Source organism: Kribbella sp. CCNWLW201 (assembly GCF_037203805.1).
Lineage (GTDB): Bacteria > Actinomycetota > Actinomycetes > Propionibacteriales > Kribbellaceae > Kribbella.
This window is the reverse complement of sequence record NZ_JBBCBQ010000001.1, coordinates 626,793-682,505: the sequence shown is the minus strand read 5'-3', so window position 1 is coordinate 682,505 and position 55,713 is coordinate 626,793. Positions and strand designations below refer to the sequence as shown.

Here is a 55,713-nt window from a genome sequence, read left to right as displayed (position 1 = left end):
GAGAAGCACGACCTCGGCGCCGGGGGATACGCGTTCCTGCCGCCGTCGGCCGACTGGACGCTGCACAACACCAGCGAGCAAGTCGCCCGGTTCCACCTGGTCCGGAAGGCGTACGAGCGGGTCGAGGGGATCGACGTACCCGAGGCATTCGTGACCAACGAGGTCGACGTCGAGGGCGTGGAGATGCCGGGGACCGAGGGCCGGTGGAAGACGCAGCGGTTCGTCGACCCGGACGACGTACGGCATGACATGCACGTCAACATCGTCAGCTTCGAGCCCGGCGGCGTGATCCCGTTCCCCGAGACCCACGTGATGGAACACGGGCTGTACGTGCTCGAGGGCAAGGCGGTCTACCTGCTGAACAAGGACTGGGTCGAGGTCCAGGAGGGCGACTTCATGTGGCTGCGGGCGTTCTGCCCACAGGCCTGCTACGCCGGGGGACCGGGCCGCTTCCGCTACCTGCTCTACAAGGACGTCAACCGCCACCCGAAGCTGACCCTCTGAGCGTACCGACGAACGGGTAGTAGTCGGATCGATGCCGGTGGCCGTGCCCATCTCCCGCCTGAACGTCGGCGGTCGCCCTGACCTGGCTTCACCACTACCCGTTCGTCGGTACGCATTCCCGGGAGGCGGCTAGAGGTTGATCGCTACCGGCCGCTGGGGTGGGTTGAGCGGGTCGGTGGCCAGGCGGGCGTGGCGCTCGACGTCGTACCGGGTGCCGTCGTACGCGAGCCGCTGGCGCTCCAGGCCCTCATAGAGGAAGCCGGCGCTGCCGGCCACCCCGCACGACGCCGGGTTGTTCATCCGGTGGCCGAGCTCGAGCCGGTAGAGACCGGCCTCCTGGTGTGCCCAGTTGGCGAGCGCCCGGAGCGCGTCCCGGGCCACGCCCTGGCCGCGGACCTCGGCGAGCGTCCAGTACCAGGTCCAGCCGACCTGGTGCCGGTCGATATTGGTCACCGCGACGCACCCGATCGGGTGGTCGTCGGCGTCTGCGACGGCGTACACGTGCCCGTTGTCCAGGTCCGCCACCCGGCCGATCCAGTCGACCGCCGACGCCGTGTCCACGATCCCGCCCTGGTACACCATCTCGGGATCCTGATGCGCCGCCGACAACCGCAGCGCATCAGCCGTCCGCCACCGCCGAAGTTCGAGCTGCCCCAGCGCATATCCCATCCATCGAATCTACCGCCGACGCTTCCCTTGCAAACCCTCTCGCGGCGCGTACACCCTCAGCCCCAGATCAAGCTGGCCAGCCCGACCAGACCCGCGACCCCGGCCAGCCCCAACACCACCCATTCACCGACGGGGATCTTCCCCTCGTACGCGTCGTAGATCCGCTCCGGTTCCCACTCGAAAGTGACACCGCGCGCCACCATGAGCTGAGCTCCCAGGCCTACCCCGGCCCCGGCGAGGAGGCCGGCCGGTAGGGCGCGCTCGGCCGGTGTGCCTGTCGTCCCCACTGCGAGGGCTGCCAGCCAACCAGCAGCGGCCATCAACAGGCAGCGGAGACGCACCGGTGTCACGAGGCGCACCACGACCACGCCGACGGGCCACGCGACATACACGGCGATCAGAACGAAACGGGGCACTGGGAGAGGATAGGGCGCATGGCATATCTGGATTTCAGGGATCAGGTCGTCGTGGTGACCGGGGCGAGCAGCGGGATCGGGGCCGCGGCCGCGGTCGGGTTCGCCGAGACGGGGGCGACGGTCGCGCTGCACTACCACCGCAATGAGGCGGGCGCGAAGCACACGTTGGGCGCGGTCCAGACAGCAGGCGGTACGGCGTCCGTCCACCAGGCGGATCTGGCCGACCCGGCCTCGGCGGGCAAGCTGATCGACGACGTACTGGCGAAGCACGGGCGGATCGACGTACTCGTGAACAACGCCGGTGACCTGGTCAACCGCTCGCCGGTGACCGACGTAGCGGACGAGGAGTTCCACCGGATCCTGGACGTGAACCTGACCTCGGTGTTCGCGCTGTCCCGGCGGATCGTGCCGGTGTTCTGGGCGCAGGGCGGCGGCAGCATCATCAACGTCACCTCGATCGCCGGCCGGCACGGCGGTGGCGGCGGGTCGGTCGTGTACGCGACCAGCAAGGGTGCGGTCAGCACGTTCACCCGCGGCCTGGCCAAGGAGCTCGCGCCGGACGGCATCCGCGTCAACGCGATCTCACCGGGCGTGATCAAGACCCCGTTCCACGAGCGGCACACCGCCGAGGAGCAACTGAACGGGATGATCGCGACCATCCCGATGGGCCGCACCGGCACTCCGCACGAGTGCGTCGGCACCATCCTGTTCCTCGCGTCGGAGCGGATGAGCTCCTACGTCACCGGCCAGATCATCGAGGTCAACGGCGGCCAGTTGATGCCCTAAGCAACTGTTCCGGCCGGAACAGTGCGTTGTGGTCCATCACCTCGCCGGTCGGCTGGTACCCGAGCTCGTCCAGTGCGGCGTGCAGCCGCGCACTCGTCTCCGCCCGCTTGTCCTCCACGAGCAGAGCGCGCGGCTGTAGCCGGGTCAGCGTGTGCGCGGCCCCGCTGAGTGCTGAGACCTCACTGCCCTCGATGTCTAGCTTGACCACGTCCAGCCGCTGCAGCGCGTGCTCACCAGCCCAGTCGTCCAGCCGGATCACCGGCACCTCCTGCACTACCGCGCCGTCGCCGTAGAGGGAGCGGACCCCGGCGTCAGCCTCGTCGTACCGGCTGTCCGCACGTAGTGCTGCGTGGTGTTGGCGTTCGCCGAGCGCAGTCGGCACTACGTCGATCTGCAGGTTGTTGCGGGCCGCAGCCGCCTGGAGCTTGGCCAGACAGTCAGTGGCCGGCTCAAACGCGATGACTCGGCCGCCGCCCAGCTCCTGCAGTCGCTTGGCGGCTGTGAGTGCGTGCAGCCCAATGTTCGCTCCCACATCGAGTACGACGTCGCCCTGTCGCAGCTCGGTCAGCAGGAACCGCCGGACAGCAGGCTCGTAGCGCCCCGCGTAGTACAGCACCGCCTGGAGGTTGTCCCGCAGATCCAGCTCGAGTCGCAGCCCCTGACGTCGTACGAAGATGCTCTGGGAGGCCCACTCGGGCGACACCTTGACCAGCCAGGGATTGTCCGCAGCGACTCGCGGTGAGATGCGCAGCGCGATCCGGTGCACGCCGGCGTCGGTCAGGCCCTCCAGGGCTCCGGCCATGCGCGCAGTACGCCGCGCAGCCCGTAGGCCCAGCGCACGCTCGATCACGTGCGCTGAGCGCCACAGCAGTTGCCAGGTCACTGGCACCAGATACCCGAATCCAGCTCCTCTACACGGTTACTGCGAGAGAGTGCGGAAGCGGTGGGCTGAGAGGGGTAGGAAGATCGCGATCAGTAGCAGCGGCGCGACGATCGCCGCGACCTCTGCGTGGGTGCCGATCCAACTGGCGGTCGAGGAGGGATCCGGGTTACCGAACAGAGCCCGGGATGCGGTCGCGGTCGCGGAGAGTGGGTTCCACTGGGCGACCGTGCCGAGCCAATCCGGCATCGTGGAGGTGGCGACGAAGGTGCTCGACAGGAAGCCGACCGGCCAGACCAGCACCTGCACCATCGTCACGCTCTGCGCGTTCTTCACGGTCAGCCCGATGAAGATCCCCACCCACAGCAACGCGAACCGCAGCAACAACAGCAACCCGAACGCAGCCAGCGCCGCCGGGACGCCTTCATGCCACCGCCAGCCGAGCGCGAGCCCGGCCGCGGCCAGGATGATCAGCGTCACCGCCGAGTCGAGCATGTCCGCGATGCATCGCCCGAGTACGACGGCCGCCGAGCTCATCGGCAGCGACCGGAACCGGTCCGTCACCCCCTTGTCCTTGTCCTGGGTGACCGCGGTCATCGTGCCTTCCAGCCCGAACAGCATCGCCAGCGCGAAGATGCCCGGAACCAGCAGCTCGTAGTACGACTGACCCTCCGGGAAGTCCATCGCACCGCCGAGCAACGCACCGAACATCAGCAGCATCAGCACCGGGAAGAACCAGTTGAAGATCACCAGCCCCGGCTGCATCCGCCAGTGCACCAGCGTCCGCCGCGCGATCGTCCAACTGTCTGCGAGTGCCCAGCCGAATGCCGTCATGCCGCCACCTCCGGCCCGGTCAGGTGCAGGAAGACCTCGTCCAAAGTCGGTCTGCGTAACGTGATGTCCTCCGGTTCAATCTTTGCCTCGTGCAACGAATTGGCGATCGACACCAGCGCCCGGGTGCGGTCCTTCACCGGCACGCTGATCCGTACGTCGGCCACCCGGATCTCCCCGTCCGCAAGGGGTTCGGCCAGCTCGACCACGCGGGCGACATCCGCCGGATCAGTCAGCACCAGGTCCAGCCAGTCCGACCCGAGCCGGGTCTTCAGTTCATCCGGGGTGCCCTCGGCAACGACGACCCCCTCCTTCAGCATCGAGATCCGGTTCGCCAGTTGATCCGCCTCCTCCAGGTACTGCGTGGTCAGCAGCACCGTCGTACCTCCGTCGACCAGTTGCCGAATGGCGGACCACACCTCGAGCCGTCCAGCCGGATCGAGTCCGGTGGTCGGCTCGTCGACGAACAGCACCGACGGCGCCACGATCAGGCTGGCGGCCAGGTCGAGTCGCCGCCGCATCCCACCTGAGTACTTCGACACCGCCTGGCCGGCCGCCTCAGTCAGGCTGAACCGCTCGAGCAGTTCGTCCGCCCGCCGTACCGAGGCCGCGTGGCCCAGGTGGTTCAGCCGGCCGAACATCACCAGGTTCTGCCGGCCGGTCAGTATTTCGTCGACGGCCGCGTACTGGCCGACGAGTCCGATCCGGCGTCGTACCTCGGCGCCCTGGCGGCGTACGTCGTACCCGGCGATCGTCGCCGTACCGGAATCCAGTTCGAGCAGTGTGGACAGGATCCGCACCGCTGTCGTCTTGCCGGCGCCGTTGGGGCCGAGCAGCCCCGTCACGGTGCCGGCGGTGACCTCCAGGTCGAAACCGTTCAGTCCTGCCCCCTCGGTGCCGCCTTTGTAGTGCTTCCGTACGTCGACGGCCTCGATCACACGTTCCGCAGTCACTTCCCACCTCTCGCCGGTTGAACCGTAGAGTGTACCGTACACCGTACGACTCGGGTACGATCGGGTCAACGACGAACGGTTGGAGTTTGTTCCCTTGAGTCCGAAGAAGGCGGCCACGCCCGATCCGGCGCGCAGTCTGGCGCTGCTGTGGGGCAGCCACACGAAGGCGGGCCGGTCCGGCCTGACGGTGCGGTCGATCGTCGACACCGCGATCGAGCTGGCCGACGCCCAGGGGCTCGAGGCGGTCTCGATGCGGATGGTGGCCGAGCAGCTGAAGGTCGGCACGATGTCGCTCTACACGCACGTCCCGGGCAAGGGCGAGCTGACCGACCTGATGTTCGACAGCGTGTACGGCGAGCTGTACGCCGACGTCGACGAGCCGGCCAGGCAGCCAGGCGGCTGGCGTGGTGCCCTGGAGTTCATCGCCCGGCGGAACTGGGACGTGCTCACGAAGCACCCGTGGATCCACGAGGTCCCGACGATGCGGACCGCGCTCGGCCCCAACATCACCCTGAAGTACGAAGCCGAGCTCCGCCCACTGGACGGCCTCGGCCTGACCGACGTGGAGATGGACTCGGCCCTGACCCTGATCCTCACCCACGTCCAGGGGACCGCCCGCGCCGGCGCCGAACAACTCCGCACCCAGCGCGAATCAGGTCTGTCCGATCAGGAGTGGTGGCTCGAGATCTCCCCGGCCCTCACCCGCGTCATGGGCGCCACCGACCGCTTCCCCGTCGCCGGCCGTGTCGGCACCTCGGTCGGCGAACACTTCCAATCCGTCATCGACCCCGCCCACGCCCTCACCTTCGGCCTGACCCGAATCCTCGACGGCATCTCCCTACTCATCACCGACCGCACCCCAGCGCCGGCGGACAAGCAGAACGCCGCCGACAAGAGCTGACACGCCGCCCGCCGCTGTCCAGCCCCATTGCCCGGCCAGATCAGGACCGAGTCCCACCTGTCGCGCATAGACGTCGCGACCGTCAATCACATACTCGACCTCGATCCGGTCACCCTTCCTGGGCGTCGGGCTGTCCGAGAAGTACTCGGTCGTGGTCTTCACGACCCGCCCATCCGACAGCGCGATCTCCACCTCGATGTACGGCCGCCCCTTGGTCAACCGAACCACATCAGTCACCACAGCCGACCCGGTCGAAGCCCCCTCGAGCAACCGATTCTCGTCGTACGTGAAGTACCCAACCGTGATCGCCAACACGCCCAAGGCCAAGAAGTAAAACCCCCACCGCCTCGCCCACAACCAGCGCTTCACCCGCCGACTGCCGGGCATCGTGCAAGGCTCGCAACCGTCCACGGGATCTCGTACGGCGCATCCTGGGCAGGACGGGTGCGGAGATCGTGGAGAACTCGCAGGGCATCGGCGAAGTCGGCGAGCAGCCCAGCGTGGTCGACGACGATGCCGAGCTCTCGGCGGACCTGGCCGGCGTACCCGTGGCAGTGCCAGGAATGGAAGCTGAAGTCCGTCTCGCAGCCGACGACCTCATGCCCGAGGAGCACGGCATCCGCGGGCATGGGCAGGCGCTGGTCCAGGAGATGGAAGAAATGCGACGCCCCGTCCTCATCGCACGCGGCTCGAAGCGCGTCGGCCAGGTGCTCCTCGAGACCCACCGCCACGAGGTCAGCGGGTGCGCGGCACTGGGCCAGGGTCTTCTCTGCTTCGACTCGGTCGGTGAACCAGTCGGCGTCCGCGGGGCGAGGTAGATCGTCCAGTAGACAGTGGCTGATCGTTCGGAGCGGACTCGGCAGATCGCGTGGACCCTGGCTAGTCGGCGCCGAGATCACGTAGCCGCCGAGGAGCACCATGCTCCGAGTATCCGGCGACTGGGGCTCCCGATCCATCGAGTTAGGCCTTGCCGGGGGTCGGTGATACTTGTTGCGTGCCTGAGGTGACTGTTCAGTTGGAGCGCTCGGGCTTGTTTGATTTGGAGACTGGCGGGGATGGTGACGGGCTCGGCTGCCTCTTCATGCTTGCGGGGCTGGTCGTCGGGTTCCTTGTCCATCTGCTGGTGTTTCGGGGCGGGTGGACGATGTATGTCTACGTGGATGACGAGCTGGCCCGGAAGGTCCGCTATCGGCGGAAGTCGGCCGCTGTGGCTGATACCGAGCGGCAGAAGGCGCTTGCGTTGCAGGATCCGCCGGCGCCCCCAGCGCCGGCGGTCCGGTTTCGCCGGCCCTGGTGACTCAGCTGTTGAGTAGGTCCTCGAACGGGGTGGGGTTTTCGTAGGGGTCGGCCTGCGTCGGGGATTCGTGGTGGAGGGTTGCCACCAGCTCTGTTGCGGCCTGAGTGATGCGGGTGCGGAGCTTCGTGGCGCCGGTGCCCCAGTCGGTGGAGGCGGCGTACACACCAGTGGCGACAGGGAGCGCCTTCAGGTAGGCGAACAGCGGGCGGAGGGCGAAGTCGAGCACCAGCGAGTGGCGTTCGGTGCCTCCGGTCGCGGCGAGCAGGACCGGCTTGCCGGCCAGGGCCTTGTCGTCGAGTACGTCGAAGAACATCTTGAACAGCCCGCTGTACGACGCGCTGAACGTCGGCGTCACCGCGATCAACGCATCGGCCTGCGTGACCGTGTCGAGCACCTTGCCGAGCTCCGCCGACGGGAAGCCGGTGAGCAGGTTGTTCGTCAGGTCGTGCGCGTAGTCACGCACCTCGATGACCTCGACCCGCGACGCGATCCCGCGACCGGACAGTTCGTCGCGTACGGCGGCCGCCAACTGGTCGGCGAGCAGCCGGGACGACGAAGGTGTCGTCAGCCCGGCCGTCACCACGGCTATCAAACGCTCGGTCATACCGTCGGCTCCTTGATCGTCTCCAGGTCGTGGGCGCGCTCGGCCGCAGCCTTCAGCGACGCGTGCGTCGGCGCGTCCGGCACGTGCGCCGGCCGCTTCGCCGCGAACTCCTTGCGCAGCACCGGAACGACCTCGGATCCAAGAATGTCCAGCTGCTCCAGCACGGTCTTCAACGGCAGTCCGGCGTGGTCCATCAGGAACAGCTGCCGCTGGTAGTCACCGAAGTGCTCCCGGAACGTCAGCGTCCGCTCGATCACCTGCTGCGGGCTGCCCACCGTCAGCGGAGTCTCCCGGCTGAAGTCCTCCAGCGACGGGCCGTGCCCATAGACCGGCGCGTTGTCGAAGTACGGCCGGAACTCCCGTACGGCGTCCTGCGAGTTCTTCCGCATGAAGACCTGACCGCCGAGTCCGACGATCGCCTGGTCCGCGGCGCCGTGTCCGTAGTGCTCGAACCGTGTGCGGTAGAGCTCGATCATCCGCTTCGTGTGCGTGACCGGCCAGAAGATGTTGTTGTGGAAGAACCCGTCACCGTAGTACGCCGCTTGCTCGGCGATCTCGGGCGACCGGATCGAGCCGTGCCAGACGAACGGCGGTACGCCGTCCAGTGGTCGAGGGGTCGCGGTGAAGCCCTGCAACGGCGTACGGAACTTGCCTTCCCAGTCGACCACGTCCTCGCGCCACAGCCGGCGCAGCAGGGCGTAGTTCTCCACTGCCAGCGCGATGCCGTTGCGGATGTCCTGGCCGAACCACGGATACACCGGGCCGGTGTTGCCGCGACCCATCATCAGGTCGACCCGGCCGTCGGCCAGGTGCTGCAGCATCGCGTAGTCCTCGGCGATCTTCACCGGGTCGTTCGTGGTGATCAGCGTGGTCGCGGTGGACAGGATCAGCTTCGACGTCTTCGCTGCGATGAATCCGAGCTGCGTGGTCGGGGAGGAGGGGACGAACGGCGGGTTGTGGTGCTCCCCCTGGGCGAACACGTCCAGGCCGACCTCCTCGGCCTTCAGCGCGATCGTCACCATCGCCTTGATCCGCTCGGCCTCACTCACGGTCCGGCCGGTGGTCGGATCCTCGGTCACGTCACCGACGGTGAACACACCGAACTGCATCCTGTCCTCCTCCACAGCACCAGGCGGTGCCGATCGCGTTGGTAGTTCACTATTAAACTACCTTTGCCCTGCTCAACGCCAATCCATGGTCCGGGCATTCCCCGCTCTTGTCAGGTCGGGTCCACGTGGTGAAACTAGGTCCCACCACGCGAAACCTCACCGCCCCGAGGAGCGTCCATGCAGCGCCTGGCCGCGGACGCCAGCGGCCTCCCCCGAGACTTCCAAGGCGACCTAGAAAACGCCACCTACCTGCTGGGCAACCGCCCGGCTGTCCCCGACCTGTACGCCGCACAGCGCCGAATCAGATGCGGTGAGGCTTGAGCAGTTCGTCGTCACCGGTGAGCGCGGCCGCGATCCGGCGGTGCTTGACCGCCTCCTCAGCCCGCGACTGGCGTTCGAGGGTGCGAGCCAGCATCAGATGCGCGTAGTACTCCGTGGGCTGACGCTGGATCACCTCGAGCAGGTGCTCCTCGGCCGGCTTCAGCAGCGCGGCGTGGTAGTACGCCCGGGCGAGTAGCAGCCGCGTGCCGACGTTGTCCGGCGTCTCCTCGACCACAGGCGCCAGCGCACGGATGGCGCCGCGGTAGTCCCGCTCGTCGAAGTACTGCTGCCCGAGCCCGTAACTCAACGCACGCATGTCTTCCATCGCGAGGACCTCCTGTCTGGTGGGGACAGAAAAGGAACGCCCCGGCGCGCGGACCTATTCCGCGAGCCGGGGCGCCGATGGGATCAGGCGGCGTCGAGGGTGGCTACCTGGTCGGGGGTGAGCTCGAGTTCGAGAGCGGCGTACGAGTCGAGGATGGTTTCCGGGCGGCTGGAGCCCGGGATGGGGATGACGTGCGGGGACTTGGCCAGCATCCAGGCCAGGGTGAGGCGCTGCGGGCTGACGGCCAGTTCGGCGGCGAGTTGGTGGAAGGCCGGGTGCTTCGCGCCGAGATCGCCGGCGTTGGAGATGCCGCCGAGCGGGGACCAGGGCAGGAACGCGATGCCGAGCTTGTCGCAGAACTCGAGTTCGGGTTCGCTCGACCGGAAGGCCGGGGAGAACTGGTTCTGCACCGAGACGAGCCGGCCGCCGAGGATCTCGTTCGCCTGCTGGATCTGCTCCGGGTTCGCGTTCGAGATGCCGGCCATCCGGATCTTGCCCGCGTCGAGCAGGTCGCGGATCGCGCCGATCGAGTCCTCGTACGGCGTCTTCGGGTCGGGCCGGTGGAACTGGTACAGCCCGATCGCGTCCACCCCGAGCCGCTTCAGCGATGCGTCCGCCGCCTGCTTCAGGTACTCCGGCGAACCGTCCAGGGTCCACCGGCCGTCACCGGGCCGCAGGTGCCCGCCCTTGGTGGCGACCAGGACGCCAGACGTGTCACCGCCGTACGACGCCAGCGCCTTGGCGATCAGGGTCTCGTTGTGACCGACATCGGTCGCGGTCAGGTGGTAGGCGTCGGCGGTGTCGATCAGGGTGATTCCGGCGTCGAGTGCGGCGTGGATGGTCGCGATCGACCGCGCCTCGTCGGGCCGGCCCTCGATCGACATCGGCATCGCGCCGAGCCCGATCCCACTGACCTCGACCTCACCGATCCGACGCGTCTTCTTCGTCTGAGCTGCCATGCCCTCCAGCCTTGCGCGCCGCGACTCAGACTTCCAACAGGAATCTTCGCAGAAACCAAGTACTCCGGCTGCTGAATCTTTGGCGACTTCCAGTCAACGACTGACATTACGGACGAGACATACGTAAGAATGTGACGCAAGTCAGCTTCCCCTGTCTAAGGAGTCCGCCCGTGCCTCCACCCACCTCACGTCGTACCTTCCTTCAGCTCACCGGCCTGAGTGCCGCGTCAGTCGCCCTGGGTGTCTCCGCGCCGGCGAGTGCGGACGCCACCCCTGGGCGCCCGATCCCGTCGGGTGCGTTCGGGCTCGGTGTCGCCTCAGGTGATCCGCGTCCCGACGGCTTCGTCCTGTGGACCCGGCTGGCGCCGACGCCGTTGGCCGCCGACGGTCACGGCGGGATGCGTGCCGACCACGTGCCCGTGCAGTACGAGGTGGCCGAGGACAGCCAGTTCAAGCGCGTCGTGCGACGTGGGCTCGCGATCGCAACCCCCGAGTTGGCGCACGCCGTACACCCCGAGGTGAGCGGGCTGCGGCCTGAACGCGAGTACTTCTACCGCTTCCGCGTCGGTACCGACGTCAGCCCGGTCGGCCGGACCAAGACACTGCCGGTGCACGGCTCGCGGTTCAGCTTCGCCACCGCGTCCTGCCAGGCCTGGTACCACGGCTACTTCCCGGCGTACCGGGACATCGCCCGCCGGTCGCCCGACGCGGTCTTCTTCCTCGGCGACTACATCTACGAGTACGGGATCGTTGCTGGCGGCAACCTCTGGCGCGAGGGCGTGTCGGTCGGTCCCGAGCACGGCGTGGAGATCGAGACGCTGGAGCAGTACCGGTTGCGGTACAGCCTGTTCAAGACCGATCCGGACCTCCAGGACGCGCACGCGACCGCGCCCTGGCTGTTCGTCTGGGACGACCACGAGGTGCAGAACAACTACGGCGCGGACATCTCGCCGTACGGGATCCCGCCGGAGCTGTTCGTGCACCGCCGAGCCGTCGCCTACCGCGCTTTCTACGAGAACCTGCCGGTCGCGCTGAGCAGCCTGCCGAAGGGCCCCGACAGCCAGGCCTACCGCCGGTACGACGTCGGCTCGCTGGCCCGGGTGAACCTCCTCGACACCCGGCAGTACCGCGACCCGGTGCCGGCCAGCGAGGCCGACCGGCAGTCCGAGGCGCGCACGATCATGGGCACCAAGCAGGAGAAGTGGCTGTACGACGGCCTGCGCCGCTCGCCTGCGACCTGGAACGTTCTGGCGGGTGGCGTCGTGCTCACGGCGATCAGTGACGATCGCACCGACCAGTGGGACGGCTATCCAGCCAACCGGCGCCGGCTGCTGGCCGAGCTCCAAGGGGCGGGCAACGCGGTCATGTTGACCGGGGACATTCACCGGCATGTGGCGTCGGAGCTCAAGGTGGACTTCGCGGAGCCGGCCTCGCCGACGATCGGGGTCGAGTTGGTGTGCTCGTCGATCGGGTCGGATGGGGACGGCGCCGACACGGACCAATACGCGAAGGACTGGCTCCAGCATCCGTACGTGAAGTTCTACAACGCCCGGCGCGGGTACGTGCACACCACGCTGACCCGGTCCGAACTGACCGCCGAGTTCGTCAACTTCCCGTACATCGAGGCCGACGCGAACGCCGAGCCACGCGTCGTGGCGAAGTTCCGCTCGCCGGTCGACTCGCCCCGTCTGGAGGCCCTGTAGATGAATCGTCCTCCTGCCATCACCCACCTGACCGGCAGCGGTCAGCTCGGCACCATCACCCTCGACTGGAAACCGGTGTCGTGGGCAACGGTCGTCGATCACTACGCCGTCTACGTCTTGGACAACGGCTCGTACGTGCTGGCCGGCAAGACCGTCTATCCGCACTTCGTCCATCGCGGCCTGGGCTTCACCGGTGTCACCAGGACCTATCGCGTCGTCACCGTCGATGCCGCCGGCAACCGGTCGAGGCCGTCGGCAACAGTTGCCGCGACCAACTTGACCTCGGTCACCGTGTCGGGGATCTCGGTCGCGCGGGTCGGTGAGTTCGACGGCAAGGGCTCGGAACTGGCCCTGTCCCCGAACGGCTACGCCAGCTACCCGACCCGGTTCCCGGCGGACGTCGACTACACGTTCGGTACGTCGACACCGTCGGCGGACTGGTCGTACCTGCTACCGGGGCCGGCCGACAAGTGGGCCGGGACGAAGAATCACCGGGCGACGTTCCGCTTCGAGTTGGCCGCCGTACCGGAGAAGGATCTTGACCTGGCGCTGTGGCTGATCGACAGTCATGCGAGTCTGGCCGGCACGGCCGTTCTCACGGTCAACGGCACCGAGGTCGGCCGGTTGACGTTCGCCAACGGTGCCACCAAGGGGTCGACGATTGCCGACAGCACCTACCCCGGTTCGCCGCTCAAGCCGTCGTACCTCGAGAAGCCTTTGCCCAAGGCACTCTTCAAACAAGGACAGAACGTGATCGAGCTGTTCAAGGACAACGGCTCCTGGATCGCGTACGACGCGTTCGGCATCTACGCCCACCCCTGAACGCGTTGCGTCCGAAGATCCGAGGGCTATGACCCTCGGATCTTCGGACGCAAGCGAATGGTCAGGAGGCGTGGACGTGGGGGTTGCGGTCCTCGACGACGTACGACGCTCGCGTGGTGATCGGAGCGCCGGGGGTGGTGACGTAGGGGACGACGCGGTAGTCGGAGCGCCATTGCTTCTGGTCCACGGTGACACGGACGTAGCCGCGCTGGGCGTTGAAGAACTTCAGGTGCGGGTTGGCGGCCAGGAACTGCTGCCCCTGGTCCGTCATGTCGGCACCGTCGCCGCCGCTGGTGATCGACGTACCGACGAACTCGGTGCCGACGGTGGCCGAGTCCAGGTTCTCGTAGTCGCGCTTGAGTTCGAGGGCGTAGTTCTGGTGCCGGTCACCGGTGATGACGACCAGGTTGCGGACGCCGCTGTCCTGCGCGGCGCCGAGGACCTGGTTGCGCTCGGCCACATAGCCGTCCCACGGGTCCAGCCAGACGCGCGTCTCCGGGCCGGGGGTCCAGTCGGTCTGGCCCATCGGCGCCTGGTTGCCGAGGATCTGCCAGCGGGCGTTCGACCGCTTGAATCCGTCCAGCAGCCAGGTGCGCTGTTTGCCGCCGAGCATGGTGTTGTCCGGGTTGAACCGGTCGGTGCAGGTCGACGAGTCACCGTCGCCGCACGGCTGGTCCGAGCGGTACTGGCGCGTGTCCAGCATGGTGATGTCGGCCAGCCGCCCGTACGGCAGGCGCCGGTGCAGCCGCACCTCCGGTCCGGACGGCATCTGGTCGTGCCGCAGCGGCATGTTCTCGTACATCGCCTGGAACGCGGCCGCCCGGCGAGCCCGGAACACCACCGGGTCCTGGTCCGGCTCGGTGTCCTTCTGGGACAGGTCGCCGGCCCAGTTGTTCTCCACCTCGTGGTCGTCGATGGTCTGGATCCACGGGAACCGCGCGTGCGCGGCCTGCAGTGGCGCCTCCGACTTGTAGAGCGAGTACTGCAGCCGGTACCGGGCCAGGTCGAACGTCTCGCCGTGGAACCGCGGGTCGGTCACGACGCCGCGCCTGTTCGTCTTCACTCCGGACTCGTACAGGTAGTCGCCGAGGTGGACGACGAGGTCGAGGTCCTCGGCCGCCAGGTGGTCGTAGGCCGTGTAGAACCCGTCCTGCCAGGCGTTGCAGGACGCGAACGCGAACTTCAGCTCACGCGGCTGGGCGAACGGATGTGGCGTCGTCCGGGTCCGGCCGGTCGGCGAGACCTCGTTGCCGGTGCGGAAGCGGTAGTAATACACGTGATCCGGCTGCAGGCCGCGGACCTCGGGGTGGACCGAGTGGCCGAGCTCCGGGGTCGCCACGACGCTGGAGCGCCGTACGACGTGCCGGAAGTTCTCGTCCCGGGCGACCTCGTACTCGACCCGGACCGGCTTGGCGGGCATCCCGCCCTTGCCGTCGACGGCGAACGGGTCGGTGGCGAGCCGGGTCCAGAGCACGACACTGTCGTACTGCGGATCACCCGACGCGACGCCGAGGGTGAACGGATTGCCGCTGCCGGCCGGCGCGGCGTACGTGGTCGAGGCGTCCCAGGCCCCGGTGCCGAGCAGTACGGCGGCAGAGCCCGCACCACTCAGGCCGAGGAAGCGACGGCGTGAAACGGACATGGAATTCCTCCTGTGACGGGCGGGGTTCAGGTGGGAAGCGCGTGTCAGTCTTCAAGTGCCGGGTGTCTGGTAGCTTTCGCGAAGTTGCTCGGTAAGTTAACAGGAATGTTCGGTAGTTAGGCCAGAGTGCAGGATGGTCCAATGCAGATTGACGAACGTGTACGACGGGCGCGACCGGACGACGTACCGGCGATCGTGGAGCTGGTCTACGGTCTGGCGGAGTACGAACGAGCTCCCGACGAGTGCAAGCTGACCGCGGAACAGTTGGAGACCGCGCTCTTCGGCGACTCCCCGAAGGTCTTCTGCCACGTCGCCGAACACGAGGGTGTGGTGGCCGGCTGCGCGATCTGGTTCCTCAGCTTCTCCACCTGGCGTGGGGTCCACGGCATCTACCTCGAAGACCTCTTCGTCCGCCCCGAAACCCGCGGAGCCGGCCTCGGCAAGGCCCTCCTGACCGCCCTTGCCCAGGAATGCGTCCGCAACAACTACGAACGCCTCGAATGGTCCGTCCTCGACTGGAACACCCCCGCCATCGACTTCTACAAGGCCCTGGGCGCCAATCCGCAGGACGAGTGGACCATCTACCGCCTCACCGACGACGCCCTCACCCGCCTGGGTTCGTAAGCCGGTCGGCGTTGGCCTGGATCCAGTCGCGAAGGCTGCGGATCCTGTCTGGTACGCCGAGATCCTGCAGGTGCTGCATGGCGGAGCTGCCGGCGCCGGCCGCCGCGTCGATACCGTCGGCAGCCCGGGTCTGCCACCAGAGAATGGTCGGGACGAGCTGCGAGGTGTCGGTCGGCCCGTAGCCGTCCAGGAGGGCTTCCCACTGAGGTACGACGCGCGCAACGTCCCCGAGTTCGGCGTATTGCCAGCAGATGAAGGCGAGATCGTGGATCCGCTCACCCGGTGCCGCGATATCCCAGTCGATGAAGGCGATCGCGCGGCCGCCGTCCTTGGTGTAGACGGTGTTCTTCGGCGAGAGGTCGTTGTGGCAGACCACCTCGTGCTCACCGGCAAGCGCCGTACCAGCGGTCAGATCGTGGAACTCCCGCACCAGCGCGCCTACCGACCTGAGCACGGCCGCCGAGGTCACAGCCGGCTTCCGCGGCTCCTCCCACGCGACATACCCGTCGATGAAGCTCAGCCGCTCTCGCCCGTCCTCGACTCCGAGGAACCGCGGTGCTCCCTCCCAGTCGTCCAGCATCCGCAACAGCTCGTGCACGAACCCGGCCCGCTCCCCGGGCTTCCGCAGTACGACGTCCCCTCGCCGTACCACCGCATTGACAAACCCACCCGCCAGCTCGACTTCGTCCACGCCGGAAGCCTTCCACAGGCTTCAGTTGCGGCGTTGTTTGGTGGTGTACATGGCCTGGTCGGCCGTGTGGAGGAGGGTGTCCAGGTCGGTGGTCTCGGGGGTGATCGGGGCGGTGCCGATGCTGGTGGTGACCTGGACGGTGATGTTGGGGAGGGGGCGGCTGACGGCGGATTCGAGGCGCGCGATCAGGGTCGCCAGGTCGTCGTCGGCGATGTCCTCGGCGAGGATCGCGAACTCGTCGCCACCGAGGCGGGCAACGGTGTCGCCGTGGCGGACCTCGCTGGCCAGGCGCCCGGCGATCTCGCGAAGTGCGCGGTCGCCGGCCTCGTGACCGTACCCGTCGTTGACCAGCTTGAAGTGGTTCAGGTCGCAGAACAGCAAGGCGCCGCGGCGACCGCTGGCGCGGGTCCGTTCGAGCGCCGCGGCGAAGCGGTGCTGCAGCAGCCGGCGGTTCGGCAGGCCGGTCAGGGGATCGTGCGCGGCGTGGTGGCGGAGTTCGCGTTCGGCGTCCTTGCGGGCGGTCACGTCGTCGATCTGGATCAGCAGAATGCGTTGCTGGCCGGCGCCGACGATGGCCGCCGTACCGCCGAGCCAGATCTCGTTGCCGCTGGGCTGGGAGAAGATCCGCTCGAACCGGTACGTCGTGTTGCTCAAGGCAACCTTCTCGAGTTCGCGCCGGGACTGTTCCGGATCCTCGTCGCGCAGGAAGTCCAGCATCCGGGCGCCGACCAGCTGCTCAGCGGTGTACCCGGTGATCCGGCAGAAGGCGTCGTTGACGCGCAGGATCCGGCCCGCCTCCGGCCCGTCGAAGGCGATCGTCGCCATCCCGTTCCCGGCCCCCTCGAACACCATCCGGAACGTGGTCTCGCTCGCCTCGAGCCGCGCCTTCTCGGCCAGCAGTTGATCCGTCAGCCGGGCCTTGTCGATCGCCAGCCCGGCCTGGGTCGCGAAGATCTCCAGCAGTTCGCGGTGGATCGGCCCCGGCCGGCGCTGGTCCTCCGGCAGGTCGACCGCGAGCATCCCGACCAGCTCACCGTCCGGCGAGTACAGCGGCGCGAACAGCGCGTCCAGCGGATGCCAGGCGGCCGGGTCGTCCGACACCGGTAGGTCGGGCACCCAGCCGACCACCTCGCCCTCCGGCAGCCGCTCGTGCGGCACGAACCGCAGCCGGCCCCAGTGGTCGGCGATCGCGAACTCGGCGTCGAAGATGTCCGCCGAGCTGACCGTCCCGAGCAGTGCCTCCCGCGCCTCCGGCGACCCGGCGACCGCGATCACCTCGAACTTCCCGTCCGGCTGGCGCAGGTTCAGGACGGCGATCCCGAACCCGAGACCGTCCACGACGCCGTCGACGACCGCCTGCAGCGTCTCGGCCAGGCTCCGCCCCGCACCCATCCGCGCGCTCACCTCGTACAAGCGCCGTACCGCCGTCAGCCGAACAGTCGGTTCGTTCTGCACGCGTCGAGCTTAGGCCGATCTCACCCCGGGTGAGCAGTTGTGACTACTGCTGATCCGGTTAAGCGTTGATCAGAACCGCAGATCGGACAGTCCGCGGTAGCTCCGCTCGGCCGACTGCCACGCGTCGGTGGGCTTGTCGTGCTCGACCAGCCACTGCTCGACGCCGCCGTCCGAGGCGTAGGCGAACATGGCCGCGAAGTCGAGCGTGCCGTCGCCGACGTCCTCCCACGACCCGTCCTCGGCCATGTCCTTCACGTGCAGCGCCGGGTACCGCCCGGGGTGGTCGCGGAAGTAGTGCACTGGATCCTTGCCGCCGTTCACCACCCAGTACAGGTCCAATTCGAAACCGAGCAGGTCAGGATCGACGTCCAGCAGGATGTCGAACAGCACCGTCCCGTCGACGGTGTCGAAATCGCGCCCGTGATTGTGGAAGAGCAGCTTCAGCCCGGCGTCGCGGGCCGCCTTACCCGCCTCGGTGAACGCGGCGGCCGCCGTACGGAAGCCCTCCACGGAGTGCTGCTCGGACGGAATCGACGGTACGACGACCCACTTGCCACCCAGCGTCTGTACGTCGGTCAGCGCGCCGGCCCAGTCGTCGGCCATCCGGTCGTACTTCACGTGCTCCAGCACGATCGACAACCCGGCCTCGTCCGCGAACGAGCGGATCTTGTCCGCCGAGTGCCCGAACCGCCCGCTCACCCCCACCGTCCGGTAGCCGATGCCGGCCAGCCGCTTCAGCGTCCCTGGATAGTCCTCGGCCAGTACGTCCCGCATCGTGTACAAGTGCATTCCGATGCCGTCGGCGGGAATAGTCATACAGGCAGCTCCTCCGAGTTAGACGACGTGCTCCTGATACCGCGCCAGCGCCAGGTCGAACACGTCCTGACCCGGCGCGTCCCACAGTTCCTGGTTGAAGATCTCGACCTCGATCGGGCCGTCGTACCCGGCTGCGTCACAGGCCTCGCGGAGGCGGCGCAGCTCGATCGAGCCGTCGCCCATCATGCCGCGCCCGAGCAGCATGTCGGCCGGCAGCGGAACGACCCAGTCGCTCACCTGGTAGGACAGGATCCGCTCGCCGGCCCGCTCGATCTGCCGGTACACCTCGGCGTCCCACCACAGGTGGTACGCGTCCACGATCACGCCCACCTGCGAGGCCGGAAACTGCTCGGCCAGATCGAGTGCCCCCGACAACGACGACACCACACACCGGTCCGAACAGAACATCGGGTGCAACGCCTCGACGGCCAGTTTCACGCCACGTTCGGCGGCGTACGGCGCCAACTCGGCAAGCCCGTCGCGGACCATCTCGCGTGCTCCGTCGAGATCCCGCGAACCCGGCGGCAGCCCACCACTCACCAGCACGAGTACCGAGGTCCCGATCGTCGCCGCCTCGTCGATCGCGCGGCGGTTGTCCTCGATCTTCGCCTTCCGCTCGGCCGCATCGGTCGAGGTGAAGAACCCGCTCCGGCACAACGACGACACCTTGAGACCGGCGTCGGCGACGAGGCGAGCGGCCTTGTCGACGCCGTACTCCTGGATCGGCTCACGCCACAAGCCGATCCAGGACAGCTCGGCCTTGGCGCTGGCCGCGACCACGTCCTCGAGCGGCCAGTACTTCGTCGTCGCCTGGTTCAGGCTGTAGCGGTTCACGCGTCCACTCCACCCACGAGTAGCAGCTGACGGAACCGCGACACGGCCAGCTCAGGATTCGTCAGTACGCCGGCCTGATCGGCAAGCCGGAACGTATCGGCCAGATGCGGCAACGACCGTCCGGTCTGCAACCCACCGACCATCGAGAACCCGGGCTGGTGCCCGTTCAGCCAGGCCAGGAAGGCGATTCCGGTCTTGTAGTAGTACGTCGGTGCCGAGAAGATCTGCCGGGACAGCGGCACGGTCGGCGCGAACACCTCGTCGTACCGGTGCAGGTCGCCGTCGTCCAGGGCCTTCAGCGCGGCCGCGGCCGCCGGTGCGATCGCGGCGAAGATGCCGAGCAGTGCGTCGCTGTAGGCATCGTCATCGCCCTTGATCAGCTCCGGGTAGTTGAAGTCGTCGCCGGTGTAGAGGCGAACGCCCTCGGGCAGCCGGTTGCGCAGGGCAACTTCACGGGAGGCCTCCAGGAGCGAGACCTTGATCCCGTCAACCTTCGTCGTATTGTCGGCAATCAGCTCGACGACAACATCGGCGGCGGTGTCGAGCGAGTCGCTGCCCCAGTAGCCGTCGAGCGCCGGATCGAACATCGATCCCAGCCAGTGCAGGATCACCGGTCGCGACGACTGGTTCAGGAGCCGGTCGTACACCTTCCGGTAGTCGTCCGGCGAACCGGCCGCCGCACACAACGCCCGGCTGGCCATCAGGATCGGCTGTGCACCGACCTCTTCGGCGACCGCGAGCTGCTCCTCGTACGCGCCGATCACGGTCTCCAGCGAGTGGTTGCCAGCGGCAAGCTGATCCGTGCCGACACCGACCGCGATCCGTCCGTCCGGGGCCTCGGCCGCGGAGCGCCGGATCAGCTCCTGCGTCGCGGCCCAGTCCAACCCCATCCCGCGCTGCGCGGTGTCCATCGCCTCGGCCACCGACAGCCCGAGCGACCACAGGTGCCGCCGGAACTCCAGCGTGTGCTCCCAGTCGACGACGGCCGGCTGACCCGGTGAGTTGTCACCCAACGGGTCCGCGACCACGTGTGCCGCGGCGAAGGCCAGGCGACTCTCAGCCGGCGCGTAGGTGCCCTGGGCAACTGGTTCGCCGATGAGGCGGTACTCCGAGAGCCCGCCGTCCAGTGGGAGCTTGAGTGCGAGCGTCACAGCTGGGCCTCGATGTCGAGTGCCGGCACCTCGAGCTTGCGGCCCTCCCGCCACGACTGCAGGCCCAGCTCGGCCAGCTGCACACCCTTGGCGCCCTCGACGAAGTCCCAGGTGAACGGCGCGTCGTCGACCACGTGCCGCAGGAACATCTCCCACTGCACCTTGAATCCGTTGTCGAACACCTCGTTGTCCGGCACCTCGGCCCACTGCTCGCGGAAGTTCTCGGTGGCCGGCAGATCCGGGTTCCAGACCGGCTTCGGCGTCGCCGACCGGTGCTGCGCCCGGCACCTGCGCAGCCCCGCGACCGCGCTGCCCTCGGTCCCGTCGACCTGGAACTCGACCAGCTCGTCGCGGAACACCCGGGTGGTCCAGGAGGAGTTCATCTGGGCGACGATGCCGCCCTCCAGCTCGAACACGCCGTACGCCGCGTCATCGGCGGTGGCGGTGTACTCCTTGCCCTGCTCGTCGTACCGGGTCGGGATGTGGGTCGCGCCCTGGCAGTAGACCGACTTGACCGGGCCGAAGATCTGGTCGAGCACGTACCGCCAGTGGCAGAACATGTCGACGATGATGCCGCCGCCCTCTTCCGACTTGTAGTTCCAGGACGGCCGCTGCGCCTCCTGCCAGTCACCCTCGAAGACCCAGTAGCCGAACTCGCCGCGGACCGAGAGGATCTGGCCGAAGAACCCGCCGTCGACCAGCCGCTTCAGCTTCCGCAGGCCCGGCAGTGACAGCTTGTCCTGGACCACGCCGTTCTTCAGTCCGGAGTCGCGGACCAGCCGGGCCAGCTCGACTGCCGCGTCCAGCCCCTCGGCGATCGGCTTCTCGCAGTAGATCGCCTTACCGGCCTCGACCGCGGCCCGGACACCCTTCTCGCGGAGCTGGGTCAGCTGGGAGTCGAAGTAGATCTCGACGTCCGGCTCGGCCAGCGCCTCGGACAGGTCGGTGGTCCAGCGGGTCAGGTCGTACTGCTCCGCGATCCGGCGCAGCTTGAGCTCGTTGCGGCCGACCAGGATCGGCTCGGGGATGATCATCGTTCCGTCGGCGGCCGGGATTCCGCCCTGCTCGCGGATGGCCACGATGGAGCGCTCGAGGTGCTGGCGCAGGCCCATCCGGCCGGTGACACCGTTCATCACAATGCCGATGCGTCGCTCGTTCACAGTCTTACCTCTCACGATGTGATCTCGTAGGTGTCGAGGCGACCGCACATGCCGTGCCGGCCGAACTCGGTGGGGGCGGGTAGTCGATGGAGTTCAGCGGTCTGCAGGTGCGGTGCGGTGCCGGTTTCCAGCGCGTCCAGCGCGGCACCGGTCTCGTCGGCCAGGCGGCGGGCGCCCCGCTCCCAGCGGCGTCGCCAGTCCCCGAGCTGCGGCTGAACGATCCGGATCGCAGCCGCGTAGAAGTCGTCCAGCGCCGACGGACCGTGGGCTTCGTACGACTCGCGCAGTACGGCGAAACCCTCGAGCGCGACATTGCGACGAGCCATCGCGGACGGGGTCCGGGCCTCGCCCTCGCCGGTGAGAGTGGTCGCCTTCAGATACGTCTCGCGGTCGGTCAGGTGCTCAGGCGGGAGAGTCAGTACGGCGTCGCCGGCCTCGGGGAGACCGGAGTTCGACATCAGCGTCAGGATCTGGAGACCGCCGCCGTTGACGAGGCGGTGGATCGTGCCGGGGTCGAACCAGACCACGGTGCCGGCCTGGAGAGGCGTCTCGGTGAAGCCTTTCGGGTTCAGCGTCTGGACCGCGCCGGTGCCGGCGATCACGTAGTACCCCTCGGAGCAGGCCAGATGGACGTGCGGAGTACCGCCGACCAGGCCGTCCGGGGCCTCGATGTCGTAGACCGTCAGCCGCGAGACGCCGATCCCGCCGGGCAGCGCCACAGCGGAGCCGGGCTCGAACTCGCACATGCACGCCTCCCTCGCGACGCCTTGGAAAGGGCTTTCCGAGGCTTGTGACCGCAACCTTAGGTGGGCCGTCACGACGAGTCAACCTGTTGCGGAAAGCGATGTCCGACCGCATCCGGTCACTTTGTCAGAACCAGCCATTCCCGGAACCGTTGTCACCCCAGTACCCCTCCCGAGGGTTAACCCCCGAGCTGCAGGGTTGCCCACCCAGATCCCGAGCGGGCAACCCCCAACCCGAGCGGGCAACCCCCAACCCGAGCCGGCAACCCCCAACCCGAGCGGGCAACCCCCAACCTGAGCCGGCAACCCCCTGCCGTTCGGTGGCTTGCCCCGTGAGGTGAGGGGTTGCCCATCGAGATTCTGAGCGGGCAAGCCCCAATCCGAGGGGGCAACCCCCGTTTCCGAGGGGCAACCCCCCAACCCGAGGGGTTGGCCTCTGAGGTAGGAGGTTGCCCACTGAGATTCCGAACGGGCAACCCCCGATCTGAGGGGTTGACGGCTGGGGTTGGGGGTTTGCCCGCTGCGGTGGGAGCGCCGGGGCGGTGGGTCAGGCGGGGTGGGTCCGGGTTGCGGTGACGGCCTTGGTCCAGTGGGTGCGGTGGGTGGCTCGGGCGGCCGGGGGGAGGGTGGGCTGGAAGAGGCGGGTGGGGCGGGTGGCGGACCAGTTGGTGGGTTCGCCGAGGGTGGTCCAGGCGAGTTCGGCGGTGCCGAGGGCGGAGATCTCGGCGACGTTGGCGGCCTCGACCGGGTGGCCGAGCAGGTCGGCCTGGGTCTGCATGAGTAGGTCGGACACGGTCGCACCGCCGTCGGCCCGGAGGCGACTCGGCGTCGTACCCATCGACTCGATGATGTCGCAGATCTGGTGCGCGACCGCGTCCACACAGGCTCGGGCCACGTGCGCGGGCGTGGTCGCGCTGCTCATCCCGGTCAGTGCCGCCCGTGCGTTGCGATCCCAGTGCGGCGCGCCGAGCCCCGCGAAAGCCGGCACCAGTACGACGCCATCAGCCGAAGGAACCGTGGCCGCCAACTCCATCAACGCCCCCACATCCGGCAGCCCGAGCAACCCCGCGGTCCAGGCCAGTGCCGCGCCCGACGACACGATGTTGCCCTCGAGCGCATAGAGCGGCGCGTCGGTCAGCCACGCCAGCGTGCAACCGTCCGCGACGAAGGCGTTGACCGGCGTCATCACCGACGATCCGGTCCCGTACGTCGCCTTGATCATCCCGGCCTGCGTGCACCCCTGCCCGTACATCGCCGCATGTGAGTCAGCCAGTACGGCGACGATCGGAATCCCGTCCCGCAGTCCCGGTACGCCGGACGTCGTACCGAAGCCCCCGTTCGACGCCCGCACCTCCGGCAGCACCGACCGCGGTACGCCGAATGCCTCGAGCAACGAGGTGGACCAGTCGAGGTCTAGAACGTCGTACAGCAAGGTCCGTGAGGCGTTGCCGGCATCGGTCAGATGCTCTCGGCAACCAGTCAGGCGATGGATCAACCAGGAGTCCACGGTCCCGACCCGATCGGCCGCCGCATGCTCGAGAAGCCAATGCAGCTTGGGTGCGGAGAACATCGCGTCGACCCGGAGTCCGGTGCGCTCATGCACCAAGGAATCGACCGAAGCCGGCAGCTTCGAGCACCACTCGGTGGTTCGCACGTCCTGCCAGCCGATGAGCGGACCGACGGGCCGGCCGTCACGGTCCCAGCCGACGACGGATTCACGCTGTGTCGACAAAGCGACCCCGACGATCTCGACGGCGTCCATGGCCGCTAGACACGACGAGATTGCCGCCAGCACGCTCTGCCAGATGTCGTCGGCGTCCTGCTCGGCCCAACCGGGTTGCGGGGTGGAAAGGCCGACCGGTGCGGAGCCGGTGGCCAGCATGGTTCCGTCCGCGGCGACGAGCACCGCCTTGGAGTTGGTCGTGCCCTGGTCGATCGCAAGCACGGCAGATCCACCCACGTCGAGCGCCCTTCTGATCGGACAACTTTCAACTGAGGTCTTGACGGGACTCTAGCGCCGTGGTGAAACTCAGGTCGACGGGTTATGCACTACTGAATATCTATTCAAGATGGGACCTCAGGGTGACGAAGCCGAGCAGACGCCGGGTGATCATCAACACGGACGCGAAGAACGAGGCGGACGACCAGTTCGCGATCGTGCACGGGCTGTTGTCGACCACGTTCGACATCCGGGGGCTGATCGCCGCGCACTTCGGTACCCGGCGGTCGGACCGGAGCATGGAGGACTCCCGCGAGGAGATCGACCTGCTGCTCGATCTGATGGACCTGACCGGTCAGGTCCCGGTCGCGAACGGCGCGCCGACCGGCATTCCGGACGAGCAGACCCCGCTGGACTCGCCCGGTGCGCGGATGATCATCGAGGAGTCCAAGCTGGCCTCGGCGGGTGATCCGCTGTTCGTGTCGTTCCTCGGCCCGCTGACCGACATGGCCTCGGCGATCCTGCTCGACCCGGAGATCGTGCGCCGCGAGGTGATCGTGATCTGGATCGGCGGGCGTGGCTACAACGGCTACACGTCGTACCCGGGGATCGAGTTCAACCTGTCCAACGACATCCACGCCGCCAACGTGGTGTTCGGCTCCGGCATGACGGTCTGGCAGGTGCCGAGTGACGTCTACACGAAGGTCTCGGTCAGCTACGCGGAGCTCGACGAGAAGATCGGTGACGCCGGACCGCTCGGCAAATACCTGATCGAGCAGTTGCACGAGTGGAACGCCACGTACCACAGCGAACCGATCGAGTCCCGGTCGCTCGGTGACTCGCCGGCGATCGCCTTGATGTTGTTCCCCCGCAGTGGGGACATGCGGGTCCGGCCGGCGCCGCGCTTCGGCGTCGACGGCTGGTACCTGCCCGGCACCGACAACCCCATCAGTGTCTGCGAACACGTCGATGTCCGGTTCCTGCTGGAGGACATGTTCGCCAAGATCCGCCGCTTCGCCCGCCAAAGGAGTCAGTCATGACCGGCAGTTCGTTCACCCGCCGAGGGTTCCTCGGTCTCACGTCCGCCGCCGCCGTCGGCGTCGGTCTGTCCGCCTGCACCGGCGGTGGCACCTCGTCCACCGGTGGCGGTGCGACCGCCGCGGCCTCGAACAACCTGCGGATCTTCACCTACGAGGGTGACGAGACGATCGGCCTGTTCAAGGCGCAGCTGCAGAAGTTCGACCAGCAGGCCGGTACGACGACCACCGTCGAGACCCTGCCCGGATCCGGTGCGGCGGTCTATCCGGACAAGCTGCGGACCCAGTTGCTCGGCGGCAAGGGCCCGGATGTCTGGCGGATCTGGGGCGGCCAGATCGGCAGTCCGTTCGCGAAGGCGAAGCAGGCGCTCGACCTGACACCGTACTACGACAAGTACAAGTGGTCCGACACGATCAACCCGAACGCGATCGAGGGGATGACCTTCGAGGGCATGAAGGCCGGACTGCCGATGATGTCCCTCGGACTCGGTGCCTGGTACAACAAGTCGCTGTTCGCCAAGGCGGGGATCGCCGGTACACCGAAGACGTACGCCGAGCTGGAGCAGGCGAACGACAAGCTGCTCGCCGTCGGTATCACCCCGTGCGGTCTGGCCGGCAAGTACGGCTGGAACATCATGCGCCTGTTCGAGTACCTGCTCGAGCACACCGCCGGTCCGGAGCTGCACGACAAGCTGCTGGTCGGCGACGAGAGCTGGGACCGGCCCGAGGTCGTCGAGGCTTTCACCCTGTTCAAGAAGTGGCAGGACAAGAAGTGGATCCCGAACGGCGCGCTCGGCATGGATCCCGCCGACGTCGAACCGGGGTATGTGCAGGGCAAGTACGGCTACACCATCATCGGCCCGTGGACGGAGTCGGTCGCCATCCTGTCGGCGAAGAAGAACCCGGCCGGCTTCGGCAACTTCGAGCTGCCGACCGACCAGACGCCGGCCCGCCACTCCGGCTTCGTCGAGGGCTACATGATCAACGCCAAGTCGGGTAATCCGGACAAGGCCGCCGAGCTGCTGAACTTCCTCGCCCAGCCGGACACCCAGAAGGCGCTCCGGGTGACCGCGTCGACGGTGAAGGGCGCCGAGCCGGACCAGAAGTCGTTGCCGCTGTCCTACGAGTGGTCGCAGAAGTACGGGCAGAACCCGTTCTACACGATCCAGGACCAGGCGTTCCCGAAGAAGGAGGCCGACCAGTACTTCAGCGTGCAGAGCGACCTGCTGCAGGGGTCGATGGCGCCGGACGCGGCGGCGAAGAAGATGCAGCAGATCGTCTCCGCCTGGGCGAAGGGCTGAGTCGCGGTCATGGCAACCGTCGCACTGACTCGGCACCGATCCGGGAAGGCCCCGAAGGTCAAGCGAGGCGGCCGGTGGTCCCCTTGGTTGTTCGCCCTGCCCGCGCTGGGGGTGTACGTCGCGTTCCTGGTGTACCCGGCGGTGTCCTCACTGTGGTTCAGCCTGACCGACTGGGACGGGCTCAGTGCGACGTACAACTTCGTCGGGCTGGAAAACTACGCCAAGATGCCGAGTGATCCGGTCGTCGTCACCGCGGTCCGGAACAACCTGATCTGGACCGTCGTCACGATCGCGTTCCCGACGATCATCGGGCTCGGCCTGGCGATCGCGCTGAACGGCAAGGTGCACGGCAAGCCGGTACTGCGGCTGATCTTCTACACCCCGGCCGTCCTGCCGCTCGTGTCGATCGCCTCGATCTGGGGCTGGCTGTACAACCCGGACGCCGGCGCGATCAACTCGTTCCTCCGGCTGATCGGCCTGGACGGGCTGGCCCAGCCGTGGCTCGGGCAGGACTCGACCGCGTTGTGGGCGGTGATGGTGCCGGCCATCTGGCTGCGGACCGGCTTCCCGATGCTGCTCTACTTGGCCGCCCTGCAGGGGATTCCGAACGAGCTGTACGAGGCCGCGACCGTCGACGGTGCGAGCCGATGGCAACAGTTCTGGAACGTGACGATGCCGAGTCTGCGACCGGCCCATTACATCGTGCTGGCGCTCTCGCTGATCGACTCGTTCAAGGTCTTCGACATGATCTACGCGATGACGTACGGCGGTCCCGGTACGGCGACGCAGGTGATGGGAACGTGGATGTACGCCAACGTCTTCCAGTACTACCAGGCCGGTTACGGCACGGCGATCGCCGTGGTGATCACCCTGGTGGCAATCGCAGTCGGCATCCCATACGTCCGCTCCCAGACCAAGGAGGCGTCATGACGATCGCACCGGTCCGGGTGGAAGCGGCCGTACCAGAGCAAGTGAAGCCGGTGAGTCAGCCACCGAAGGGGCGCAAGGGGCTTGTCATCACGCTGGTGCTCGTGGTGGTGGCGCTGTTCTGGATCTCGCCGCTGGCGCTGCTGGTGATCACCGCGGTTCGGCCGCTGTCGGACTTCATCAGCAACGGACCGCTGTCCTGGCCGGACCAGTTCACCTGGACGAACTTCAAGGACGCCTGGGGGATCGGCAACTTCGCCACCACCTATCGCAACAGTGCGCTGATCGCGCTGATGAAGGTGCCGCTCGGCGTACTGATCTCGGCGATGCTCGGGTACGCGCTGGCCAAGCTGCGGATGAAGTTCCGCCGGACGGTGATGTTCACGGTGTTCATCGGGCTGACCATCCCGATCTACATCACCATCGTCCCGGTCTTCATCATGATGCGCTCGGCCGGTGCGACCGACAGCCTGTTCGGGCTGCTCGGGCCGTACCTGGCGTTCGGCATCCCGTTCACCGTGCTCGTGCTGCAGTCGTTCTTCCGGCAGATCCCGGACGAGATCATCGAGGCGGCCAAGGTCGACGGCGCCGGCGACTGGCGGATCTTCTTCACCATCATGCTGCCGCTGTCGCTGCCGGCCCTGGTGACGGTGGCGATCCTGGACGCGGTGGCGACCTGGAACGAGTTCCTGTTCGCGCTGATCCTGCTGAACTCCGACGCGAACAAGACGATCCCGGTCGGACTGCTGAACTTCCAGGGCCAGTTCGCCAACAACAACACCGGTCTCGCGGCGGGCATCCTGATCGCCGTCGTACCGATCCTGATCGCGTACACCATCCTGCAGCGCTGGATCGTCGCCGGCCTGACGGCCGGCGCGACCAAGGGCTGAGAACCGCCCCACACGAAGGAGAAACCACCAATGACTGACATGCCGGTCTTCGGCGCGGGTATCTGGCACTTCGCCACCTACAAGGACCGCTACGCCACCGACGGGTACGGCGATCCGGTCACGCTGCTCGAGCAGATCGACCGGGCCGGCGCCGTCGGCGACCTGTCCGTGGTCGACCTGAACTGGCCGTTCGCCGGGTACGACGGAACGCTCGACGAGGTGAAGGCCGCCCTCGAGCGGAACAACCTGAAGGCGATCGCGATCACCCCGGAGATCTACACCCGCGACTTCGTCAAGGGCTCCTTCACCAACCCGGACCCGGGGGTGCGCAAGCAGGCGATGGAGCTGTTGCACCAGGCAACGGAGCTGGCGAAGGACCTGGGCTGCTCCTACGTGAAGCTCTGGCCCGGTCAGGACGGGTGGGACTACCCGTTCCAGGTGAACTACCACGACATCTGGAACCTGGCGCTGGACGGCCTCAAGGAGCTGGTGTCGGCGCACCCGGACATCAACTTCGTGATCGAGTACAAGCCGCGCGAGCCGCGGGTCAAGATCATCTTCCCGAACGTCGCCCGGACGCTGCTCGGGATCGAGAAGATCGGCCTGCCCAACCTCGGCATCCTGCTCGACTTCGGCCACTCGCTGTACGGCCAGGAGACGCCGGCCGACGCCGCACAGCTGGCGATCGACTACGGCCGGTTGTTCGCGATCGACGTGAACGACAACCTGCGCGGCTGGGACGACGACATGGTGGTCGGCTCGGTGCACCTGGTCGAGACGTTCGAGTTCTTCCACACGTTGCGGAAGAACAACTGGGAGGGCGTCTGGCAGCTCGACCAGTTCCCGTTCCGGGAGGACAGTGTCGAGGCCGCGAAGCAGGCGATCCGTTTCCTGAAGGCGGTGCACCACGCCCTCGACGTACTGGATGACGAGGCGCTCGCCGCCGCGCAGGCGTCGCACGACGCGCTGGCCGCGCAGAAGCTGGTCCAGAAGGTCCTGCTGAGTTCGATGGCGGAGATCGCATGACTCTGACCGTCGAACATACGACGATGCCGGTGCTGGGCAGGCTGCCGATTCACAGCAGCCGGGCCGAGCAGGTCGCGCATATCGCCGAGGCGGCCCGGCAGATCCGGATCCAGGACCTCAAGCTGGTCCACCACGCCGGGGCCGGTCACATCGGCGGTGACTTCTCCGCGATCGACATCATGGCCACCCTGTACGGCGCGGTGCTCGACATCACCCCGGACACGGTGACCGATCCGGAGCGGGACCGGTTCATCGTGAGCAAGGGGCATGTCGCCGGCGCGCTCTACACGACCCTGGCGGCCTTCGGGTTCCTGCCGGTCGAGGAGCTCGCGACCTTCCTCAAGCCGTTGTCCGCGTTGAACGGGCACCCCAACCGGAACAAGGTCGCCGGTGTCGAGGCCAACACCGGTCCGCTCGGGCACGGCCTGCCGGTCGCCGTCGGTCATGCCTTGTCGGCCAAGCTCGACGTGTCGCTGCGACGTACCTATGTGCTGGTCGGGGACGGCGAGCTGCAGGAGGGCAGCAACTGGGAGGCGATGATGGCGGCCTCGCAGTACCAGCTGGACCGGCTGACCGTCATCGTCGACCGGAACCGGCTGCAGCAGGGCGCCACCACGAAGGAGACCAACGACCTGGATCCGCTGCCGGAGAAGGCGACGGCGTTCGGGTTCGCGGTGGTCGAGGTGAACGGGCACGACCACGGCGAGCTGCTGGACGTGCTGTCCGCCGTACCGTTCCGGCCCGGGAAGCCGACCTTCGTGATCGCCCACACCCACAAGGGCCACCCGATCTCGTTCATGAGCAACAACGTCGCCTGGCACCACCGGGTGCCGGACGCGGCCGAGTTCCAGCAGGCATTGACCGAGCTGGAAGCTGTTGTTCCCCGATATGCCAAGGAGCAGGCATGACAGTACTGATGCCACGCCTCCGGCGCGGCGGGTCATGGGGCTTTGACTCCCGGCCTTCCCTCGTCACTCCAGTCGCTTCGCTCCCTCCGCTCCTCAGTCCAGGCCGGGAGGCCCCATGACCATCGTCGACACCTCGATCGCCGATCAGCCGCGGTACGACTGCCGGGACGCGTACGTCGAGACACTCGCCGAGCTCGCGCATGCCGATCACCGGATCGTCGGGGTGGTGAACGACTCGGTCGGTTCGAGCAAGCTGAACAGCTTCCGCAAGGCGTTCCCGGACCGGTTGATCAACGTCGGCATCGCCGAGCAGGACATGGTCGGGGTGGCGTCCGGGCTGGCCAACGGCGGCCGGATCCCGTTCGTCTCGGCCGCGTCCTGCTTCCTGACCGCCCGCGCGCTGGAGCAGATCAAGGCGGACGTCGCCTACTCGAACACGAACGTGAAGCTGTGCGGGATGAGCCCCGGGGTCGCGTACGGCGAACTAGGCCCCACGCACCACTCGATCGAGGACATCGCCTGGCTGCGCGCGATCGCGAACATGACCGTGATCGTGCCGGCCGATCCGATCGAGACGGCGGCCGCGCTGCGGTGGGCAGCGGCCTCCGACGGGCCGGTGTTCATCCGGGTCAGCCGGATGAGCGTGCCGAAGGTGTACGCGGACGACTACGAGTTCCAACTGGGCAAGGCGATCACGGTCCGGGCCGGTGACGACGTGACGCTGATCAGCAACGGGACCGTGCTGTGGCGGGCGATGGCGGCGGCCGAACAGCTCGCCACCGAAGGGATCTCGGCCCGCGTGCTGTCGATGCCGACGGTGAAACCGCTGGACGTCGATGCCGTGGTCACGGCCGCGCGGGAGACGGCCGGCATCGTCACCGCGGAGGAGGCGGTGACTGGCGGCGGCCTCGGTGGTGCGGTGGCGGAGACCGTCGTACGGCATCATCCGGCGCGGGTGTCGATCCTCGGGTTCCCCGAGTTCGCGCCGACGGGGTCGGCCGGCTATCTGCTGGATCGGTACGGGCTGTCGCCGGAGGGAATCGCGGACTCCGCGCGGCAACTGCTCAAGACAGGTAAGTGACCAGGTCGGCGATCGAGATCATCGCGAGATCGTGCGTGTCGGCGAACGTCCGCAGGTCGGGCCCGGTCATCAGGGTGCCGTCGTCGTTCATCAGTTCGCCGATCACGCCGACCGGCGGCAGGCCCGCCAGCCGGACGAGTTCGACGGTGGCCTCGGTGTGACCGGGTCGCTGACGGACACCGCCCTCCACCGCCCGCAGCGGGAGGATGTGACCGGGCCGGATCAGGTCCGCGGGTTGTGCCGACGGTTCGGCCAGCACGCGGACGGTCCGGGCCCGGTCGGCGGCCGAGATGCCGGTGCCGATGCCAGAGCTCGCGTCGACCGAGATCGTGTACGCGGTCCGCAGGCTGTCCTGGTTGTCCGGCACCATCAGCGGCAGCTCGAGCCGGTCGAGGATCTCCGGCGCGGCCGGTGCGCAGACGTAGCCGCTGGTGTACCGGACCAGCAGGGCCATCAGTTCGGGGGTCGCCAGGCTCGCGGCGAAGGTCAGGTCACCCTCGTTCTCGCGGTCCTCGTCGTCGACGACCACGACGGGCCGTCCCAGCGCGATCTCGTCGACCGCTCGCTGGATGGTGTCCAAGCGGGTCTTGGTTGCGGAGCTCACGGTCGTTGTCCTCTCGGCCTGGTGCTCCGGGGCAACGACAAGCTCCGCGGGCACCTCCGACCGAACTGTCGGCAGCGCACCGCGAAGACTGCCACGTGCGTCTTCCCATCCGGACTTTCACCGTCGGTCCCGGAATTCCACCAGGTCAACCGGACCTCCTCGCGGAGGTACGGGTCGCGGACTGTCACCGCCGGCTCGGAATTTCACCGACCCCAGAGCACGTGTGGTCTTGCTTTCGTGCAGAAGTTTATCTGTAGAAACCATCCCCGGGAGTGTCATGTCCATCTCAGTCACCTGGCGCGAAATCGAGCTCACGCTGACCAGGAGCCACGAGGAGCCGTACGCCGCCGAGGTGTGGGCCGAGTTCGAGCACGAGAGCGGTACGACGCTGCGGCGGCCCGCGTTCTGGGACGGCGGTGACACCTGGCGGGTCCGCTTCGCCGCGCCCTCGGCAGGGCGGTGGACCTGGACGAGCGGCCCGGACACCGGCGAGCTCGAGGTGCGCCCCGCCGAGGACGAGGCCAACCCGTTCTACGCCCACGGCTTCTGGCGGATGTCGCCCGGCGGCCGCAGCCTGGTGCACGCTGACGGCACGCCCGCGATCCTGGCCGCGGACACCGCGTGGGCGCTGCCCTGGCGAGCGACGCCCGAGCAGGTCCGGGAGTACGCCGCCGATCGGCAGGCCAAGGGCTTCAACGCCGTACTGCTGATGACCGTCCAGCCGGACATGCGAGCCGTCGGCCCGCGGGATCGCACGCAGGAGGAGGGCTTCGACGTCGGCTTCGAAGACCTCCCCGAGGGCCACCTGAACCAGCTGAACGTCGAGTACTTCCAGTATCTCGACGAGCTGCTCCGGATCCTGGTCGACCACGGTCTCGTCCCGGTCCTGCAGCCGGTGTTCCACGGCTTCGGCTGGAAGGGCCTCGACGTCGCCGGCACCGTCGTACCGCCGGAGGAGTACGCGCGGTACTGCCGCTACCTCGTCGCCCGGTACGGCGCTCAGCCCGCGATCTACCTGGTTGGCGGAGACGGGTCGGGTCGTGAACCTCAGGTCGAGGCCGGCGGAATCGAGGTCCACGCGGTCGACTGCTACGGCCAGCCGACCGGTATCCACTACCGGCCCCACATCCATGCGAACGCTCACCAGGACGCCGACTGGCTCGACTTCCAGTGGTGCCAGACCGGTCACCAGGGCGAGCACGTGCCTGAGCGGGTGGCGGACATGTGGCGGAATCTGCCGGTGAAGGCGGTCGCGAACGGCGAACCGTCGTACGAGAACACCCAGGAGACCGGCCGGGCGGCCGGCTGGTGGCAGGGGCACGAGGCCTGGAGCAACCTGTGCGCGGGCGGGACGATGGGCGTCGTCTACGGAGCGGGCAGTCTGTGGCAGTGGCTGCTGCATCCGGACGAGCCGGGGCAGTCTGACTACTTCACCGCGCCGGGAGCCGGTTGGCGCGAGGCGGTCGGGTTCGAGGGGCCGTCGTACGTCGGCCTGGTGCCGAAGATCCTCGCCGGGCTGCCGACGACCGACATGGCGCCGGACTGGACCGGAGCGATCACCGGGCGGGCGCTGAGCGTGCCTGGCGAGCTGTTCGTGGTGTACCGGGACAACGGTGGGCCGGTGATGATCTTCGACGACACGATTCCGCTCGGCTACCGGATCGTGGACCCGCGTGACGGCTCGGTGGTGGCGACCGGCAAGCGCGACTCACCCCGGGACGTGATCCCCGATGCCGGTGGAGCGCCCCGCGTGTACATCTGTCTGGCTGACCTATAGTCGTCGTCTGTTAGGGGGTCTGGACGTGATCAACCGCGCGGTGCGTCAGCCGGGGCTGGACGAGCTGCGGCTGCTCGCGAAGGTGGCCCGGATGTACCACGAGAAGGGCATCCGGCAGCCGAAGATCGCGGCCGAGCTGAACCTCTCCCAGGCCCGGGTGTCGCGGATGCTCAAGCAGGCCGTCGAGGTCGGCATCGTGCACACCGTGGTGACCATGCCGAGCGGCGTGCACAGCGATCTCGAAGACGAACTGCAGGGACGCTACGGCCTGCGTGACGCGGTCGTCGTCGACACGCTCGGAGTCGGCGACGACGTACTCCCGGCGCTCGGCTCGGGTGCGGCGGCGTACATCGACATGACGCTGACCGGCGGGCACGTGATCGGGATCTCGTCCTGGAGCGAGACGCTGATCAGCGCGGTCGACCGGATGCCGCGCAAGAGCGTGCCGGTGGTCGACAAGGTGGTCCAGATCGTCGGCGGACTGGGTGACGCGGCGGTGCAGATGCAGGCGACCCGGCTGACCGCCCGGTTCGCCGAGCTGACCGGTGGGATGCCGGTCTATCTGCCGGCGCCGGGGCTGGTCGGGACCCCCGCGGTACGGCGCGCGATGATGAACGACGTGTCCGTTCGAGACGTTCTGGGCACCTGGGGACAGCTCACCGACGCCCTGGTCGGAATCGGCAGTCTCGAGCCTTCGCCGCTGCTGCAGCGCAGTGGGAACGCGGTCGCCGAGGCGGACCAGGACGAGCTGCGCCGGCTCGGTGCGGTGGGCGACGTCTGTTTCCGGTTCTTCGACGAAGAGGGAAAACACGTGCGCTCGACGTTCGACCAGCGAGTCATCGGAGTGACGGCCAAGGAACTGCTGGCGGTGCCGCGCCGGATCGGAGTGGCCGGCGGGGAGCGGAAGTTCTCCGCGATCCGGGCCGCACTGCTCGGCGGTTGGGTCAACATCCTGATCACCGATCTGGCGATGGCCGACCGGCTGCTCGACGCCTGATGGATCGCGACGAGCAGCGGGACGTCTACCGGACGCTCGACCTGGCCCTGCGGGTCGGTGAGGTGCTGCTGTCCAGCGGCGCCGGTACGGCGGACGCGACCGCAACGATCCTCGGCGTGACCGCGGCGGGCGGGCTGCGCGGGTGCGAGGTCGACATCACCTTCACCTCGATGGCGATCTCGTACCAGGCGGCCCCGGACGTCGCGCCGGAGACCCACATCCGCCTCGTCCGCTACCGCTCGCAGGACTTCTCTCGGCTCACGGACGTCGATCAGCTGGTACGACGGCTCGCTCGGGGCGATGTGACCCGCGACGAAGCGAGTCGCGAGCTGGCGCGGTTGACCTCAGCGGGGCCGCCGTACCCACGCTGGAGCGCTGTCTTGGCCTGGGGCGTGATGGCAGGTGGTGCGACGCTGCTGCTCGGTGGTGGCTGGCTGATCACGCTGGTGGCAGTCGTCACCGCGATCGTGATCGACCTGAACAACCGGTGGTTCAACCGGCAGCGACTGCCCGCGTTCTACCAGCAGGTGGCCGGCGCCTTCGTCGCCACCGCGGTCGCGCTGATCCTGTACGCCGTCCACGCGCCGGTCAAACCCTCATTGGTCGTTGCCGCAGGCATCATCATGTTGCTGGCCGGGATCGCCCTGACCGGTGCGGTCCAGGACGCGATCACCGGGTACTACGTGACGGCGGCGGCCCGAAGTCTCGAGGCGATGCTGCTGACCGGCGGGATCATCGCCGGGGTCAGCCTCGGTCTGACGTTGGGGATCAAGCTCGGGCTCAACGTCGGCATCGAGGCGCAGACGATTCAGTTGGCGAACCTGCCGGTCATGGTCGGATCGGGTGCGCTGATGGCGGTCGCGTTCGCGTATGCGTCGTACGCACCGCTGCGGGCGTTGCTGCCGATCGCGGTGATCGGTGCTGTTGGGTCGCTGGCGTTCACGCTGATGATGCGCGCGTCGTTCGGGCCGGCCTGGTCGACGGCCGCCGGTGCCTTCGTCGTCGGTCTCGGCGGCTACTCGCTTGGTCGTCGTACCGGGGTGCCGCCGCTGGTGGTCGTTGTCTCCGGCACCATTCCGCTGTTGCCGGGATTGACCATCTACAAGGGCCTTTACGAGCTGATGGGTCTCGGCAACCTGATCGGCATCGTCAGCCTGGCGACCGCGGTCGCCATCGGTGTCGCCCTCGCCTCGGGTGTGATCCTCGGTGAGTACGTCGCACAGCCGATCCGGCGCGAGGCCCGGCGACTCGAGGATCGCCTCGCCGGACCCCGCCTGGTCGGCCCCCGCCGCCCGGTCCGCCGCCGTACCGGCTCCCGCCGCGGCCGCAGCCGGTCTACGTCGCCCTGATCTCCTCAAGGACGACATCGTCCAGTTGGAGCCAGACCCCCGCCGCTGAAGCCCGCCCCAACCGCCGCCCTCACTGAAGCCACCGTGCGCCCGACCGCCGCCGCCAGTGAAGCCACCGTGCGAAGCCGCCCGGTCAGGATCGTCCGCCGCGGGGACTGTGCCATCGACTGAAGGGAGTTGGTGGCCGGAAAGCGCTTGGCGGCGACACGGATTCCACACTCGATGAATCCAGTGCCGCCGGATCAGACGGCGGACGACCTCGCTGTGTGGGTTTCCGCATCTCGGTCTCCTTGGGCGGGCAGAGCTCAGTGGAGAAATCGATTTCCGCCGAACCTAGACCTTCGTTGTCAACCGGTCAACAGCTCGATGTGGTTTACTGCCGACTGGTGCGATTCCAAGGTGTGGCGGTCGGGAGCTTTCCCGGGCCCGTCGGCTTCGCCGGGACGGCGGAGTAACCCGGCGCTGACCGGGGCCATGCGGTGATACCCCGCTTCAGCTCGGACCCCCAGCGGTCCCTGGCCGGAACCCACAGCCGGAGAGCGAAGCATGTTCACAGGAAAGATCGAGCACACAGCCACGGTCGCCGAGGTCATCGGCGACGTACTGCGGGTCAAGTCCGCGATCCCGGTCACGCCGGGTGGTGCGGTCTGCCTCGACGGGATCAGGTTCACCGCGGAGCCGGCCGACGCCGGTGAGGTGCGGGTGGTCGTGACGGACGAGACCAGGCGCCGTACGACGCTGGACCGCATCGCGGTCGGTACGACGATGAACGTCGAGCTACCCATCGCCGCCGGTGACCGGATCGACGGTCACCTGGTCCAGGGTCATGTCGAAGGCGTCGGCAAGGTGCTCCGGGTCACCGCCGAACCGGCCGGTCAACGCGTCTGGATCAAGCCCCCGGACCGCCTGCTCGCGAAGCTGGTGGCGAAGTCCTCGGTCGCGATCGACGGGGTGAGCATCACCGTGGCGGAGGTGCTGAAGGACCGGTTCTCGGTGGTCCTGGTGCCGAACACCCTGGCGAAGACCACGCTCGGCACGTTGGCCGAGGGGGACCGGGTGAATCTGGAGAGTGATCTGCTCGTCCGGATGGCCCGCGACGGTCACGGTCCCGAACTGCTCAGGGCGGTCAGCCAGTTGCCGTGGGCCGGTCAGCTCAGCGGCGAGGTCGGCGTGCAGAAAGTGGTCGCGCAGATCGCCGCCGGCGGTGGTGTCGTGGTCTGGGATCCGACCGCGGAGAGTGAAGGCGATGTGGTCTTCGCCGGTGAGCGGTTCCGGCCGCAGGCGATGACCTTCCTGCTCACCCAGGCCTGTGGGCACACGACGATTCCGAGTGCGGCCGACGTACTGAAGCGGCTGGAGATCCCGCCGATGCCGGGTGAGGGGGACCGGCAGGGTACGGCGATGCACGTGTCGATCGATCTCGCGGCCGCGACCGGGACCGGGGTGTCCGCGGCCGAGCGGGCGGCGACGATCCGGCGGCTGGCGGCTCCGGACGCCGTACCGTCGGACTTCCTTCGGCCAGGGCATGTGTTCCCGCTGGCAGCCCGGCCCGGATTGCTGGCCGAGCGGCTCGGACACACCGAGGCGACGGTGGCGCTGTGTCTCGCGGCCGGGCTCGCGCCGGTCGGCGTGTGCTGCGAGGTGATGCGCCCCGACGGGGTGATGGCCGGCCCGGCCGACCTGGAGCAGTTCGCACTCCGCTGGCAACTGCCGATGATCGACATCCACGACCTCGTCCGCTGGCTGTGAAGGGCTCCGAGCTGTACGACGATCCCGACTTCCTCAGCGGGTATCGGCAGTTACGGCGGGATGGACTCGGGCTCAATGACGAGGTCGAGATCCCCGCGATGAACGCCGTACTGCCTGCGGTGGACGGGCTGCGGGTGGTGGACCTCGGGTGTGGTGAAGGTGGTTTGGCGGTCCGGATCTCGGCGGCCGGTGCGGCCGAGGTGGTCGCAGTCGACGCGTCCGAGGAGATGCTGGCGGCCGCTGCCCGGCATCCGCGGGTGCGCTACGTCCGGGCGGACCTGGCCGACTTCGACCTGCCACCGGGAGCTGCGGATCTGGTGGTGAGCAGCCTCGCGCTGCACTACGTCGAGGACTTCGATGGTCTGGTCGCACGGGTGGCGCGGTGGCTGACGCCGGGCGGGTTCTTCGCGTTCACGATCGAACATCCGGTGGTGACGGCACCGCTCGCGGCGGCGGACTGTGTGATCGACGACTATGCGGACGAGGGCCCTCGACAACGAGCCTGGTTCGTCGACGGAGTGGTCAAGTACCACCGGACGATCGGGACGATCCTGGGTGCGTTGTGCCGGCACGGGTTCCGGCTGGAGGTGGTGGACGAACCGGTTCCGGGTGTCGAGCAGGTCGAGCGGCAGCCGCAGCTCGCCGTCCATCGTCGTCGGCCGCCGTTACTTCTGGTCGTGGGGGTCCGTTAGAGTTACTGACTGGAAACATCGGCTGATCGCCGGGGTGGCCCGGCGGGCTCGGAGGATCGACGTGGCTTTGGGTAGGACATCCCCGCGGGACCTGCCGCTGTTCGCGGATCTGTCCGGACGGGACATCAGGGACATCTTCCGGGCCGGCGAGGAGGTCTCCGTGCCGGCCGGCTGGTCGCTGATCCTGGAACAGACCCCGCCGGACGCGGCGTACCTGATCCTGAGCGGGACGGCGGCGGTCCGGGTGAAGGGCGAGGAGATCGCCGAACTCGGCCCGGGTGACATCGCCGGCGAGGTGGCGGTCCGGAAGAACACGTTGCGGACGGCAACGGTGACGGCGAAGTCGCGGCTGCAGCTGCTGCACTTCACCCGGGAGAAGTTCGACGACCTGACCAACCGGCTGCCCGCCTTCCGTGATGCCATCGACGCCACGATCGTCGAGCGCCGCGGTGGTTCCTGACCCGGAGCCGGTCGAGGCCGGCCCGGCCGAGCCTGGCGTGGTCGAGCCTGACCCGGCGTCGGGCCAGCCTGGCGCGGTCGACCTGGGCGGGTTGCAGCGGGACTTCGAGCAGGCGCTGCTGGGCGGAGAGCGGAAGTTCACCCGGATCCAGGTGTCGGAGCGGGCCGGGATCTCGATCGCCCGGGCCGAGCGGATGTGGCACGCACTCGGGTTCGCGACCGTGCCGGACGACGAGATCGCGTTCACCGACGGCGACGTCGAGGCGCTCCGGCTGGTCGCGGCCCTGGAGGACGACGGCTTCATCGATCCGGACCTGGAGTCGTCGCTGGCCCGAAAGCTCGGCCAGACCCAGTCCCGGCTGGCGTCCTGGCAGTCGGCGATGTTCCTGGAGTTCCTCGGCAACTCGAAGCTGTCCGCGGACGAGGCGATCGAGGTGGCCGGGCTGTTGCTGCCGGCAATGGAGCGGCTGCAGACGTACGTCTGGCGCCGGCACCTGGCCGCCGCGGCCGGTCGCGCGGTGGCGGGCTCCGACGAACTGGCCCGTGGGATCCGCGCGGTTGGGTTCGCCGACATCGTCAGCTTCACCCGGCTGACCCGTCGCCTCGGCGAGGCCGAGCTCGGCCAGCTGATCGAGAGGTTCGAGGGGATGGCCGCTGACGTGGTCGCACTGAACGGCGGCCGGGTGATCAAGTCGATCGGCGACGAGGTCCTGTTCGTCACCGACACCGCGCCGCAGGGCGCCGCGGTCGCCCTCGCGTTGCAGGACGCGGTCGCCGCGACCGCCGATCTGCCCGAACTGCGCATCGGCCTTGCCTACGGCAACATCCTGATCCGGCTCGGCGACGTGTACGGCGAGGTGGTCAACCTCGCCGCCCGCCTCACCTCGGAGTGCAAACCCGGCCGTGTCCTGGCCGACCGCGAACTCGCCGCCGCCCTCGACGGCCACCCTGACTACCGCCTGCTCCGGCTCCGCCGCGTCTCCGTCCGCGGCTACCGCCACCTGGTCCCGTACGCCCTGCAACGTGCGGAGTGAGCGACACTTGGCTGCGTGCGCGAGATTCTGACGACGGCCGAGTTGGCGACGGTGAGTGGGGGCGATCCGATGATCGTCTGGGCCGGGCAGGGTTTCCGCCCCGGTGTCCGCGCCTGGTACGACGGGGATGCGGTGGCCGTCGCGGCGCCGGAGCTGTCGAAGCGCGATCGCCTGGCGGTCCTCGGGCCGGTGGACGCCGTCGCGCGGCTTGCGACTGAGGTCTTCGCCGAGGTGGGTCCCAGCTTCCGTCCGTTCGGCGACGAGCAGCTGATCCGCGAGCTCGTCGATCGCAGGCCGGGCCTGGAGTTCGGCGCGGCCTTCGGGTGGATGGATACGCGGATCTGCCCCACTCACCAAACCCACCCGCCGGCCTCGCAGCACGCTCAGCCGGAACCGCGCGAGGCTCGCAGCGGCGGGTTGGTGAGTGACGGAGGTCCGGCCTGGCTCGAGGGCGATACCGGGGTCGAGGCGCTGCTCATTGAGGCTGCGCCAGCGTCGTACGCGTGGCCAGGGCGTTCCGGCGTACGACGCTGGGCTGCGGCAACCGGCGACGGTGGGGAACTGCTGAGTGTGGCCGCGGACGCTTGGAGCGCACCGGAGATCGGCTTCCTGGCCGGGGTCGCCACCCGGCCCGTTGCCCGAGGCAAAGGCTTGTCACGGCAGGTGTGCGCGTTCGTCACGGCCGAGCTGATCAAGCAGCACGGCCGCGCCGGCCTGATGGTCGACGGCGACAACCCCGTCGCCATCGCGGTCTACCATCGCCTGGGCTACACGTACCGCCGGGTCGCGGCAGCTTCAGTTCGCAGCTGACGGCTTCGGTCACGCGCCGTTGTTCCGGGCAGCGTCGGCGAGGATGGCTCGCTCGTCATCGGTGGCCGGGCGGGTCCAGAGCACGCCGGGAACCTCGGAGGCCACCATCTGGGCGAGGAGGCCGCGCAGCAGATCCACCGGCGGCGTCTGCGGCTGAGCCTGCCGGGCCTTGCCGTAGTGATCCAGCACCCGGGCCAGATCCAGTACCAACCGGTTGGTGTGCCGGCTGCGGTCCGCCTCCATCCTCGAGTAGGCCCGATCGAAGGCCTCCTCGCTGGACGCGCCGTGCAGCCTCGCCTGCTCCATCCCGGTCGACATGGCGTCGCCTTCCTCGCGTCGGCCGAGACCCGTCGCGCGGACGACCGCCTCGACCAGTCCGTCGCCGTCCCAGGAGGCGGTCGTGACCCGCCGGTCGTCGTGCCGCATCAGCACGTCCATCACCAGGTCGGCGAACGCCGACTGGTCCATCCCGTCCACGCCCTCGGCAGGGAACCAGACGCCGCGCAGGTGCAGCACACCCGGCTGCTCCTGGTCGGCGAACTCGTCCAGCAACCGTCCGACCGCACTGATCGGGTACGCCACCGCATCCGGGCCGAGGGCAACGAACCGCTGTGCGAGCAGGTAGAGCGAGATGACGGTGTGCGGCGCGAACAGCATGACCTGGCCGTCCTGCCCATCAACGGAGATCGGACCGTCCTTGCTCTTGTGGTACGCCCGCAGCCCGTCCATCAGCGCAGTCTCCTGCTGCTCGGTCAGCTCGGACTCCCAGTCCCACTTGCGTTCGACCGCGAACTGCTCGTCGTCGCCGTCCAGTTCGTCGTCATCACCTTTGAGCAACCACCACAGAACCAGGCCGATAAGCAGGACGACGGCAGCAATGACACCGAGCACCATCCACACGGGGCGATACCTCACAGAGCAGGGGCGGGCAATGAGCCCGCCACCTTAGTGCGTGTGGGGTTCACCTGGTCGGCTGAACTGTCAGGGTGACGCCAGGGCGGCCGGAGGTGCTTGCCGACGCGGTCGGGGTGACGGACTGTGTCGCCGTCGTGGCCGGCGCCGGTGGTGGAACGAAGGACGCCTTGTCGGAGTCCTTGCAGTTCTGCGCGTCGACGTTGCCGGCCTCGTCCGGTGTCACGACCCGGTGCGGGAAGACGTTGCTGGTCGTGCCGGAGTCGACCCGGCCGAGCTGCGTGTCGCAGTCGTCGCGCTCCAGAGCGATCGGGTTGCCGTCCTGGTCGTACAGCCGAACGCTCACCTGCTTGCCCTGAGCATCGAACGGGTAGATGTTGTTGATCGTCGTACCGTTCAGGGCCAGACCGTTCTGGTTGTACGACGTCGGAGTACTCGAGTAGGTGTTGTCGTAGTTGTTCAGAAACCCGAACGACGCTCCCATGTAAGCGGCGGCGAGGAACGCCGGGATGGCGATCGTCGCGACGACGTTGAGTGGTACGACGTACCAGAGCCAGCGTGGGTCCTGCTGGGTCCGGCGGCCGATCCAGATCGACATGGCGGCACCGGCGAGTGCGCCGACCACCGTGACCGCGCCGGCACCGAACAGCGCGAAGAACCCGCCGCCGCCGATGGCGCCGCGGGCGACCCACCAGACCGGCTGGCCGATCGTGACCAGCTCGCGTCGGACGTTCGGCGGGATCTGGTCGATCAGGTCACGGACGGCAGTGGCGCCGCGCTGGCCGCGCGGGGTCTCGAGGACGATCCGCGGATCGTTGTCGCGCAGCGCGCGCACCCCGAGGTGCGCCGCGCCGAAGAGCACCGCGAATCCCACGACGCCGAAGAACAAGGTCTCCTCGTGCGACCAGGCGAAGATGCCGAGGGCAACGAAGAACGGTCCGGCGGTTGCCGCGATCAGTCCCCAGCGCAGGGCCTTCCGGCCGGCTTCCCGCACCGCGACCGGCTGCGTCCGCGGTGGGTATCCGGCCGCGGTGCGCAGCTCGTCGGCGTACTCCCGCGGCGTGCCGAGGCGCTCCTGCAGAGCGGCGGTCGTGGGCTCCGCCTCGAACTCGGCCGCCACCTCGGTGAGGTGACCGCTGACGTCCTCGAGCACGTCCTCCAGCTCGCCCGGCGGCAGGTCGCTCAGCTCGGCCCGCACCTGGGCCAGATAGATCGCGACCGCTCCGGTCAGGGTGCTGTTCACGCGGCCTCCTTCTCCAGCAGCAGCACCGACATCGTGTCGGCGAAGTGGTTCCAGGTCTTGGTCGACTGGGCGAGCAGATCCCGGCCGGTCTTGTTCAGCCCGTAGTACTTGCGGTGCGGGCCTTCCTCACTCGGCTGCACGTACGACGTCAGCGCACCGGCCTGGAACAGCCGCCGCAACGTCCCGTACACCGACGCATCCGCGACATCCTCGAGCCCGGCGGCCCGCAGTCGCCGCAGCACGTCGTACCCATATCCGTCGGCATCCCGCAGCACAGCAAGCACCGCCAGATCCAGCACACCCTTGAGCAACTGGCTCGTATCCATAACGCCCTCCTCGGCGCACCGGGAGGCCGGACCCCTCAGACCACCCTCCCGGTGCTCTACCGACCACACTACTACACACTGCGGAGTACTCCACAACACAGCAGCCCAGCGAAGCACCCACGCGCCCACTACGCCGGCTCCTTCGTCGCCTGCTACGCAGGCGCTCCCACCCGCCCGATCAAGGTCTGCGTGCTCGCGCCCGCGGCACGCGTGCTGCCGCCCGCTTATCAACCACACCGTGGAGCCGCCCCCACGTTGACCTGCCTACACGAGCAGTCGGGTGGCACCGTCGATCAGCGTCCTGGCATGCCGGATTGCGGCCCTGGACTGCTGGGGGCCGACGTAGATCATCCCGTAGTGCGCGTTGTCTTGATGTCGAGAAGTCGGCCGAGTGCCCGAGCTAGCGTCTTGCCATCGGGGCCAGCCTGGGTGACGAGTTGAATCGCCTGGCGGTGGTCCTGGCCGCGCGAGCGTCGGCCGGACGTCGCGCAGCACGCGGCATCGGCGGCGGCAGTGCCGGCGAGGACAGCCAAGGCGGCGGCCACATTGTCGTTGGCCAGAACGTCGTCCTCGGCGCCGACGAGTTCGGCGACCTCGAGGAACGCCCGTGCCTGACTGAGCCGGACGGTTGCCTGGGCGCGGTTGCAGTCCTGAGTCCTGCCCGGCTGAGGCGTCATCGCGGAATCACGTCGCCCGCGATTCGGCTGCGAACGCTTCGGAAGTCCGGGCCATAGACAGTCACGGCGTCCCGGGCCCACTCGTCGACGATAGGTTCGCCCGCCTGGAGGTGCTCGGCGAGATCGCTCTCGCTCAATTCGTAGATCTGCACGTGGTTGCCCGTCCAGACGTAGACCTGGATGGCAAGTTCGCCAGCCTCTTCGTCCCATGCGAGTGGCGGGTCATCGGTGAACCCGTGCACGAGCAGCAGGTCGACATCGCTGTCCAGATCACCGTCGCCGCGGGCTGTCGACCCGAAGATGCTCGCATGGGTCGGCTTGACTGGCCAATGCTCGATCGCGTCCCGGATCCGGTCGAACAGTCGCTGCCGCAGGCTGGTCAGCTCCAGCACGGCGCGGGCCGCCAGGTGCTCACGGTTCAACGCGTACTGGACGCTGGCGCCGACCTCGGTTGCGGTGATCAGCCCCGTACGGGCGAGGCGTCGCAGTACATTTCGCGTCCCGGTTTCACTCCCGCTGCCGGCGAACTGATGGACCTTTCGGCCGGTGAGCGGCTGCGAAGTCCGCGCCAGCACAGCCAGCACAGGACCGTCGAGGGTCGGGACCACGGTGCCGATGGGCTGGGACATGTCCATGAAGCATCACTATAGTGCCGATATCGGCAGAATAGTGCTGATATCGGCATTATTGTGTCACGCGCCAGGCCTGGAACCGGTCCGAGCGTGGTCGGCCGCCAAGTCTGTTTAGCACCCGCCGGGATCCGCCTGGTCTGACATCGGTGCGCCCGGGGCAGGCGGTTCAGCAATCTCGATCAAGTGCGTCTGGGACAGCGGCGGGCACAGTGGGGGGCATGGCGGATGTGTTCGAGGAGTTCGTGGCGGTGGTGGCTGAGGGGTTGGCCGGGCCGGGTGGGGATGAGCCGGTGGGTGGGGCTGATCTGGCTGGGCGGGTGCATCTGTCGCGGTTTCACTTCGACCGGGTGATCGGGGCGGTTGCGGGCGAGTCGCCGTACGCGTTCCGGCGGCGGGTGCTGCTGGAGCGGGCCGCGTTCCGGCTGCTGGCCGAGAACTCGCCGGTGCTCGACGTCGCGGTCGAGGCGGGATACGGGTCGCATGAGGCGTTCACTCGTGCGTTCGTGCGGGCCTACGGGATGTCGCCGCGGGAGTGGCGGCGGGAGCCGTCGCGGGTGTTCTTCCTGTCGGCTCCGAGCGGGGTTCATTTTCAGCCGCCGGCGGGATTGCGCCTGCCGGCGAGGAAAGAGGTGAGAGGGATGGATGTCCTGGTCAGAATGGTCGAGCATCACGTCTGGCTGACCGGCGAGCTGATCGAGCGCGGCGCCCGCCTGGACGCGGCCGCACTCGACCGCCCGATCGAACTGTCGGTGGAAGGAATCGACGACGACATCTCGATCCGCTACCTGCTGGACCGCCTGGTCTGGCAGGAGGAGATGTGGCTGGCATCCGTCGAGGATCGCCCGTTCCAGGTGCCCGAATGCGGCCGCCAGGTGGTCACCCCGATCCCAGAACTCCGCGAACGCCACGCCATCGCCGGTTCCCGCTTCGTTGCCCTGGTCAACCAGCTGAACGACGAGGGCCGCTTCGACGACTCCTTCGTCGACACCACCTGCGAACCACCCCGCGTCTTCACGTACGGCGGCATGGTCTCCCACGTCCTCACCTTCGCCGCCCACCGCAGATCCCTCCTCATCGGCGCCTTCTACACCGCCGGCATCAACGACCTGGGCTTCGGCGACCCCATGCACTTCGTAGCCGAAGGCAAGTAACGTCAGCTGAACCGTTCGAAGGAAGTCAGCGACGCAGAGTCCTCGATGCTCGCGGGCAGACCGAACGCGGCGACGTGGTGGGCTCCGACGAAGGCGTTGGTCGCCACGATCCTGCCGTTCTCGATCGTGAGTACGTCGACGACCGTTGCGTCGTACTGATCGCTGCCAGGGTGACGCAGGTAGCAGATCAGGGCGGGCCGGCCGTTCGCGGCCGACGGGAACGCGACCCAATCCAGCGGCCTCCCCAGGAACTCGGCCGCGGCGTCGCCCCCTACGACTGGCGGGTCCGGCGGCATGGTGATGCGCACGTCGTCGGCCAGCAGTTTCCGGAAGCTCGCGGGATCGGTCGCCGCGGCATAACGACGCAGGATCTCCTCGTCCTCGCTGGTCAGCGCCGGCCTGCGCCACGCTCGGGAATCACCTGGCGCGTAGTGACGGAGGGTCTTCCGGGCACGCTGGATCAGACTGTTCACCGCGGGTACGGCGAGGCCGAGACCGTCGGCGACCTCGGCCGGAGTCCAGCCGGAGACGTCACGCAGTACGAACGCCGCCCGCTGTCGTGGCGGCAGATACATCAGCGCGGCGATCAGCGCGAGTTCGACCGTCTCCCGCGCCACCAGCTCTGATTGCGGGTCCTCGCCCAGCAGTGAGTCCGGGTACGGGCCGATATCGTTGCACCACTCCATCGGATCGCCGACCGGTACGGTCCGTCGCGCCGCAGCCTTGCGCTGATCGAGGTAGACATTGGTGGCGATCCGGTAGAGCCAGGTCCGGATCGATGCCTTCCCCTCGTACTGCGCACGCGAGCGCCAGCCGCGCAGGAAGGTCTCCTGGACCAGGTCGTCCGCGTCGGCCACGTTCCCGGCGAGTCGATAGCAATGCGCGTGCAACGGGCGCCGGTGCTCCTCGAACGCGTCCCGGAACCACAGCTCGTCCGCGGTACTCGCCATCCGCTCAGGTCCTCCCGGGTCCATCACCGCGCGTACGACGTACGCCGTACTGGTCGTAGTCGCCAAGAAAGTGCGATGACGACTCCTTGGGTCACTCGTCGATATTCATAACACCGAACGGGCCCAGACCGATGAGGAGATCCCCATGACCCCAGCGACCGCATCGCCGCCGATCGTCGACCGTGAGACCTGGTGCCGTGAGCGCCGGGCCCTCCTCGGCCGGGAGAAGGCCCACACGCGTGAGGGAGACGCGATCGCGGCGGCCCGGCGCCGGCTCCCGATGACCGAGGTCGACGCCTCCGCCACGCTGGTTGGCCAGCACGGGCCGGTGCCCTTCCTGGACGCCTTCGACGGCCGCGACCAACTCATCGCCTACAAGCACATGTGGCACGCCGGCGCGGGGATCGAAGGCCAGTGCCAGGGCTGCACCGCCACCATCTTCGACGTGCATGACGCCAGCTACCTGAACCATCGCGGCGTGTCCTTCGCGGTCTTCTGCGAAGGACCGTGGGAGGAGATCGCCCCGTTCCGCGACTTCATGGGCTACACGCTGCCGTGGTACTCGATGCTCGGCGTCGAAGACGACGGCATCGCCGCCGGGCTCATCGACGAACCGGGCTACTTCGCCTGCTACCTGCGCCAAGGCGACCGCCTGTTCCTCACCAACGAGACGATCGGCCGCGGTGTCGAAGTGACCATGCTCCAGGCCAACCTTCTAGACCTGACCGTCTACGGCCGCCAGGAAACCTGGGAGAACTCCCCAGCAGGCTGGCCCCAAAACCCAACAGGCACCTGGTGGACAAAGAACAACCGCCCCGTCCCCCAATGGACAAGACCACCCACCACCTCAGGCACACACTGCTGCGGATGAGCCGCGCCCGGAAGCTGTCAGAGTGGTGGGCGATCGCCGCGGGCCCGGTGTCCATCGTGCCCGTCGGAGTGGGTGAGGTGTAGCGGCCGCGATCGGGGCCCTGGACCCTGGAACACACGGTGGCCTGAGGGTCCAGGAGCTGGCGACCCCACGGGGTGGTTGATCAAGCGGGCGATAGCACGCGCCCCGAAGGGTGGGTGGGAGCGCTGGCGAGCTCGCGACGAAGGAGCGGGCGTAGCGGTGCGTGGGAAGGACTAGTTTGTGGGGTCGTGGAGGTCGGGGCGTTGGGAGGGGGTGGTGATGTCTACGTCGATGGGCTGGATCTTGGTGGGGGCCGCGATCTTGCCGGAGGTGACCGGGAGGTTGAGTTTGCTGCCGGCCAGGTCGATGTCGATGGTGGCGCCGGTGTCGTTGGGGCTGGTCCATTCGGTGTCGCTCAAGGTGACGGCGAGACCGAGGATGCGGCCCTTGGGGATGACTTCGTCCTGGGCGCGGAGGGGGACTGTGATGGTGGACCACTGGCCCGGGGTGAGCGGGGTCGGCTTGCTGAGGGAGCTGCTGTGGGCGGCGTCGATCCAGCCGCGGCTGACGATGCCGTGGTCGCTTGCGGTGGTGAGCTTCTCGACCGTGAAGTAGCAGGCGTCGTCGAAGTCGGTGCTCTCGCCTTCACACGTGCTGTCGGCGGTACGGCGGATGCCGGAGAACCGGTCGGCGTCGCCGTACTCGATCAGGCGTGCCGTGACCGGCGTGGTGACTGAGTCGGCCTTGATCTTGAGGGTGATCGTCGGCGAACCGCTGATCCGGATCGGGGCCGGCAACGGTGCGGACAGGAACATCTGCCGGCCGGCGATCACCTCGGACGGGGTGGCGACGATGTCGTCCTCGGTCAGTTCCGGGTCGTCCGTGATGGTGACCGTACCCTTGCCCGGGGCACCTAGTTTGCCGGCGGAGAGCGGTACCGGGACGGTCCGGTTCACGGCCGGCCAGGTCTTGTAGTCACGCCAGGCGTCGGGCGCGGTCTCGACCGATGCGACCGGTTCCTTCATCACACCGTTCTGCAGGCCCTGCAGCCAGTAGTCGAACCACTTGTGCAGTTCGTCCACCCAGGCTTCGCGGCGGAACTCGAACGGATCCACGTGATCTTCGAGACCCAGCCAGAGTTTGCGCGGCACGTTGTTCTTGGCGAGGGCGGACCACCACTGCGAGAAGTGGTTCGTCTGGACGTTGTAGTCGCTGAGGCCGTGGGTCATGAAGACCGAGGCCTTCACCTTCGAGGCATTCTTCAGGTAGTCGCGCTCGGCCCAGAAGGCGGTGTAGTCACCAGTGTCGTCATCGTCGTTGTCGCCGAGATCAGCGCGTACGGCGTCGCACGCGGGCGAATCGTGGCCGACATAGCCGCCGAGCCAGGGCATGTAGTCGTCGGAGTACGGCACTCCACCGGATCGCGTGTAGTCGTACCACGACGAGATCGCGGAAATCGGCACGATCGTCTTCAGGCCATTGACGCCGGTCGCGGCGACACCGTTCGCGAGCGTGCCGTCGTACGACTTGCCGATCATCCCGACCGCGCCGCTGGACCAGGTCGCCTCGACGTCGTCACCGTCCGAGGTGTGCGCGGTGTTGCGGCCGTTCAGCCAGTCGATCACGGCGACGACCGAGTCGATCTCGTCCTTGCCGCCGACGTCACCGCAGCCGGTCGACCGGCCGGTGCCGACGATGTCCACCCCGACGACGGCGTACCCGCGCGGGACGAAGTAGTTGTCGTAGAACAACGGCATCTTCTGGATGACGCCGTTCTCGTCGTACGTCTTCTTCTCGCTCTCGTTGCCGCGTCCGCAGCAGGAGTAGTACGGCGACGCGTCCATGATCACCGGGATCCTCAGGCCGCCCAGGTCGGTCTCGCGCGGCCGGACAATGTCGACGGCGACGACGTCGTTCTTGCCGTCGGAGTCGGTGTCCATCTTCGTGTCGACGTAGACGGACTCGCGCAGTGCGTCGCCGTAGTCGTAGATCGGCTGCGTGCTCTTGGTGGCCGGATCGACGTACGGTGGGACCGAAGGGCTTGGGGCAGGTGCGGACGGGCCTGCCATGCCCGGGTCGTCCGGCAACCGCGCAGCCGCGGCGGTACCGGTGACGGTCCCGAGGCTGAGCACGGTGGACGAGACCAGGATCGTCACCCTGGCGCGGACGGTCGTCATGGCTGGGAAGGCTAGTCACTCCAGGGGCCTAAAGCCAGATTCTGACGATATTGGCAGCCACTTCCCAGCCACAGAGCGTAGTGGTGGACTAATTCCGATAAGGTGACCGCCACCACCCAGGGGGAGAGTACGGAAGGGTAGGCCAGTGAATCTGCGAGCACCGGTGACATTGCTGGACGTGGCACAGCGCGCGGGTGTGTCGGTCGCCACCGCTTCCCGCGTGCTCAACGGCGGGGACCGGGTGCCTCGTCCTGAGCTGCAGGAACGGGTCAAAGCCGCGGCGGACGAGCTCGGCTACACGCCGAACGCGCAGGCCCAAGCGCTGGCCAAGTCGTCGACCAACGTGGTCGGCATCCTGGTGCACGACATCGAGGACCCGTACTTCGCGGCGATCGCGAACGGCGTGATGCGCGCGGCCGACGAGCGCAATCTGCTGGTGATGATGGCCAGCACGTTCCGTGACGCCGATCGTGAGATTGCTTATCTGTCCTCGCTGCGCGCGCAGCGAGCCCGGGCCGCGGTGATGATCGGCAGCCGCCGTACCGACGCCGAGAGCCTGGCGCGTACGGCGACCGAGGTCGAGACGTTCCTCAACTCGGGCGCCGGTCTTGCGCTGGTGAGTCAGTCTGGGATGCCGGCGCACACGATCGAGCCGGACAACCGTGCCGGTGCGGCCGAGTTGGCCCGGTCGCTGGTGAGCCTCGGCTGGCGGAAGTTCGCCGTACTGGGTGGACCGGACGCGCTGGCGACGGCGCGGGACCGGCGGGACGGATTCGTCGCCGGGCTGGCGGAGGCCGGGCTGGAGCCGGTCGCGATGGAGGCCGGTGAGTTCACTCGTGACGGCGGGTACGCCGCTGCCGAGGCGCTGCTGGATCGCAAGACCGATATGGACTGCGTCTTCGCGGTAAACGACGTGATGGCGGTCGGGGCGATGTCCGCGTTGCGGGCCCGTGGGGTCGACGTACCGCGTGAGTTGGGTGTCGCCGGGTTCGACGACATCGCGACGCTGCGGGATGTGTGGCCGGGGCTGACCACGGTGCGGCTGCCGCTGGAGCAGATGGGCCGGCGGGCGCTCGAGCTCGCGATCGAGGGCGGCGAGGCGACCACCGAGACGTTCAAGGCCGAGGTCGTCCTGCGGGAGAGCACCGCGCGGCGCTGAGTACTGCGGCGCTGTCCTGCGAGAAGGCGCCGTACGGCGCTGAAATATGCTCGGCGGCGTGACCGATGCCGCGCATGTCTCCGAGATCTTCGACCCGTCGGCCTGGAAGCAGGTGGACGGGTTCGACCTGACCGACATCACCTACCACCGGGCGGTCGACGCCGGGGTGGTGCGGATCGCGTTCAACCGGCCCGAGGTGCGCAACGCGTTCCGGCCGCACACCGTGGACGAGTTGTACCGGGTGCTCGACCATGCGCGGATGTCGACCGATGTCGGCTGTGTCCTGCTCACCGGCAACGGGCCGTCGCCGCGGGACGGCGGCTGGGCGTTCTGTTCGGGCGGCGACCAGCGGATCCGGGGCAAGGACGGTTACAAGTACGCCGAGGGGACCACGGCGGAGTCCATCGATCCGGCGAAGGCGGGCCGACTGCACATCCTCGAGGTGCAGCGGCTGATCCGCTTCATGTCGAAGGTCGTGATCTGCGTCGTACCGGGGTGGGCCGCGGGTGGCGGGCACAGCCTGCACGTGGTCGCGGACCTGACCCTGGCGTCCGCGGAGCACGCGCGGTTCAAGCAGACGGACGCGGATGTGGCGTCGTTCGACGGTGGGTTCGGATCGGCGTACCTGGCCCGGCAGGTCGGGCAGAAGTTCGCGCGGGAGATCTTCTTCCTCGGCGACGAGTACAGCGCCGAGGACGCCTACCGGATGGGCATGGTGAACAAGGTCGTCCCGCACGCCGAGCTCGAGGCGACGGCGCTGGAGTGGGGCAAGAAGATCTGCGCCAAGTCCCCGACGGCCCAGCGGATGCTCAAGTACGCGTTCAACCTGATCGACGACGGCCTGGTCGGCCAGCAACTCTTCGCCGGCGAAGCAACCCGCCTCGCCTACGGCACCGACGAAGCCGCCGAAGGCCGCGACTCCTTCCTGGAGAAGCGCCCAGCCGACTGGTCCCCGTACCCGTACGCCTTCTAGGCCCTGCGCCACTTCTGATTCGAACCGCCGTTGCAGTAGCGGAGGACCAGTCGACCGCCGTTGCCGGTCGAGTCGGCGGTGACGCACTTGTCGGCGGTCGGGTTCACCAGGTCGTGTGCACCGTTCAGGGTGAACTTCTGCGCCCAGCCGCCGTTGCACCTCGCCAACTGGACCTGAGTGCCGTCGTTGGTCGAGGCCCAGGCAAGGTCCATGCACATCCCCAGTGACCGGACCGTGCCGTCGGAGTAGAACGCCCACTTCTGGTTGGCGTTGTTCCCGCAGTCCCAGACCTGCAACGGCGTACCGTCCTGGCCGACACCGCTCTGTGCGTCCTTGACGTCGGCGCAGCGGTTGGAGGCGTAGTTCTGCAGTCGTACCGAGGTGACCACGGGCGCCGACTGCACTTGCTGCGGTTTGCTCGTCGTGGTCGTGGTCGTGGTCGGTTGCGTGTTCGGCGGCGCAGTGGTCGTCGTCGACCCAATCGGACGGTTCGGTTGCTGCGGGGGGTGCGCCGTCGTCGTGCCGGCCGTGGTCGTCGCCGGGGGCGGGCGCCGACCGGGTGGGAGTGGCGGTCCGGTGACCGTGGCCGGCGTGCGGGTCAACGTCATGCCGGGGCTGACGACGGTCGTCGTACCGGACGGCTTCGTCTGGTGGGGCAGCAGAGTGCTGGATCCCGGAGTCGGCGACGGATCAGGGGTGGCGAACGAGACTGGCTTGTCGTCGGCGTACGCAACGTGGCGATCCGAGCCGATCCGGCCGGTGAGGGGTACGGCGAACGCGACGCCGGCGACCAGGACGGCCACCACCGCGGTGGTCGACCAGGCGCGGCGGTCCGGCAGCCGGGAGATCCGGGGCAGGCTCGGCCGGCGCGCGAAGGTGTCCGCGAACCGTGGCCGGGCCGGATCGTTCGAGGGATCGGAACCAGATGTCCGCAACGTCAGCTCCACTGCTGTGGGGAGGGAAAGCCGACCGAGAATCGCACCCTGCGGAGGCCTTCGTCAACCAATGAATAAAGGGTTAATTCATGGTGTGAAGATTCCACTCTTCGTTCATCTGAAGGGCTTTGAGCATGCTTCGGGGTTCAACTAGATTCGTCGGCCGTCCCTCCCCGCGATCCCGGCTGCCGCCGGGGTCTGCCCATCGGTTGGGCGTGAGCTGCGAGGTCCTCTCATCGACGAACACCGTGCCTGCCGGACCACCGCGATCGAGCTGTGCCTGGCCGAACGCGACAGTCTGCGCCGCTACGTCATCAGCCTGCTGGACCGGGACACTCATGCCGCCGACGATGTCGTCCAGGAGACGCTGCTGCGCGCCTGGCAACTCGCCGAGCGGCTGGACTGGCAGGACCGCCCGATCCGGATGTGGCTCTTCCGGGTCGCCCGCAACCTGGTGGTCGACCTGCACCGCCGCGACAGCCGATCGATCCCGGTCGGCATCGGCCCGGCCGACTTCGGCGACGCCTTGGTCGCACCGGATCCGGCCGACCAGGTGACCGAGCGCCGGTTGCTGGTGGACGCACTCCGGCAACTGAGCCCGGCCCACCGCGAGGCCGTGGTCCGCGTCCACCTGCTCGGCCATCCCGGTGAGGAAGTCGCCGACGCTCTCGGAGTGCCGGTCGGGACCGTGAAATCGCGGACCCACAACGGGGTCCGGACGATGCGGGCCGAGTTGCTCCGCCGCGGCTGTCATGGAGCTGCCGCGTGATGCCCTTGAGCCTGTTCAGCGGCGGACTGCGCGGCTGGCTCGGGTACGTCGGAGTCGTCATCCTGTTTCTCGTCCTGGTCAACCTCCTGGTCAGGCGGCTCGGGGGCTGGCGCCGGCTCTACCGGCGGACCAAGAACGAGTTGACCCGGACGGCGCGCGCCTTCGCCGACCCGGTCGCCGCGCGGATCCGGTACCGGCGACGGCTGCGCTACCTGACCGGGGTACTGCGCGACGAGCGGGCCTGGAACGACGCGGAACGGGCGATCGGGTACGCCGCCGGAGTGAGTGCCCGATCCGCGCCGTACGCCGTTGTCCTCGGCAAGGACCGGATCGGCGTGCTCGTCGCGGGCGACGTCCCGGAGCAGGGCCTTCCCGGACCGTGGAGCCGTGACTCGGACGACGCCCGGCTGTGGTGGATCCCCCGGGCGGACCTGGACGAGTACACAGCCGTCGCCGCGCATCAGCCCGCGCAGGCCCCGTTGCTCGTCTGTCTCGGCACCGACAGCACCGGGCGGACCGCCGTACTGCTAGATCTGCTGGCCGGGCCGGCGACGCTGTCCGTCTACGGCCCGCCGCGCACGGCTCGCGCGGTCGTTCAGGCGCTGGCGGCACAACTCGATGTCCGGTTGCCGGCCGGAGCGGTGGAAGTGGCTGACGGCATCCACCGGTCGTACGCCGGGATGTCGCTGGCCGAGGCGGTGAATCGGCGCGGCGTGTGGTTCGTCGTCGGTGCCGAGCAGCCGCGGACAGCGCTGCCGGCCGGCATCCGGCTGCTCAGTCTCGGTGTGGCGCGCGGCAGTTCGCGGCTGGTCGAGGCGCTGCCGGACGGCACCCTGCGGCTGTACGGCGCCGCGGACTGGCTCCGGGTGGATCCGCTGCCGCTGGCGAAGGCTGTCGCTCGCTCGGTGCGGTCGATCCCGGCACACGACTTCGACGGCCGGGCTCCGCAGGGGCCGACGGCCGGGAACGACGATCTCGACGACCTGGACCTGCAGGTCGGAACCACCGGAGTGTCGGCCGTGACGGCAGGCGATGCCGGGACGGACCGGAAGGCGTCTTCGTGGACCTGACCCTGACCACTGTCGAGCACGGGAGCGGCGCCCGGAGCGATCGCATCGTCCGGTTGCCGGCGGGCGTCTCGGTGGCGAGTTTCACCGAGAATCTCGTCGGTCCGGGCCGGACCGTGTACCTCGGCGAAACGAAGCTCGACCCGGCCGCACCCTTGGCCGGCTCGGGTGTTCGGGACGGCGGCGTCCTCGGCATCGACGGACCGGTCACCGGGCCGAACCTCGTCGGCCCTCTCGACGGCCCGCGTTCCCTGGTCGTCGAGGTGCACGCGGTCTCGGGGCCGCAGGCCGGGCAGGTCTGGCGGTTCGGTCCGGGCAGCCACGAGATCGGCTCGGATCCGCTCTGTGCGATCCGGCTGACGGGTTCCGGCGTACCGGCGCGCGGGTTGTGGCTCACGGTCGGGCCGGACGGTACGGCGACCTGGCAGCGGACCGAGGTCGTTCCCGGAGTGGTGCGCGAACCGCGGATCGGTCCGCCGGCCGACGACGCCGCAACCACCGCGATGCGGCACCAGCCCGGGGAGTCCGACGAATCGAGACCGGCACGCCGGTCCGCGTCGCCGGCCGGGGGCGAGCAGCCGCACGAGTGGCCGGCGGACGAAGACCTCGTGGTGGGTCCGGCGTTGCTGCGACTGAACGCCGCGGCCGAACCGAAGGCGGCCGTCCGCCCGTCGGCGGACGGGTTCGGGATCGACTACAACCGGCCGCCGCGGATCGCGCCGCATCTGGACGACACCAAGCTCCGGCTGCCGCCGCCACCCGGCCCGGAGCCGAAGCGGCCGTTCCCGTGGCCGATGATCTTCGCCCCGGTGGTGCTCGGCCTGGTCATGGTCGCGCTGCTCAACTCGTACTACTACCTGATCTTCACCCTGTTCAGCCCGGTGATGATGGGGATGAACTGGAGTTCCAGCCGGCGCTCGGGCCGCAAACAGCACCGGGAAACGACCCGGCGCTACGCTGCCCGCACCGAGGCCCTGGAGGACGAGGTCCGGACCGCGGTCGCGCGCGAGCGCGTGATCCGCAACGTCACCGCGCCCGATCCGGTCCGCTTGGCGCAACTCGCCACCGCCCCGG

The 55,713-nt window shown here is 68.3% G+C and carries 59 protein-coding genes and 1 riboswitch (2 of these 60 running past the window's edge); of the genes, 30 read left to right on the top strand and 29 right to left on the bottom strand.

Translation table 11 applies throughout. The annotated features are described in order from the left end of the window. Positions 1-504, top strand: the 3' portion of a protein-coding gene (locus V9K99_RS03110) for a bifunctional allantoicase/(S)-ureidoglycine aminohydrolase (protein ID WP_337007660.1). 321 nt of this gene lie to the left of the window's left edge; only the last 504 of its 825 coding nucleotides appear in the window; its start codon lies off the left edge, out of view; it ends in the stop codon at positions 502-504. Positions 505-633: 129 nt separating this feature from the next. Here V9K99_RS03110 and V9K99_RS03105 read toward each other — a convergent pair whose 3' ends face one another. Together V9K99_RS03105 and V9K99_RS03100 are read right to left on the bottom strand one after the other, a co-directional pair. Beyond that, positions 634-1,173 (bottom strand): GNAT family N-acetyltransferase, encoded by a 540-nt coding sequence (locus V9K99_RS03105; RefSeq protein WP_337007659.1) that lies wholly within the window; start codon positions 1,171-1,173, stop codon positions 634-636. Between the two features lie 56 nt (positions 1,174-1,229). After that, the gene (locus tag V9K99_RS03100) at positions 1,230-1,589 is read right to left on the bottom strand and encodes a hypothetical protein (protein WP_337007658.1); all 360 of its coding nucleotides are present in this window, start codon (positions 1,587-1,589) and stop codon (positions 1,230-1,232) included. Between the two features lie 18 nt (positions 1,590-1,607). Between V9K99_RS03100 and V9K99_RS03095 the strand changes: the two genes are divergently transcribed. Next, a complete protein-coding gene (locus V9K99_RS03095) occupies positions 1,608-2,375 on the top strand; it encodes an SDR family NAD(P)-dependent oxidoreductase (protein ID WP_337007657.1) in 768 nt (255 codons plus the stop codon). Here the strand turns inward: V9K99_RS03095 and V9K99_RS03090 are convergent. The 3 genes from V9K99_RS03090 to V9K99_RS03080 form a co-directional block, all read right to left on the bottom strand. Beyond that, positions 2,350-3,177, bottom strand: a complete 828-nt coding sequence (locus V9K99_RS03090) for an FkbM family methyltransferase (RefSeq protein ID WP_337007656.1) — start codon at positions 3,175-3,177, stop codon at positions 2,350-2,352. The two genes, V9K99_RS03095 and V9K99_RS03090, sit on opposite strands and share 26 nt — an antisense overlap. A 117-nt stretch (positions 3,178-3,294) precedes the next feature. Next, on the bottom strand, positions 3,295-4,089 hold the full coding sequence (locus V9K99_RS03085) for an ABC transporter permease (protein ID WP_337007655.1): 795 nt from the start codon (positions 4,087-4,089) through the stop codon (positions 3,295-3,297). Next, the gene (locus tag V9K99_RS03080) at positions 4,086-5,039 is read right to left on the bottom strand and encodes an ATP-binding cassette domain-containing protein (protein ID WP_337007654.1); all 954 of its coding nucleotides are present in this window, start codon (positions 5,037-5,039) and stop codon (positions 4,086-4,088) included. The genes V9K99_RS03085 and V9K99_RS03080 overlap by 4 nt, the downstream gene beginning before the upstream one ends. A 94-nt stretch (positions 5,040-5,133) precedes the next feature. On the opposite strand from V9K99_RS03080, the gene V9K99_RS03075 reads away from it, so the two are divergent. After that, positions 5,134-5,940 (top strand): TetR/AcrR family transcriptional regulator, encoded by an 807-nt coding sequence (locus tag V9K99_RS03075; RefSeq protein WP_337007653.1) that lies wholly within the window; start codon positions 5,134-5,136, stop codon positions 5,938-5,940. Here V9K99_RS03075 and V9K99_RS03070 read toward each other — a convergent pair. Further along, positions 5,878-6,252: a hypothetical protein gene (locus V9K99_RS03070; protein ID WP_337007652.1), complete on the bottom strand. Its 375-nt coding sequence runs from the start codon at positions 6,250-6,252 to the stop codon at positions 5,878-5,880. The two genes, V9K99_RS03075 and V9K99_RS03070, sit on opposite strands and share 63 nt — an antisense overlap. A gap of 53 nt (positions 6,253-6,305) precedes the next feature. After that, positions 6,306-6,860 carry a hypothetical protein gene (locus V9K99_RS03065; RefSeq protein ID WP_337007651.1) on the bottom strand — a complete coding sequence of 185 codons (555 nt, stop codon included), beginning with the start codon at positions 6,858-6,860 and terminating at the stop codon, positions 6,306-6,308. 74 nt (positions 6,861-6,934) lie between these two features. Here V9K99_RS03065 and V9K99_RS03060 point away from each other — a divergent pair, with 74 nt between their 5' ends. Continuing rightward, positions 6,935-7,237, top strand: coding sequence for a hypothetical protein (locus V9K99_RS03060; RefSeq protein WP_337007650.1), 303 nt, complete (start codon positions 6,935-6,937; stop codon positions 7,235-7,237). A 1-nt stretch (position 7,238) separates the two neighbouring features. Here V9K99_RS03060 and V9K99_RS03055 read toward each other — a convergent pair whose 3' ends face one another. Both V9K99_RS03055 and V9K99_RS03050 read right to left on the bottom strand, forming a co-directional pair. Beyond that, positions 7,239-7,841, bottom strand: a complete 603-nt coding sequence (locus V9K99_RS03055) for an FMN reductase (protein WP_337007649.1) — start codon at positions 7,839-7,841, stop codon at positions 7,239-7,241. Further along, entirely contained in the window at positions 7,838-8,950 is a 1,113-nt protein-coding gene (locus tag V9K99_RS03050; protein WP_337007648.1) for an LLM class flavin-dependent oxidoreductase, read from the bottom strand. Before V9K99_RS03050 ends, V9K99_RS03055 begins: the two co-directional genes overlap by 4 nt. 177 nt (positions 8,951-9,127) lie before the next feature. Here V9K99_RS03050 and V9K99_RS03045 point away from each other — a divergent pair, with 177 nt between their 5' ends. Beyond that, positions 9,128-9,271 (top strand): hypothetical protein, encoded by a 144-nt coding sequence (locus tag V9K99_RS03045; protein ID WP_337322874.1) that lies wholly within the window; start codon positions 9,128-9,130, stop codon positions 9,269-9,271. Here V9K99_RS03045 and V9K99_RS03040 read toward each other — a convergent pair. Both V9K99_RS03040 and V9K99_RS03035 read right to left on the bottom strand, forming a co-directional pair. Continuing rightward, the gene (locus tag V9K99_RS03040) at positions 9,252-9,596 is read right to left on the bottom strand and encodes a tetratricopeptide repeat protein (RefSeq protein ID WP_337007647.1); all 345 of its coding nucleotides are present in this window, start codon (positions 9,594-9,596) and stop codon (positions 9,252-9,254) included. The two genes, V9K99_RS03045 and V9K99_RS03040, sit on opposite strands and share 20 nt — an antisense overlap. An 83-nt stretch (positions 9,597-9,679) precedes the next feature. Next, a complete protein-coding gene (locus V9K99_RS03035) occupies positions 9,680-10,555 on the bottom strand; it encodes an aldo/keto reductase (RefSeq protein ID WP_337007646.1) in 876 nt (291 codons plus the stop codon). Positions 10,556-10,725: 170 nt separating this feature from the next. On the opposite strand from V9K99_RS03035, the gene V9K99_RS03030 reads away from it, so the two are divergent. Both V9K99_RS03030 and V9K99_RS03025 read left to right on the top strand, forming a co-directional pair. Further along, positions 10,726-12,258 carry an alkaline phosphatase D family protein gene (locus V9K99_RS03030; RefSeq protein ID WP_337007645.1) on the top strand — a complete coding sequence of 511 codons (1,533 nt, stop codon included), beginning with the start codon at positions 10,726-10,728 and terminating at the stop codon, positions 12,256-12,258. Further along, positions 12,259-13,080: a polysaccharide lyase family protein gene (locus V9K99_RS03025; protein WP_337007644.1), complete on the top strand. Its 822-nt coding sequence runs from the start codon at positions 12,259-12,261 to the stop codon at positions 13,078-13,080. It abuts the gene before it with no gap. Between the two features lie 61 nt (positions 13,081-13,141). On the opposite strand, the gene V9K99_RS03020 is transcribed toward V9K99_RS03025, so the two are convergent. Continuing rightward, complete coding sequence (locus tag V9K99_RS03020; RefSeq protein ID WP_337007643.1) at positions 13,142-14,722, bottom strand: alkaline phosphatase D family protein; 1,581 nt, start codon at positions 14,720-14,722, stop codon at positions 13,142-13,144. A 141-nt stretch (positions 14,723-14,863) separates the two neighbouring features. Between V9K99_RS03020 and V9K99_RS03015 the strand changes: the two genes are divergently transcribed. After that, positions 14,864-15,346, top strand: coding sequence for a GNAT family N-acetyltransferase (locus V9K99_RS03015; RefSeq protein ID WP_337007642.1), 483 nt, complete (start codon positions 14,864-14,866; stop codon positions 15,344-15,346). Here the strand turns inward: V9K99_RS03015 and V9K99_RS03010 are convergent. From V9K99_RS03010 to V9K99_RS02975, 8 genes are all read right to left on the bottom strand, one after another. After that, positions 15,327-16,037, bottom strand: a complete 711-nt coding sequence (locus V9K99_RS03010; protein ID WP_337007641.1) for a phosphotransferase — start codon at positions 16,035-16,037, stop codon at positions 15,327-15,329. The two genes, V9K99_RS03015 and V9K99_RS03010, sit on opposite strands and share 20 nt — an antisense overlap. Positions 16,038-16,058: 21 nt before the next feature. Further along, the gene (locus V9K99_RS03005; protein WP_337007640.1) at positions 16,059-17,492 is read right to left on the bottom strand and encodes a diguanylate cyclase domain-containing protein; all 1,434 of its coding nucleotides are present in this window, start codon (positions 17,490-17,492) and stop codon (positions 16,059-16,061) included. 69 nt (positions 17,493-17,561) lie between these two features. Beyond that, positions 17,562-18,308, bottom strand: coding sequence for a sugar phosphate isomerase/epimerase family protein (locus V9K99_RS03000; protein ID WP_337007639.1), 747 nt, complete (start codon positions 18,306-18,308; stop codon positions 17,562-17,564). 18 nt (positions 18,309-18,326) lie between these two features. After that, positions 18,327-19,142, bottom strand: coding sequence for a sugar phosphate isomerase/epimerase family protein (locus tag V9K99_RS02995; RefSeq protein ID WP_337007638.1), 816 nt, complete (start codon positions 19,140-19,142; stop codon positions 18,327-18,329). Next, positions 19,139-20,293, bottom strand: coding sequence for a dihydrodipicolinate synthase family protein (locus tag V9K99_RS02990; RefSeq protein WP_337007637.1), 1,155 nt, complete (start codon positions 20,291-20,293; stop codon positions 19,139-19,141). Before V9K99_RS02990 ends, V9K99_RS02995 begins: the two co-directional genes overlap by 4 nt. Next, positions 20,290-21,453 (bottom strand): Gfo/Idh/MocA family protein, encoded by a 1,164-nt coding sequence (locus V9K99_RS02985; RefSeq protein WP_337007636.1) that lies wholly within the window; start codon positions 21,451-21,453, stop codon positions 20,290-20,292. Before V9K99_RS02985 ends, V9K99_RS02990 begins: the two co-directional genes overlap by 4 nt. An 11-nt stretch (positions 21,454-21,464) precedes the next feature. After that, positions 21,465-22,199 (bottom strand): cupin domain-containing protein, encoded by a 735-nt coding sequence (locus tag V9K99_RS02980; protein WP_337007635.1) that lies wholly within the window; start codon positions 22,197-22,199, stop codon positions 21,465-21,467. A gap of 544 nt (positions 22,200-22,743) precedes the next feature. Continuing rightward, on the bottom strand, positions 22,744-24,141 hold the full coding sequence (locus tag V9K99_RS02975) for an FGGY family carbohydrate kinase (protein WP_337007634.1): 1,398 nt from the start codon (positions 24,139-24,141) through the stop codon (positions 22,744-22,746). Between the two features lie 161 nt (positions 24,142-24,302). Here V9K99_RS02975 and V9K99_RS02970 point away from each other — a divergent pair, with 161 nt between their 5' ends. The 7 genes from V9K99_RS02970 (at position 24,303) to V9K99_RS02940 (ending at position 31,305) form a co-directional block, all read left to right on the top strand. Next, the gene (locus V9K99_RS02970) at positions 24,303-25,175 is read left to right on the top strand and encodes a nucleoside hydrolase (RefSeq protein ID WP_337007633.1); all 873 of its coding nucleotides are present in this window, start codon (positions 24,303-24,305) and stop codon (positions 25,173-25,175) included. Further along, complete coding sequence (locus V9K99_RS02965; RefSeq protein WP_337007632.1) at positions 25,172-26,473, top strand: ABC transporter substrate-binding protein; 1,302 nt, start codon at positions 25,172-25,174, stop codon at positions 26,471-26,473. The genes V9K99_RS02970 and V9K99_RS02965 overlap by 4 nt, the downstream gene beginning before the upstream one ends. A 9-nt stretch (positions 26,474-26,482) precedes the next feature. Next, on the top strand, positions 26,483-27,403 hold the full coding sequence (locus V9K99_RS02960) for a carbohydrate ABC transporter permease (protein ID WP_337007631.1): 921 nt from the start codon (positions 26,483-26,485) through the stop codon (positions 27,401-27,403). Next, complete coding sequence (locus tag V9K99_RS02955) at positions 27,400-28,290, top strand: carbohydrate ABC transporter permease (protein ID WP_337007630.1); 891 nt, start codon at positions 27,400-27,402, stop codon at positions 28,288-28,290. The genes V9K99_RS02960 and V9K99_RS02955 overlap by 4 nt, the downstream gene beginning before the upstream one ends. 30 nt (positions 28,291-28,320) lie before the next feature. After that, positions 28,321-29,316, top strand: coding sequence for a sugar phosphate isomerase/epimerase family protein (locus tag V9K99_RS02950; RefSeq protein ID WP_337007629.1), 996 nt, complete (start codon positions 28,321-28,323; stop codon positions 29,314-29,316). Then, on the top strand, positions 29,313-30,224 hold the full coding sequence (locus V9K99_RS02945; protein WP_337007628.1) for a transketolase: 912 nt from the start codon (positions 29,313-29,315) through the stop codon (positions 30,222-30,224). The genes V9K99_RS02950 and V9K99_RS02945 overlap by 4 nt, the downstream gene beginning before the upstream one ends. A gap of 115 nt (positions 30,225-30,339) precedes the next feature. Continuing rightward, complete coding sequence (locus V9K99_RS02940; protein ID WP_337007627.1) at positions 30,340-31,305, top strand: transketolase family protein; 966 nt, start codon at positions 30,340-30,342, stop codon at positions 31,303-31,305. On the opposite strand, the gene ribB is transcribed toward V9K99_RS02940, so the two are convergent. Beyond that, positions 31,289-31,909, bottom strand: coding sequence for a 3,4-dihydroxy-2-butanone-4-phosphate synthase (ribB, locus tag V9K99_RS02935; protein ID WP_337007626.1), 621 nt, complete (start codon positions 31,907-31,909; stop codon positions 31,289-31,291). The genes V9K99_RS02940 and ribB overlap by 17 nt on opposite strands. A gap of 91 nt (positions 31,910-32,000) precedes the next feature. Next, positions 32,001-32,134, bottom strand: a riboswitch (FMN riboswitch). Between the two features lie 52 nt (positions 32,135-32,186). On the opposite strand from ribB, the gene V9K99_RS02930 reads away from it, so the two are divergent. The 8 genes from V9K99_RS02930 to V9K99_RS02895 all read left to right on the top strand — a co-directional run bounded on the left by V9K99_RS02930 (position 32,187) and on the right by V9K99_RS02895 (position 40,776). Next, positions 32,187-33,686: an apiosidase-like domain-containing protein gene (locus V9K99_RS02930; RefSeq protein WP_337007625.1), complete on the top strand. Its 1,500-nt coding sequence runs from the start codon at positions 32,187-32,189 to the stop codon at positions 33,684-33,686. Between the two features lie 25 nt (positions 33,687-33,711). Further along, on the top strand, positions 33,712-34,683 hold the full coding sequence (locus V9K99_RS02925) for a sugar-binding transcriptional regulator (protein WP_337007624.1): 972 nt from the start codon (positions 33,712-33,714) through the stop codon (positions 34,681-34,683). Then, the gene (locus V9K99_RS02920; protein WP_337007623.1) at positions 34,683-36,032 is read left to right on the top strand and encodes a threonine/serine ThrE exporter family protein; all 1,350 of its coding nucleotides are present in this window, start codon (positions 34,683-34,685) and stop codon (positions 36,030-36,032) included. The genes V9K99_RS02925 and V9K99_RS02920 overlap by 1 nt, the downstream gene beginning before the upstream one ends. A gap of 546 nt (positions 36,033-36,578) precedes the next feature. Beyond that, entirely contained in the window at positions 36,579-37,781 is a 1,203-nt protein-coding gene (locus tag V9K99_RS02915) for a 3,4-dihydroxy-2-butanone-4-phosphate synthase (protein ID WP_337007622.1), read from the top strand. Continuing rightward, positions 37,778-38,473: a class I SAM-dependent methyltransferase gene (locus V9K99_RS02910; RefSeq protein ID WP_337007621.1), complete on the top strand. Its 696-nt coding sequence runs from the start codon at positions 37,778-37,780 to the stop codon at positions 38,471-38,473. The genes V9K99_RS02915 and V9K99_RS02910 overlap by 4 nt, the downstream gene beginning before the upstream one ends. Positions 38,474-38,534: 61 nt before the next feature. After that, a complete protein-coding gene (locus V9K99_RS02905; protein WP_337007620.1) occupies positions 38,535-38,933 on the top strand; it encodes a cyclic nucleotide-binding domain-containing protein in 399 nt (132 codons plus the stop codon). Continuing rightward, positions 38,923-39,966, top strand: a complete 1,044-nt coding sequence (locus V9K99_RS02900; RefSeq protein ID WP_337007619.1) for an adenylate/guanylate cyclase domain-containing protein — start codon at positions 38,923-38,925, stop codon at positions 39,964-39,966. The genes V9K99_RS02905 and V9K99_RS02900 overlap by 11 nt, the downstream gene beginning before the upstream one ends. Before the next feature lie 15 nt (positions 39,967-39,981). Further along, complete coding sequence (locus V9K99_RS02895; protein WP_337007618.1) at positions 39,982-40,776, top strand: GNAT family N-acetyltransferase; 795 nt, start codon at positions 39,982-39,984, stop codon at positions 40,774-40,776. A 9-nt stretch (positions 40,777-40,785) separates the two neighbouring features. Here the strand turns inward: V9K99_RS02895 and V9K99_RS02890 are convergent, their stop codons facing one another. The 5 genes from V9K99_RS02890 to V9K99_RS02870 all read right to left on the bottom strand — a co-directional run bounded on the left by V9K99_RS02890 (position 40,786) and on the right by V9K99_RS02870 (position 44,569). Next, the gene (locus V9K99_RS02890) at positions 40,786-41,676 is read right to left on the bottom strand and encodes a hypothetical protein (RefSeq protein WP_337007617.1); all 891 of its coding nucleotides are present in this window, start codon (positions 41,674-41,676) and stop codon (positions 40,786-40,788) included. Between the two features lie 61 nt (positions 41,677-41,737). Beyond that, a complete protein-coding gene (locus V9K99_RS02885; RefSeq protein WP_337007616.1) occupies positions 41,738-42,931 on the bottom strand; it encodes a DUF1700 domain-containing protein in 1,194 nt (397 codons plus the stop codon). Then, entirely contained in the window at positions 42,928-43,257 is a 330-nt protein-coding gene (locus V9K99_RS02880; RefSeq protein WP_337007615.1) for a PadR family transcriptional regulator, read from the bottom strand. The genes V9K99_RS02885 and V9K99_RS02880 overlap by 4 nt, the downstream gene beginning before the upstream one ends. Before the next feature lie 347 nt (positions 43,258-43,604). Next, complete coding sequence (locus tag V9K99_RS02875) at positions 43,605-43,934, bottom strand: hypothetical protein (protein WP_337007614.1); 330 nt, start codon at positions 43,932-43,934, stop codon at positions 43,605-43,607. After that, positions 43,931-44,569, bottom strand: a complete 639-nt coding sequence (locus V9K99_RS02870) for a nucleotidyltransferase domain-containing protein (RefSeq protein ID WP_337007613.1) — start codon at positions 44,567-44,569, stop codon at positions 43,931-43,933. The genes V9K99_RS02875 and V9K99_RS02870 overlap by 4 nt, the downstream gene beginning before the upstream one ends. A gap of 215 nt (positions 44,570-44,784) precedes the next feature. Between V9K99_RS02870 and V9K99_RS02865 the strand changes: the two genes are divergently transcribed. Further along, entirely contained in the window at positions 44,785-45,717 is a 933-nt protein-coding gene (locus V9K99_RS02865; RefSeq protein WP_337007612.1) for an AraC family transcriptional regulator, read from the top strand. 2 nt (positions 45,718-45,719) lie between these two features. On the opposite strand, the gene V9K99_RS02860 is transcribed toward V9K99_RS02865, so the two are convergent. Continuing rightward, on the bottom strand, positions 45,720-46,733 hold the full coding sequence (locus V9K99_RS02860; RefSeq protein ID WP_337007611.1) for an RNA polymerase subunit sigma-70: 1,014 nt from the start codon (positions 46,731-46,733) through the stop codon (positions 45,720-45,722). A gap of 79 nt (positions 46,734-46,812) precedes the next feature. Here V9K99_RS02860 and V9K99_RS02855 point away from each other — a divergent pair, with 79 nt between their 5' ends. Further along, positions 46,813-47,538, top strand: a complete 726-nt coding sequence (locus tag V9K99_RS02855; protein WP_337007610.1) for a DUF899 family protein — start codon at positions 46,813-46,815, stop codon at positions 47,536-47,538. Positions 47,539-47,792: 254 nt separating this feature from the next. Here the strand turns inward: V9K99_RS02855 and V9K99_RS02850 are convergent, their stop codons facing one another. After that, a complete protein-coding gene (locus V9K99_RS02850; RefSeq protein WP_337007609.1) occupies positions 47,793-49,736 on the bottom strand; it encodes a Xaa-Pro dipeptidyl-peptidase in 1,944 nt (647 codons plus the stop codon). A 145-nt stretch (positions 49,737-49,881) separates the two neighbouring features. Here V9K99_RS02850 and V9K99_RS02845 point away from each other — a divergent pair, with 145 nt between their 5' ends. Together V9K99_RS02845 and V9K99_RS02840 are read left to right on the top strand one after the other, a co-directional pair. Then, entirely contained in the window at positions 49,882-50,895 is a 1,014-nt protein-coding gene (locus V9K99_RS02845) for a LacI family DNA-binding transcriptional regulator (protein WP_337007608.1), read from the top strand. Positions 50,896-50,953: 58 nt separating this feature from the next. After that, on the top strand, positions 50,954-51,868 hold the full coding sequence (locus tag V9K99_RS02840; RefSeq protein ID WP_337007607.1) for a 1,4-dihydroxy-2-naphthoyl-CoA synthase: 915 nt from the start codon (positions 50,954-50,956) through the stop codon (positions 51,866-51,868). On the opposite strand, the gene V9K99_RS02835 is transcribed toward V9K99_RS02840, so the two are convergent. Beyond that, positions 51,865-52,803: an RICIN domain-containing protein gene (locus V9K99_RS02835; RefSeq protein WP_337007606.1), complete on the bottom strand. Its 939-nt coding sequence runs from the start codon at positions 52,801-52,803 to the stop codon at positions 51,865-51,867. The genes V9K99_RS02840 and V9K99_RS02835 overlap by 4 nt on opposite strands. 154 nt (positions 52,804-52,957) lie before the next feature. Here V9K99_RS02835 and V9K99_RS02830 point away from each other — a divergent pair, with 154 nt between their 5' ends. The 3 genes in view from V9K99_RS02830 to V9K99_RS02820 are tightly spaced (each overlapping or abutting the next) and all read left to right on the top strand, a layout consistent with a single transcriptional unit that may run on beyond the window. Continuing rightward, positions 52,958-53,572 carry a sigma-70 family RNA polymerase sigma factor gene (locus V9K99_RS02830; protein WP_337007714.1) on the top strand — a complete coding sequence of 205 codons (615 nt, stop codon included), beginning with the start codon at positions 52,958-52,960 and terminating at the stop codon, positions 53,570-53,572. Further along, positions 53,569-54,642 carry a hypothetical protein gene (locus V9K99_RS02825; protein ID WP_337007605.1) on the top strand — a complete coding sequence of 358 codons (1,074 nt, stop codon included), beginning with the start codon at positions 53,569-53,571 and terminating at the stop codon, positions 54,640-54,642. Before V9K99_RS02830 ends, V9K99_RS02825 begins: the two co-directional genes overlap by 4 nt. Continuing rightward, a protein-coding gene (locus V9K99_RS02820) for an FtsK/SpoIIIE domain-containing protein (protein WP_337007604.1) crosses the window boundary here: on the top strand, positions 54,633-55,713 show its beginning. Its footprint extends 3,407 nt past the window's final position; only the first 1,081 of its 4,488 coding nucleotides appear in the window; the start codon lies at positions 54,633-54,635; its stop codon lies beyond the right edge, outside the window. Before V9K99_RS02825 ends, V9K99_RS02820 begins: the two co-directional genes overlap by 10 nt.

Bases quoted from the DNA above. Each gene is read 5' to 3' on its own strand.
- V9K99_RS03105 (WP_337007659.1), bottom strand. From the start codon at position 1,173: ATGGGATATGCGCTGGGGCAGCTCGAACTTCGGCGGTGGCGGACGGCT.
- V9K99_RS03095 (WP_337007657.1), top strand. From the start codon at position 1,608: ATGGCATATCTGGATTTCAGGGATCAGGTCGTCGTGGTGACCGGGGCG.
- V9K99_RS03090 (WP_337007656.1), bottom strand. From the start codon at position 3,177: ATGGCCGGAGCCCTGGAGGGCCTGACCGACGCCGGCGTGCACCGGATC.
- V9K99_RS03085 (WP_337007655.1), bottom strand. From the start codon at position 4,089: ATGACGGCATTCGGCTGGGCACTCGCAGACAGTTGGACGATCGCGCGG.
- V9K99_RS03065 (WP_337007651.1), bottom strand. From the start codon at position 6,860: ATGGTGCTCCTCGGCGGCTACGTGATCTCGGCGCCGACTAGCCAGGGT.
- V9K99_RS03055 (WP_337007649.1), bottom strand. From the start codon at position 7,841: ATGACCGAGCGTTTGATAGCCGTGGTGACGGCCGGGCTGACGACACCT.
- V9K99_RS03050 (WP_337007648.1), bottom strand. From the start codon at position 8,950: ATGCAGTTCGGTGTGTTCACCGTCGGTGACGTGACCGAGGATCCGACC.
- V9K99_RS03045 (WP_337322874.1), top strand. From the start codon at position 9,128: ATGCAGCGCCTGGCCGCGGACGCCAGCGGCCTCCCCCGAGACTTCCAA.
- V9K99_RS03040 (WP_337007647.1), bottom strand. From the start codon at position 9,596: ATGGAAGACATGCGTGCGTTGAGTTACGGGCTCGGGCAGCAGTACTTC.
- V9K99_RS03035 (WP_337007646.1), bottom strand. From the start codon at position 10,555: ATGGCAGCTCAGACGAAGAAGACGCGTCGGATCGGTGAGGTCGAGGTC.
- V9K99_RS03025 (WP_337007644.1), top strand. From the start codon at position 12,259: ATGAATCGTCCTCCTGCCATCACCCACCTGACCGGCAGCGGTCAGCTC.
- V9K99_RS03020 (WP_337007643.1), bottom strand. From the start codon at position 14,722: ATGTCCGTTTCACGCCGTCGCTTCCTCGGCCTGAGTGGTGCGGGCTCT.
- V9K99_RS03015 (WP_337007642.1), top strand. From the start codon at position 14,864: ATGCAGATTGACGAACGTGTACGACGGGCGCGACCGGACGACGTACCG.
- V9K99_RS03000 (WP_337007639.1), bottom strand. From the start codon at position 18,308: ATGACTATTCCCGCCGACGGCATCGGAATGCACTTGTACACGATGCGG.
- V9K99_RS02980 (WP_337007635.1), bottom strand. From the start codon at position 22,199: ATGTGCGAGTTCGAGCCCGGCTCCGCTGTGGCGCTGCCCGGCGGGATC.
- V9K99_RS02965 (WP_337007632.1), top strand. From the start codon at position 25,172: ATGACCGGCAGTTCGTTCACCCGCCGAGGGTTCCTCGGTCTCACGTCC.
- V9K99_RS02960 (WP_337007631.1), top strand. From the start codon at position 26,483: ATGGCAACCGTCGCACTGACTCGGCACCGATCCGGGAAGGCCCCGAAG.
- V9K99_RS02955 (WP_337007630.1), top strand. From the start codon at position 27,400: ATGACGATCGCACCGGTCCGGGTGGAAGCGGCCGTACCAGAGCAAGTG.
- V9K99_RS02950 (WP_337007629.1), top strand. From the start codon at position 28,321: ATGACTGACATGCCGGTCTTCGGCGCGGGTATCTGGCACTTCGCCACC.
- V9K99_RS02945 (WP_337007628.1), top strand. From the start codon at position 29,313: ATGACTCTGACCGTCGAACATACGACGATGCCGGTGCTGGGCAGGCTG.
- V9K99_RS02940 (WP_337007627.1), top strand. From the start codon at position 30,340: ATGACCATCGTCGACACCTCGATCGCCGATCAGCCGCGGTACGACTGC.
- V9K99_RS02930 (WP_337007625.1), top strand. From the start codon at position 32,187: ATGTCCATCTCAGTCACCTGGCGCGAAATCGAGCTCACGCTGACCAGG.
- V9K99_RS02920 (WP_337007623.1), top strand. From the start codon at position 34,683: ATGGATCGCGACGAGCAGCGGGACGTCTACCGGACGCTCGACCTGGCC.
- V9K99_RS02915 (WP_337007622.1), top strand. From the start codon at position 36,579: ATGTTCACAGGAAAGATCGAGCACACAGCCACGGTCGCCGAGGTCATC.
- V9K99_RS02880 (WP_337007615.1), bottom strand. From the start codon at position 43,257: ATGGATACGAGCCAGTTGCTCAAGGGTGTGCTGGATCTGGCGGTGCTT.
- V9K99_RS02875 (WP_337007614.1), bottom strand. From the start codon at position 43,934: ATGACGCCTCAGCCGGGCAGGACTCAGGACTGCAACCGCGCCCAGGCA.
- V9K99_RS02870 (WP_337007613.1), bottom strand. From the start codon at position 44,569: ATGGACATGTCCCAGCCCATCGGCACCGTGGTCCCGACCCTCGACGGT.
- V9K99_RS02865 (WP_337007612.1), top strand. From the start codon at position 44,785: ATGGCGGATGTGTTCGAGGAGTTCGTGGCGGTGGTGGCTGAGGGGTTG.
- V9K99_RS02855 (WP_337007610.1), top strand. From the start codon at position 46,813: ATGACCCCAGCGACCGCATCGCCGCCGATCGTCGACCGTGAGACCTGG.
- V9K99_RS02850 (WP_337007609.1), bottom strand. From the start codon at position 49,736: ATGACGACCGTCCGCGCCAGGGTGACGATCCTGGTCTCGTCCACCGTG.